44 protein-coding genes and 4 pseudogenes (2 of these 48 only partly in view) are annotated in these 57671 nt (G+C 42.7%); 9 read left to right on the top strand and 39 right to left on the bottom strand.

Going from position 1 to position 57671, the window contains the following annotated elements; translation table 11 throughout:
• The 4 genes in view from HMPREF1195_RS03720 to HMPREF1195_RS03735 are tightly spaced (at most 39 nt apart) and all read right to left on the bottom strand, a layout consistent with a single transcriptional unit that may run on beyond the window.
• Nucleotides 1-561 carry the 5' end (the start) of a hypothetical protein gene (locus tag HMPREF1195_RS03720; protein ID WP_023918402.1) on the bottom strand. The gene continues 1086 nt to the left of window position 1, outside the view, so 561 of the gene's 1647 nt are visible here — the first part of the coding sequence; its start codon is at nucleotides 559-561; its stop codon lies off the left edge, out of view.
• Entirely contained in the window at nucleotides 551-1294 is a 744-nt protein-coding gene (locus HMPREF1195_RS03725; protein ID WP_014713507.1) for an ABC transporter ATP-binding protein, read from the bottom strand. The genes HMPREF1195_RS03720 and HMPREF1195_RS03725 overlap by 11 nt, the downstream gene beginning before the upstream one ends.
• Before the next feature lie 39 nt (nucleotides 1295-1333).
• Nucleotides 1334-2965 (bottom strand): M20/M25/M40 family metallo-hydrolase, encoded by a 1632-nt coding sequence (locus HMPREF1195_RS03730; protein WP_023918404.1) that lies wholly within the window; start codon nucleotides 2963-2965, stop codon nucleotides 1334-1336.
• 23 nt (nucleotides 2966-2988) lie between these two features.
• Entirely contained in the window at nucleotides 2989-6087 is a 3099-nt protein-coding gene (locus HMPREF1195_RS03735; RefSeq protein ID WP_023918406.1) for a CocE/NonD family hydrolase, read from the bottom strand.
• 172 nt (nucleotides 6088-6259) lie between these two features.
• Here HMPREF1195_RS03735 and HMPREF1195_RS03740 point away from each other — a divergent pair, with 172 nt between their 5' ends.
• Nucleotides 6260-7741: an alpha-amylase gene (locus HMPREF1195_RS03740; protein ID WP_023918408.1), complete on the top strand. Its 1482-nt coding sequence runs from the start codon at nucleotides 6260-6262 to the stop codon at nucleotides 7739-7741.
• 326 nt (nucleotides 7742-8067) lie between these two features.
• Here the strand turns inward: HMPREF1195_RS03740 and trxA are convergent, their stop codons facing one another.
• The 12 genes and pseudogenes from trxA to HMPREF1195_RS03805 all read right to left on the bottom strand — a co-directional run bounded on the left by trxA (nucleotide 8068) and on the right by HMPREF1195_RS03805 (nucleotide 24205).
• Nucleotides 8068-8382, bottom strand: coding sequence for a thioredoxin (gene trxA, locus HMPREF1195_RS03745; RefSeq protein WP_003002728.1), 315 nt, complete (start codon nucleotides 8380-8382; stop codon nucleotides 8068-8070).
• A gap of 97 nt (nucleotides 8383-8479) precedes the next feature.
• On the bottom strand, nucleotides 8480-11509 hold the full coding sequence (locus tag HMPREF1195_RS03750; protein WP_023918410.1) for a CocE/NonD family hydrolase: 3030 nt from the start codon (nucleotides 11507-11509) through the stop codon (nucleotides 8480-8482).
• A 119-nt stretch (nucleotides 11510-11628) separates the two neighbouring features.
• On the bottom strand, nucleotides 11629-13614 hold the full coding sequence (locus tag HMPREF1195_RS03755) for a peptide ABC transporter substrate-binding protein (RefSeq protein ID WP_023918412.1): 1986 nt from the start codon (nucleotides 13612-13614) through the stop codon (nucleotides 11629-11631).
• 394 nt (nucleotides 13615-14008) lie between these two features.
• Nucleotides 14009-15046, bottom strand: a complete 1038-nt coding sequence (locus HMPREF1195_RS03760) for a M42 family metallopeptidase (RefSeq protein WP_023918414.1) — start codon at nucleotides 15044-15046, stop codon at nucleotides 14009-14011.
• 90 nt (nucleotides 15047-15136) lie between these two features.
• Nucleotides 15137-15628: pseudogene (locus tag HMPREF1195_RS11375) on the bottom strand (NADAR family protein); the annotation flags it as partial.
• 278 nt (nucleotides 15629-15906) lie between these two features.
• Complete coding sequence (locus tag HMPREF1195_RS03770; RefSeq protein WP_023918418.1) at nucleotides 15907-16503, bottom strand: response regulator transcription factor; 597 nt, start codon at nucleotides 16501-16503, stop codon at nucleotides 15907-15909.
• Nucleotides 16484-18058, bottom strand: a complete 1575-nt coding sequence (locus tag HMPREF1195_RS03775; RefSeq protein ID WP_023918420.1) for a sensor histidine kinase — start codon at nucleotides 18056-18058, stop codon at nucleotides 16484-16486. The genes HMPREF1195_RS03770 and HMPREF1195_RS03775 overlap by 20 nt, the downstream gene beginning before the upstream one ends.
• 80 nt (nucleotides 18059-18138) lie before the next feature.
• Nucleotides 18139-20154, bottom strand: a complete 2016-nt coding sequence (locus tag HMPREF1195_RS03780) for an FtsX-like permease family protein (RefSeq protein WP_023918422.1) — start codon at nucleotides 20152-20154, stop codon at nucleotides 18139-18141.
• A gap of 12 nt (nucleotides 20155-20166) precedes the next feature.
• Nucleotides 20167-20901 carry an ABC transporter ATP-binding protein gene (locus HMPREF1195_RS03785; protein WP_049498219.1) on the bottom strand — a complete coding sequence of 245 codons (735 nt, stop codon included), beginning with the start codon at nucleotides 20899-20901 and terminating at the stop codon, nucleotides 20167-20169.
• Nucleotides 20902-21813: 912 nt separating this feature from the next.
• Nucleotides 21814-22542: an ABC transporter permease gene (locus HMPREF1195_RS03795; protein ID WP_008534395.1), complete on the bottom strand. Its 729-nt coding sequence runs from the start codon at nucleotides 22540-22542 to the stop codon at nucleotides 21814-21816.
• Nucleotides 22539-23288 carry an ABC transporter permease gene (locus HMPREF1195_RS03800; RefSeq protein ID WP_023918430.1) on the bottom strand — a complete coding sequence of 250 codons (750 nt, stop codon included), beginning with the start codon at nucleotides 23286-23288 and terminating at the stop codon, nucleotides 22539-22541. The genes HMPREF1195_RS03795 and HMPREF1195_RS03800 overlap by 4 nt, the downstream gene beginning before the upstream one ends.
• A gap of 5 nt (nucleotides 23289-23293) precedes the next feature.
• Nucleotides 23294-24205, bottom strand: a complete 912-nt coding sequence (locus tag HMPREF1195_RS03805; protein ID WP_023918432.1) for an ABC transporter ATP-binding protein — start codon at nucleotides 24203-24205, stop codon at nucleotides 23294-23296.
• Nucleotides 24206-24427: 222 nt separating this feature from the next.
• Between HMPREF1195_RS03805 and HMPREF1195_RS03810 the strand changes: the two genes are divergently transcribed.
• Nucleotides 24428-25126 (top strand): response regulator transcription factor, encoded by a 699-nt coding sequence (locus HMPREF1195_RS03810; RefSeq protein WP_002892257.1) that lies wholly within the window; start codon nucleotides 24428-24430, stop codon nucleotides 25124-25126.
• Complete coding sequence (locus HMPREF1195_RS03815) at nucleotides 25123-26493, top strand: sensor histidine kinase (protein ID WP_023918433.1); 1371 nt, start codon at nucleotides 25123-25125, stop codon at nucleotides 26491-26493. The genes HMPREF1195_RS03810 and HMPREF1195_RS03815 overlap by 4 nt, the downstream gene beginning before the upstream one ends.
• 43 nt (nucleotides 26494-26536) lie before the next feature.
• Here the strand turns inward: HMPREF1195_RS03815 and HMPREF1195_RS11415 are convergent, their stop codons facing one another.
• The 3 genes and pseudogenes from HMPREF1195_RS11415 to HMPREF1195_RS03820 all read right to left on the bottom strand — a co-directional run.
• Nucleotides 26537-26641: a hypothetical protein gene (locus tag HMPREF1195_RS11415; RefSeq protein ID WP_229040342.1), complete on the bottom strand. Its 105-nt coding sequence runs from the start codon at nucleotides 26639-26641 to the stop codon at nucleotides 26537-26539.
• Between the two features lie 110 nt (nucleotides 26642-26751).
• Nucleotides 26752-26832 (bottom strand): annotated as a pseudogene (locus HMPREF1195_RS11420) (IS3 family transposase); the annotation flags it as partial.
• Between the two features lie 257 nt (nucleotides 26833-27089).
• Nucleotides 27090-27344: pseudogene (locus HMPREF1195_RS03820) on the bottom strand (hypothetical protein); the annotation flags it as partial.
• 333 nt (nucleotides 27345-27677) lie between these two features.
• On the opposite strand from HMPREF1195_RS03820, the gene gshAB reads away from it, so the two are divergent.
• Nucleotides 27678-29942: a bifunctional glutamate--cysteine ligase GshA/glutathione synthetase GshB gene (gshAB, locus tag HMPREF1195_RS03825; RefSeq protein ID WP_023918437.1), complete on the top strand. Its 2265-nt coding sequence runs from the start codon at nucleotides 27678-27680 to the stop codon at nucleotides 29940-29942.
• Nucleotides 29943-30062: 120 nt separating this feature from the next.
• Here gshAB and HMPREF1195_RS03830 read toward each other — a convergent pair.
• From HMPREF1195_RS03830 to HMPREF1195_RS03880, 10 genes and pseudogenes are all read right to left on the bottom strand, one after another.
• Nucleotides 30063-30445 (bottom strand): annotated as a pseudogene (locus tag HMPREF1195_RS03830) (transposase); the annotation flags it as partial.
• A 464-nt stretch (nucleotides 30446-30909) separates the two neighbouring features.
• Nucleotides 30910-31494: a DUF1307 domain-containing protein gene (locus HMPREF1195_RS03840; protein WP_023918440.1), complete on the bottom strand. Its 585-nt coding sequence runs from the start codon at nucleotides 31492-31494 to the stop codon at nucleotides 30910-30912.
• Between the two features lie 128 nt (nucleotides 31495-31622).
• Nucleotides 31623-32621, bottom strand: coding sequence for a UDP-glucose 4-epimerase GalE (gene galE / locus HMPREF1195_RS03845; protein WP_023918442.1), 999 nt, complete (start codon nucleotides 32619-32621; stop codon nucleotides 31623-31625).
• 63 nt (nucleotides 32622-32684) lie between these two features.
• Nucleotides 32685-34157, bottom strand: a complete 1473-nt coding sequence (gene galT / locus HMPREF1195_RS03850; RefSeq protein WP_003007822.1) for a UDP-glucose--hexose-1-phosphate uridylyltransferase — start codon at nucleotides 34155-34157, stop codon at nucleotides 32685-32687.
• Nucleotides 34158-34169: 12 nt separating this feature from the next.
• Nucleotides 34170-35348: a galactokinase gene (locus HMPREF1195_RS03855; RefSeq protein ID WP_023918444.1), complete on the bottom strand. Its 1179-nt coding sequence runs from the start codon at nucleotides 35346-35348 to the stop codon at nucleotides 34170-34172.
• Nucleotides 35349-35588: 240 nt separating this feature from the next.
• Entirely contained in the window at nucleotides 35589-37031 is a 1443-nt protein-coding gene (gtfA, locus tag HMPREF1195_RS03860; RefSeq protein WP_023918446.1) for a sucrose phosphorylase, read from the bottom strand.
• Nucleotides 37032-37272: 241 nt separating this feature from the next.
• Nucleotides 37273-38106 carry a carbohydrate ABC transporter permease gene (locus HMPREF1195_RS03865; RefSeq protein WP_023918448.1) on the bottom strand — a complete coding sequence of 278 codons (834 nt, stop codon included), beginning with the start codon at nucleotides 38104-38106 and terminating at the stop codon, nucleotides 37273-37275.
• Between the two features lie 13 nt (nucleotides 38107-38119).
• On the bottom strand, nucleotides 38120-38986 hold the full coding sequence (locus HMPREF1195_RS03870) for a carbohydrate ABC transporter permease (protein WP_021153464.1): 867 nt from the start codon (nucleotides 38984-38986) through the stop codon (nucleotides 38120-38122).
• A gap of 13 nt (nucleotides 38987-38999) precedes the next feature.
• Nucleotides 39000-40259, bottom strand: a complete 1260-nt coding sequence (locus HMPREF1195_RS03875; protein WP_003007827.1) for an extracellular solute-binding protein — start codon at nucleotides 40257-40259, stop codon at nucleotides 39000-39002.
• 14 nt (nucleotides 40260-40273) lie between these two features.
• Entirely contained in the window at nucleotides 40274-42436 is a 2163-nt protein-coding gene (locus HMPREF1195_RS03880) for an alpha-galactosidase (RefSeq protein WP_023918450.1), read from the bottom strand.
• Nucleotides 42437-42596: 160 nt separating this feature from the next.
• Here HMPREF1195_RS03880 and HMPREF1195_RS03885 point away from each other — a divergent pair, with 160 nt between their 5' ends.
• The 3 genes from HMPREF1195_RS03885 (at nucleotide 42597) to birA (ending at nucleotide 45455) form a co-directional block, all read left to right on the top strand.
• Nucleotides 42597-43430, top strand: coding sequence for an AraC family transcriptional regulator (locus HMPREF1195_RS03885; RefSeq protein ID WP_023918452.1), 834 nt, complete (start codon nucleotides 42597-42599; stop codon nucleotides 43428-43430).
• Nucleotides 43431-43497: 67 nt separating this feature from the next.
• Complete coding sequence (locus HMPREF1195_RS03890) at nucleotides 43498-44505, top strand: LacI family DNA-binding transcriptional regulator (protein WP_023918454.1); 1008 nt, start codon at nucleotides 43498-43500, stop codon at nucleotides 44503-44505.
• An 8-nt stretch (nucleotides 44506-44513) separates the two neighbouring features.
• Nucleotides 44514-45455: a bifunctional biotin--[acetyl-CoA-carboxylase] ligase/biotin operon repressor BirA gene (birA, locus tag HMPREF1195_RS03895; RefSeq protein ID WP_023918456.1), complete on the top strand. Its 942-nt coding sequence runs from the start codon at nucleotides 44514-44516 to the stop codon at nucleotides 45453-45455.
• Nucleotides 45456-46114: 659 nt separating this feature from the next.
• Here birA and HMPREF1195_RS03905 read toward each other — a convergent pair.
• A complete protein-coding gene (locus HMPREF1195_RS03905; RefSeq protein WP_037599354.1) occupies nucleotides 46115-46318 on the bottom strand; it encodes a hypothetical protein in 204 nt (67 codons plus the stop codon).
• A 102-nt stretch (nucleotides 46319-46420) separates the two neighbouring features.
• Here HMPREF1195_RS03905 and HMPREF1195_RS03910 point away from each other — a divergent pair, with 102 nt between their 5' ends.
• The gene (locus HMPREF1195_RS03910) at nucleotides 46421-47524 is read left to right on the top strand and encodes an ABC transporter permease (RefSeq protein ID WP_023918461.1); all 1104 of its coding nucleotides are present in this window, start codon (nucleotides 46421-46423) and stop codon (nucleotides 47522-47524) included.
• A gap of 1 nt (nucleotide 47525) precedes the next feature.
• Nucleotides 47526-48215, top strand: coding sequence for an ABC transporter ATP-binding protein (locus HMPREF1195_RS03915; protein ID WP_023918463.1), 690 nt, complete (start codon nucleotides 47526-47528; stop codon nucleotides 48213-48215).
• Between the two features lie 191 nt (nucleotides 48216-48406).
• Here HMPREF1195_RS03915 and HMPREF1195_RS03920 read toward each other — a convergent pair whose 3' ends face one another.
• The 9 genes from HMPREF1195_RS03920 to HMPREF1195_RS03960 all read right to left on the bottom strand — a co-directional run.
• Complete coding sequence (locus HMPREF1195_RS03920; RefSeq protein ID WP_023918465.1) at nucleotides 48407-49732, bottom strand: sensor histidine kinase; 1326 nt, start codon at nucleotides 49730-49732, stop codon at nucleotides 48407-48409.
• Complete coding sequence (locus HMPREF1195_RS03925) at nucleotides 49729-50382, bottom strand: response regulator transcription factor (protein WP_023918467.1); 654 nt, start codon at nucleotides 50380-50382, stop codon at nucleotides 49729-49731. The genes HMPREF1195_RS03920 and HMPREF1195_RS03925 overlap by 4 nt, the downstream gene beginning before the upstream one ends.
• 70 nt (nucleotides 50383-50452) lie before the next feature.
• Entirely contained in the window at nucleotides 50453-51829 is a 1377-nt protein-coding gene (locus HMPREF1195_RS03930) for an ABC transporter permease (RefSeq protein ID WP_023918469.1), read from the bottom strand.
• A 12-nt stretch (nucleotides 51830-51841) separates the two neighbouring features.
• Nucleotides 51842-52474, bottom strand: a complete 633-nt coding sequence (locus HMPREF1195_RS03935; protein WP_021153487.1) for an ABC transporter ATP-binding protein — start codon at nucleotides 52472-52474, stop codon at nucleotides 51842-51844.
• 15 nt (nucleotides 52475-52489) lie between these two features.
• A complete protein-coding gene (locus tag HMPREF1195_RS03940; RefSeq protein WP_023918471.1) occupies nucleotides 52490-53752 on the bottom strand; it encodes an ABC transporter permease in 1263 nt (420 codons plus the stop codon).
• A gap of 182 nt (nucleotides 53753-53934) precedes the next feature.
• Nucleotides 53935-54573 carry a YesL family protein gene (locus HMPREF1195_RS03945; protein WP_023918473.1) on the bottom strand — a complete coding sequence of 213 codons (639 nt, stop codon included), beginning with the start codon at nucleotides 54571-54573 and terminating at the stop codon, nucleotides 53935-53937.
• A 104-nt stretch (nucleotides 54574-54677) separates the two neighbouring features.
• Complete coding sequence (locus HMPREF1195_RS03950; RefSeq protein WP_023918475.1) at nucleotides 54678-56240, bottom strand: type 2 periplasmic-binding domain-containing protein; 1563 nt, start codon at nucleotides 56238-56240, stop codon at nucleotides 54678-54680.
• Between the two features lie 9 nt (nucleotides 56241-56249).
• Nucleotides 56250-57146: a carbohydrate ABC transporter permease gene (locus HMPREF1195_RS03955; protein WP_023918477.1), complete on the bottom strand. Its 897-nt coding sequence runs from the start codon at nucleotides 57144-57146 to the stop codon at nucleotides 56250-56252.
• Between the two features lie 15 nt (nucleotides 57147-57161).
• On the bottom strand, nucleotides 57162-57671 hold the 3' portion of the coding sequence (locus tag HMPREF1195_RS03960) for an ABC transporter permease (RefSeq protein ID WP_023918479.1). 408 nt of this gene lie beyond the right edge of the window; only the last 510 of its 918 coding nucleotides appear in the window; its start codon lies off the right edge, out of view; it ends in the stop codon at nucleotides 57162-57164.

Raw genomic sequence — 57671 nt, forward strand, 5'->3', positions numbered from 1 at the left:
TTTGAAAAAAAGGGTCTTAGTGATCAAATGAGCTAGTAAAATCGTCGCTAAAAAGAGAACGCCTAAGAGAATCACGGCACAAAAGAGGCCTAGCAGGATCCCTAACGGATTGAAGCCGCCTGCTTGGACAGGCAGGATCAAAAAATAGCTGATCAATGGAAGGATAGCCATGAGAAGGGTCAGGATGACCGAGATACTTTTTCCAGCAATGACTTCCGCATCTGAGAAAGCATAGGGCCGGTAAAACTGGAGGTCCTTGCTTTCATAAAAGACATTGTAAAAACTCATAAAGCCTTGGGAAATGGTCATCAAGGAAAAGAGGGCCACCATATTGACAAAGAAGGCTGGCTGATGGACAAAATCATAGATACTAAAGAGCAAGCCAAATATGAGGAAATAGACCAATCCTAAAAAGAGGTAGTTGAGCACCGATCTGCGGGCAACATTGAGTTTGACGTCCGGTTTTTTAGCCTGTTTGGCGCGTAATTTTGCGATCTGGGCCGGCTGACTAGCATAGATGATATTGACATTGACCAGCTGTTGGATGATCTTAAGACGCATGATCGCCACCTTCTTCCTTCCGCCCCGCTAGGCTGAGATAGATACTTTCCAGACTTTGTTCGGGATGTTGGCCCTTCAATTCCTCGATCGTCCCATAGAAGATGAGATTACCTTTTTTGAGAATGGCGATCTTATCACAGAGTTGTTCGGCCACTTCTAATACGTGGGTAGAGAAAATAACCGTCTTGCCGCGATCCGCATGTTGGCGCATCATTTGTTTTAAATCGTAAGAAGCCTGTGGATCCAAACCGGTCATGGGTTCGTCCAAGACCCAGATATCTGGATCCGACAAGAGGGCTGCAATGACAAAGACCTTCTGGCGCATCCCATGTGAAAAGGATTCAATCACTTCATAGCGGTGGCTCTGAAAATCAAAGATCGTAAGAAGCTCTTCCAAGCGTTGATCACAGTCTTTCTGACTCATATCATAAGAGGTCGCAACCAACTCCCAGAATTCATTGGCTGTGAGGCGCAAGAAAAGATCTGGTGAATCCGCTACATAACCGATCTTCTTTTTGATCGCCAGCCGATGGCTATAGAGGTCCTGACCATCCACTTCAATTGATCCAGTAGTTGGGGTGATGACACTGACCAGGCTCTTAATCGTCGTTGACTTTCCAGCTCCGTTGTGGCCAATCAAGCCGACAATTTGTCCATCTTCGATGGTCAGATCCAAGTGGTTGAGGGCAATGTGCCCATCGTAATCTTTGGTAACTCCGTGAAATGTAATCATGTTAACTCCCTAATGGATCCTCATTGGGACCGTTTTTTCTTATTCTGTTGATAAGCGATCATCGAAATGGTAGAGCAATTCTAGCAGATAGTTTGGAATGGTCTCTAAGAAGTCTTCTTTGTAGACCCGCTCTCCTCGCTTATGCAATTCTTTGCCCCAAGGGCCTAGATTGACCGCTGGAACCTGAATTTGGGCAATTTTTTCCAGATCCAGATCATAGACCTGGGCTGGTGTGGCTAGGCTATCCAAGACGACTTGATAAGAGGCCACATCCTTTTCCAAGGCACAATAACTGGTGTCGTTAATCCCCATAAAGTATTCTTCGACTTTTAAGAGGTAACCTCTTGTGTCCAGATACTCGCGGTAATCAGTGATGAGGGACACGATATTGAGATCGGTATTGTCCAAAAAGCGGCAGTTCATGGAAGGATAATAGGGGGGCGCAAAACCAATAACCACCATGGGATCCTTATCTCCGAGAAACTCTAGGAGTCGCTGGATTTGCTGGATTGCAAGGCTCTGGTAGCTGGTCCCATTACGAAAATCGTATTCCGCTTTTTGGTTAGAAGCTTTCCTAAAGGCTTGGTAACCTTCTATGGCTTGGCATCGTTCCTCTAGTTCTTGATAGGTGATGACTCTTGGCCTTGCAATCATATGGTCTTGGCCAGCCTGATCCTGCAAGTGCTCATACTTCTTGTAAAAGGCATCCAAGGCCTCCTGACTAAGCTCATAAATCCGCTGTAGGAGCTCTTGGGGTGTTTTCTTCAAATGCAGAACACTGAAATAACCAGCCGCATAGAGCACGGTCGATACATCGTACTGGTCCTTCAAATCTCTGAGATAGGACCAAGAAGGAAGGGGAGACGTTTCTCCCAGCGCCTGATCTGCCAGATCGGGATGAAGATCTAGCTGGCTTGCGATGGCCACTAAGAGTGACAAGGCATTGATCCCTTTAAGGGGCTCCTTCATATGGGACAAGACACCTTGTGCCACAACGACCGGCATGAGTTTGCCGACTGTGCCAATGTGAAGGACCTTTTCTTTTCCTACCTCTGATTCAAAGGGTTCTGAATCCACTGCTAATACATAATTCAGATCAAACTTCTCCTGCAAATCTGTGAGGAGGCCCAAAGCTCCACGCATCCCACGTGAATAGGATTCCTCATCTCCAACAGAGAGATAGAGCAGATTGACCTGACCTTCCACGGGATCTGCCGCATAGGCTTCCAGAACCCCCAATTGAAGGGCCAATGCTGCTTTCATATCGCAAGACCCTCTGCCAAATTTCCATTCCCCAGAAGCTAAATCTTCCTGCATATCAGGTCGACTGTCCAGTCTTTTCAAAGCTTCTGCTACTTTATCAGAATCGAGCGCGATCTCTGCCAAATTTCCATAGTCTTCTAGATCAACTGTATCATGGTGGTGGAAAAGGATAACTGTTTTTTTCTTTCCCTTATCAACCAGGGCCCAATTGACCGACCGATGCAAGTGATCCTGTGGCACCTGATAGCGCCCAAAATGGTCCGGGTGTTCCTTGAAATAGGGGATTTGTCCAATCCGTTGATCCAGGTAGGCTTCGATTCCTTGCTCGGTCTCAGTATTGGTGAAGCTTGGAATCGCCAAGGCTTCGGAAAAAATCGTTTCGATGCTCTCTCTATTGGTGGTTTTCACTTTCTCTCCATCCTTCTTTTCTACTATTCATCTTTGTGAGCTTTGCCAAGTGACAAAAGGCTGGTGAGCATGAGTCCTAGGAAGCCAAAGAGAGTCCAAGAGCTTGTTGCTTGACCTGTTTTTGGAAGGCTTGGTTGGCTTGTCACTTCTATCTTATCTTTATCAGCTCTTTGAGCCAATTCTTGTGCAGTTTCTTCTTTTTGTTCCTTACGGAAGTCCATCGGATCTCGACCGTGGCTTGGTTTTTGAGGAATTTCAGAAATAGCTGGATTGGTTGGCGTCATTGGATTACTTGGAACAATTGGTTTTTCCGCTTGATCTACTGGACTTGGGTCTTGTTCAGGATCTACTTTTGGTTGAATGGTTGCAATTGGCAAGATCCGATCTGCCAATGACGCATAGTCTGTATCTTTTTCACTTGGTTGATAACGGAACAAGAGAGATCGACTGTCTTCTACGATTGGAATCGTTGCAGAAATAGAATCTGTCTTGAAGGTCACTTCATAAGGATCTGCAAAATAGATGTAATCTGGATCATAGGTGTGCAAACTCAAAACCAGTCGATGGCCTTTTTTCACTGTATAGAGATTTGGTTGCAGATACATGGTGTAATCATGATATTCGTTTTCTTTCAGATCAATAGAATGACTAGAACTTGCTGAGTCATAGCGAGATGCTGGATTGGCCAGATTCATCCAACCACGCGCAATCACCACACTCTTAACCTTGTGGGTCTTGTAACGTTTGAGAGGCAAGGTTTCAAGGTTGCTACCATTCCAGTAGCCTGTCTCATCGATGGTTTCTTTTTCCAATGTGCGCGTGCTATAACCGTCTTTGTCATAGGTGATTTCTTCTTTGACCACATCAAAGTCTTCGTCTGAAACATCCATCAGGGTCGCACTGACATGGGCATGGTTTTTGTCTCCCTTGACAAAAGCAGCGCTAAAATGCACAGGAATATGGCCTTTGATGGTGACATCTTGGTCGACTGGTGCTGCATAGGAAGCTGCCACTTCGGAAGAATGGAAGGCTGCATCTTGGTTACGTGTAGTCCAGTTATTTCCTGTACCATAGTAATCGCCAGTTACTGTCACATCCTCCCGTTTAGAGTAGATTCGAGCGGAGATGGCATTGTTGGTATCCCATTTATCAAAACGACGCCATTTACTTGGATCTAGATTGTCCTGAGCTGTTACTTGTGGAAGGTTTTCAATCCCATTTTCAATACCGTAGAGGTAATGGCTATACCAGAGATTCATCAGGTCATTAAAGGCTTGGCCTGCGACTTCTGTCCCTGACCAACGAGTAGATGGATAGATGTGATTGCCCTGGTGGAGCAAGACCTTGGCATCGATCCCCGCCTTTTTATAGGCTTCTAACATGAGTTCAAAATGTTTGGGTTTGACATTGTCATCATTGAGCCCTTGGATAATGAGAGGGGCCGCTTTCAGATTGGCTGCATTGAGCGTGTAGTCGCGTTTAGCATATTCTTCGTTGTAATTATGACCATCCTTGTGTTGGAGCTCATTGAGCTTGGTGATATAGGCTACATAGTAATCCTTGATCTTGTCCCAATCTTCCTTATCAAGGATTCGGCCTGAGGTATAGACAGATAGCCAAGAAAGGTCATTGGAAGCTCCGGTATCAAGAGGAGATCCTTGGCTGTTGAAATGGTCATACCAACTGGCAATCCCTGCAGCTGGCACAATGGTCTTGAGGCCTTCCACACCAGTAGAAGCTACACCAAATGTTGTCGTACCTGCCCAAGACAAACCAGTCATAGCGACGTTTCCGTTGGACCAGTCTGCCTTGACTTCATGGTTGCTAGTCTTATCAGAGTAGGCTTTGCGTTTGCCATTGAGCCATTCAACGATATTTTTATAAGCAGCGACTTCAAGGTCAGAGCCAGTCGTATTGATCCCGTCTGATCCTTTTGAGCCCAAACCACTGCTGGTCACCACTGCATAACCACGAACTAAGAAATAATTGTACCAGTTGAGATTTTCGTAATCATAATGCGTATAATCTTCAGAACTTTCACGCGGATTAACGTAGTACCAATCCTTTGGATCAGTCGCTTTGGCTACTTCTTCTGTCGTAACAGTCTTGGTTGCTTGGCGTTTGGCAGGTTTTTCATAGAGCTTGGCCATCTCGAAGTTTCCACCTTCTTTGAGACCAATTCCCTCTAAGGTACGCTCTTCGGTTGTTCCTGTTACATAAGGGCTGGCTTCAAAGATGCTGGCTGCCTTATAGTCCCCATTGACAGCAGCTTTTGGCACCTGCACAAAGGTCTTGACCAAGTCAGGCTTGCCGTCTCCGTCCGTATCATAATCAGTTTCAACGTAAACAATATAGCGGACAATATCACTCTTGTCATAGGAGTAATGCTCCGGATCGTCTCCTGGCGTAAATGGGAAAATAGGTTGTGCTTTGCCATTCAAAAAGAGAGGTAACTTCTTGTCTGCGCGGTAAGCGGCACGGAGCTGTTTGGCTACATCAACCATCGAAGTGAGATTAGTAACTGGAGCAGATCCCTCCACTCCTTCCTTGACCATCCCTAGGCTCTTGGCAAAAGCTAATCGGTCTTTATCAGTAGATCCGACTTGATTTTCCTTGGTTGAAGCCCAGTTCAATAGTTGATTGACTGCCTCCGTCACAGTGACTTCTTTTTCACGATCCTGATCGGTTACAGTTGCACCCGTAATTTTAGCCAAGTCTCCTTTGGTTACTTTTGGAGTCGCGCTCACCTCTTGACTGCCAACGGTAGGCGTCGCAGGCGCAGGGCTTGGCTGATTGGTTAGAGTGGGCTCAACAGTTGGGGCGCTCACTACCGCTGGACTTGACGCAGGTTCTTCATGTGGCTCAGTTGTCGGAGCGGTTGGTGAAGTGGTTGGTCTGTTAGTTTCTGAAACCTCTTCCACTTTTTCAGGCTGTACGGTTCCTTTAGTGTCTCCTTGTGTTGAGGTCACTGTTTCAATAACTTCAGGACTTGCCGTAGAAGGAGTCACCGTCTCCTCAGTAGTTGTGCTACTTACTTGGTCTGCTTGCACATGCTGGGCGAGTACAGCAGGACTAATCAGTAAACCTGCAACGAGTAGAGAAACAAGAGTTGTTTTTTTCATAAAATGGTCTCCTTTCACCATTTTCAAAGTCAGTCCTAGCGGAGCCTGACTCTATTATGTTATATTCTCACTTCATTTCTTTCATGTATGCGATTTCTTTTCCAGAAAGGGCTTGATTCCAGCGCAAACGTTTGTCGCATCCAACTATTTTTGGTAAAATAGGGACATTCACATGAAAGAAGAAATAAAAATGGAAAATCAAACCTTAATGCAATATTTCGAGTGGTATTTGCCCTCTGATGGGAACCACTGGACGCGTCTTGCTGAAGATGCGCAACACTTAGCAGACTTGGGTATTCGTAAAGTCTGGATGCCGCCTGCTTTTAAAGCTACTTCTAACAATGACGTTGGGTACGGAGTCTATGACCTCTTTGATTTGGGCGAGTTCGACCAAAAAGGAACAGTTCGTACCAAATATGGCTTCAAAGACGATTATCTTCAAGCTATTCAAGCCCTCAAAGATGCTGGGATTCAACCAATGGCCGATGTCGTTCTCAACCATAAAGCTGCTGCTGATGGCTTAGAGGAATTCGAGGTCGTTGAGGTCGATCCTATGGATCGAAACAAGGTTCTCACTGAGCCCTTCACCATTCAAGGATGGACTAAATTCACCTTTGATGGCCGAAATGGCGCCTATAATGACTTCCACTGGCATTGGTACCACTTCACCGGTACGGACTACGATGCTTCACGTAATAAGAATGGGATCTACCAAATCCAAGGGGACAACAAAGGTTGGGCTCATGGAGATCTGGTAGACAATGAGAATGGAAACTACGATTACCTCATGTATGCCGATATCGATTTCAAACATCCCGAGGTTGTAGAGAATCTTGATCAGTGGGCTGACTGGTTTATCGAAACGACTGGTGTAGAAGGTTTCCGTCTGGATGCGGTCAAACACATCGACTCCTTCTTTATGAAGAATTTCATCCACAATATTACCCAAAAGTATGGTGAAGATTTCTACGTCTTTGCTGAATTTTGGAATGGCGACACAGAAACTAACGATGAGTACTTGGAAAGCATTGATTACCTGTATGACCTGGTCGATGTAGCCCTTCACCAAAATTTCTTCAGAGCAAGCCAAGAGGGTGAAAATTTCGACCTTCGAACTGTTTTTGATGGAACACTGGCGCTCAATCATCCTGAACAGGCCGTAACCTTTGTGGACAACCATGATACCCAGAGAGGGCAAGCCTTGGAATCTACCATTGAAGAATGGTTTAAGCCTGCAGCCTATGCCTTGATCTTACTTCGTGAAGCTGGTTTGCCTTGTGTCTTCTATGGAGACTACTACGGTATCGAGGGCAAATTTGCACAAGAAAGTTTCCAAGAGGTTCTTGATCGTCTCCTATGGGTTCGTAAAGATCTGGCCTACGGAGAGCAAACGGACTACTTCGATGATCCTAATTGCATCGGTTGGACACGCTCAGGTACAGAAGAATCAGCACCAATCGCCTGCTTGATTTCGAATAACCAAGCTGCTACAAAAGTCATGGAGATTGGCTCATCATACGCAGGACTCACCTACTATGATGTCCTAGAAAATTGTAGCGAAACTGTCCAAGTTCAAGAAGACGGTACTGCCGAATTCCCAGTGGCAGAACGCTCTGTCAGCGTCTGGGTAGCCCAAGATACAGAGGGCCAATAACCTTTATATGTAATTTTCTCCTAGGAGCTGCATGTTCCTAGGAGATTTTTCCTGTAAAAATTTTATAGGAAATACAGCTTCATTTTAGCACTATAAGAAAACGCTGTCAATGGGTATCGCGTCTATTTGACAGAAATAAAGAGCATCAAAAAAAGCTGGAAAAAATTATCCAGCCTTCGATGTTTGATAGAAATAACTGTATGACGCAGTGGTTGATTGGTATCTTTGTTCGCTTTTTAAGCTCCAAAGATGACCTAATCAACTGTGCGGGGGTGGGAAGACGAACTCTTTTTTACTAGTCGGAGTTCTTTCCCACTCCCTTCTTTTTAGCTCAATTCTGCAATGATTTCTTTCAATTGGGCTTTCGTATGAACTCCAGCCACTTGTTTGACAACTTGTCCATCTTTTTTAAATAGAAGAGTTGGGATCGACATGATACCGAATTGACGCGCTGTATTTGGATTTTCATCGACATCCATCTTACAGATTTTCAAATCATCTTCATGTACTTCTTCTGCCAACTGATCCAAGATTGGAGCTTGCATGCGGCATGGGCCACACCAAGTTGCCCAAAAGTCAATCAAGACAAGGCCTTGGCTGGTTTCTTGTTCAAAAGTTGCATCTGTGATTACGTGTGCCATATTTCCTCCTTTTTCAGTAGTGACTACTGATTCTGCATTTCTACTTTTATTTTACACTAAAAGATGCCATTTTAGAAATATTTGCTACGGGGACTCCTCAGGCATCTTCTCTCTTTTTGCGCCAAAAGATGAGGCTAGAAGCTGTTAGGCTGATCACCCCTAAGAGACCCAGAGCATGATCTTTGCTCCCTGTTTGAGGAAGCGTAGGATCTGCCTGTTCTCCTCCTACTGCAGAAGTCGCAACTTGAGGATCTTCTGCAAATCCTTGTGAAACAAATTGAGGTCCATAAGATACAGCTAGTTTAAGATGAGGGTCCTCTTGTCTTGCTGATCCTGTTTGCATCTGTTCTTCTTTTTCAGGAAGAGTTTGGCTTGGTTGGACAAAGTATTCTGGAGTTGGAAGCCTATATTCTTCCTTGTAGTGTACTTCTGGAGCGACTAGAGCAGCTCCTTCTATTTCTGGCAATTTCGCATAGTCAGTATCTGTTGCACTCGGTACATAGGCTGCCTTTTGGACGCGGGTCTTTTCGACAATTGGAATCGCAGCCTGGATAGAATCTGTCTTGAAGGTCACTTCATAGGGATGCTCCACCGTTAAATCAGACGGGTCATAGGTGTTGAAAACAAGCGCTAACTTGTGACCTTTCTTAACCGTATAGAGATTTGGTTGGAGATAAACGGTGTAATCGTGGTATTCTCCCACTTTTGGCTCGATGCTAGCTCGTGAGCTTGCTGAATCGTAGCCAGACTTAGGATTCGCAAGGTTGATCCAGCCTTTTGCGATCACCTTGTACTTGGTCTTGATGGTTTCGTATTCGGCAACAGATAGGTTGCTTAAATTGCTTCCCATCCAGAAAGCGTCTGCTGTTTTATCTTGCTTGACGCTACCATTTCCCACCACGTCAAAGTCCTCATCTGCCACATCTACCAAAAGAGCGTTGATTTGGAAATTCTTTCCTTGACCTTTGGCAAGAGCTGCCTTGAAATGAACGGGGATGTGGCCCTTGATCGTAGTGTCCTCAGTAACATCAGAAACAAAGGTCAGATTGGCCTTAGAGGAGGCTTTGCTGACTGTTTCATTACGGTTAGCGATCTCCACACCAGCAGCCGCATAATCACTAGAAATGGTTTCTTCTAGCCGTTTCGAGCTTGCATTCAAGAAGAGACGTTGACTGCTCTTCCAGTTATCATAGCTGGTCCACTTGCTTGGATCATAGTTGTTTTGAGCTAGGACCGCTGGCAAGCTTTCGACGTGATTGTCCACTCCATAGAGGTAATGGGTCAGCCAGGTATTGAGCAGGTCATAAAAGTCCTGACCATTGGCAGTGATGCCGTATCCCCGTGACATAGCCGCTGGATAGACGTGATCTCCTTGGTGGAGATAGAGCTTGACATCTTGTCCTGCTTTCTTGAGGGCATCGTACATGAGTTCAAAGTGTTTGGTCTTAACATTGTCATCATTCAAGCCATGGACGATCAGGGCGCTGGTCTTAAGATTTTCTGGATGAAGGGTATAATCCCGCTCCTTCCAGACATCACTGTAGTTGCGATCATGGGCGTACTGATCCTTGTTCAATTGGTTGATGTAGTTGGAATAATTTTGCCAAATCCCTGCCCAATCATCTTGGTCCAGCATCCGTGTGCTAACGTAGAGGGAGAGCCATGAAAGGTCACTATAAGGTGCATTACCAAACTGGGTACCTTGGCTATTGAAATAATCATACCAAGAGGCAATCCCTGCTGCTGGAACGATGGTCTTTAGGCCTTCTACGCCTGTCGCTGCTACACCAAAGGTCGTGGTTCCAGCCCAGGAGAGACCGGTCATTGCGACATTGCCCGTTGCCCAGTCTGCCTTGATTTCGACATTGCTAGTCTTATCGGTGTAGGCCTTGCGTTTGCCATTGACCCATTCGATGATATTCTTAAAGGCATTGATTTCGAGATCAGAGCCCGTCGTGTTAAATCCTTCTGATCCCTTGGTACCAAGTCCAGCGCTGGAGATAAAGGCATAGCCCCTGACCAAGAAATAGTCGTACCAGTTCAGATCTTCGTAGTCATAGATATACTCGTAGGGACTGTAGTAATACCAATCCGATGCCTTGGCTTTTTTGGCTGCTTCTACTGTTGTTTCACTGCTTACTGGCTGTCTCTTTGCGGGTTGGCTGTGCAGTTTCTTCATATCGTAGCTACCATCCGTTGGAAGCCCCAAACTTTCGAGGGTCACGTAGTTTTCATCGAGCGTCCCCGCTACGTAAGGGCGCGCTTCGAGAATGGCGGCTGCCTTAAAATCGCCTTGCGCGACTGCTTTTGGTAGTTGAACAATGGCTTTGACCAAGTCAGGCTTGCCATCTGCATCAGTATCGTAGTCCGTTTCGACATAGACTGGGAAGCGCACAATTTGGCTGTCCTCATATTTGTAGTCTTGGTCTTCTTTTTCTCCCGTCGTATAAGGGAAAATAGGCTGGGCACGACCATTTAAAAAGAGCGGACGTTTCTTTTCAGCCCGGTAGGCATCGTAGAGTTTCTTAGCTGTTTCATACATCTTGGCCAATTCTGGCTGACTAACCTTACGGCTTAGATCTTCTGACTTTTCAATCAAGCCTAAACTCTTGGCAAAGCGTTCGCGATCTGCTTGGCTTTGGCCCAATTGGCTAGGATCTGTTGCTGCCCATTGAAGCAAGCCATTAACAGCATCTTGGACCGTCAACTCTTTAGAGGCCTGATCCGCTGCAAGGGTGCTACCTGTGACCTTTGCCAAATCCTGACTTGTTGCCGGAGCTTCTGAAGTAGGAGCGGATTGAGGTCCAGCTTCCCTGTTTGTTGTTGCTGGAGTTGCTACTGGGACCGTAGGCTCACTTTGTGCTACACTGTCTTCTCTTGCGTGGGCCGCTTGATTGGCAACTGCCGTCCGATCCAGCGATCCCTCACTCGAGCTTGCTCCTTCTTCACTAGTGGCAGTACTGGTGTCACTTGCTGTCGGTATTGCTTCAGTAGATGGAGCATGGACCACTTCTGTCGATGGGGCTAACTCTTCCGTTTGCTCGTCTGCTGCTGCTACTTGATGCAAGACCATCGGCGCGATCAGTAAGCTCGATGCGACAATGGAAACCATTGTTTTCTTTTTCATGTCAATCTCCTCACTTTTTGTAATCAACACTCCTATTATACTATGTAAGCGTTTTTAGATCAAATAGATATTCAAATAATCCCACAAAAAACCGAGGCATCAGCCTCGGTTATCGATTCTTATTTGACGTGTTTCTTAAGATCTTCTTGTGCTTTTTTGTTTGACTCTGCTTGTTCTTTTTGCCATTTTTCAAGGGCTTTGTTATAGTCAGCAGTTGTCACAGCTTTATCTTGGAGTTTCATTCCTTTGTAGATCACGTGGTCTTTTCCTTTACCACCAGTCCATGCAAATGGAGCTGAGAATGGTTCGATACGTGTTAAGAATGGACGTCCAGTTGATGAAGAAGTTGGCATAACAAGGGCGCTATCTGTCAACCAAGCTTGCGCTGCCGCATATTTTTCATAGCGTTTGTTGACGTCTTGTGTTTCTGCACCAGCATCTTTAATCATCTTTTCAAAGTCGTACAGACCAACTTTTTTAGCTGCTTCATTGTTTTCACTTGGGTCAAATCCAAGGAAAGTCTTAGTATTTTCACCAGATGAAGCTTTCAAGATATCCATGTAAGTTGATGGGTCTTGGTAGTCAGGGCTCCATCCAACATTATCAGAGAGATCCCAGTCTTCGCCAGCAGCATTTGGCGCAAAGAGGGTCACATTTTGAAGGTCTTCTTTCGAAAGCATTTGGATATCGATGACGATATTTTCTTTACCAAGTGCTTCTTCAACTGATTGTTTGAAGGATTGTACCCGTTGAACTCTTGATGGTGTGGTTTGGTCCACAGGCATATCAATGTGAATTGGGAATTTCACACCTTCTGCTTCCAAGGCAGTCTTCGCTTTTGCAAACTCTTCCTTCGCTTTCTTAGCATCGAAGAGACCATTTTGACCATCGTCTAGTTTAGTAGATTTCCACTCATCTCCGTAGGTATCCAATTGAGTTTTCACCATTTCACCAAAGGTCTTGCCATTAGCTTGGACAAATGTTGGTGGAATGTAGAGGTTACGGATGATCTTGCTTGCTCCGTCTTTTCCGTTCAATTGAGCAGCATACGCTTCACGGTTGAAGGCAAAGCTGATCGCTTGACGGAAGTCCTTGTTCAAGAGAGCTTTCTTAGTAGATTGTTTTTCTTCATCGGTCTTCTTAGCAGTGTGTTTGTAAGATTGACGGTCGATGTTGGTACCAATAACATAAGATGCTGCGTCTTGAGGAGTGTAGGTGATTTCGTCTTTGAATTCTTTAGCTTGTTCTGAGTAACCAGATCCAGTAGGGAAGAGTTTTGCCAAGCTAAGAGCATTTTCTCCGAATGATTTGGCCAATTTACTTTGGTCTTGTCCATCGTAGAATTCCAATTTCACATCTGAGATGTAGACCTTGTCTTTATCCCAGTAGTTTTCATTCTTGGTCATTTCGATAGAAGATTTTGAAGTAAAGCTCTTCAAGATGTAAGGACCATTGTAAAGAAGGGAGCTAGTATCACTTGCTTGAGCGAATTTATCCCCTTTTGATTTCACAAATTTTTCGTTGACAGGGAAAGTGATCCCAAGAGTCAATTTAGAGTTCCAGTAAGATTCTGGTTGGTTCAAAGTGATTTGAAGGGTATGATCATCAACTGCTTTTACTCCTACAGCTGAGAAATCTTTATTTTTACCACTGACGTAGTCATTCAAGCCTTTGATAGAATCTTGGATGATGTAGAGCATTTCTGATTTGTTATCAGCCGCATATTTGATCCCTGTGACGAAATCTTTAGCTGTTACATCCGCATACTCTTCGCCTTCTGAATCATACCATTTAGCATCATCACGAAGTTTATAAGTATAAGTCAAGCCATCTTGCGAAACTGTCCAATCTTTTGCAAGAGATGGAATCAAGTTCCCGTATTTATCATTTTCAAACAAACCATCAATCAAGTTTCCAGTGATATCGTGGGTTGCTGCTTTACCAGATGTGATATAGTTTAGGTTTTCTGGCTCAGTCTCATAGACATATGAGAATTTTTGACCGTTGCTTGAGCTAGATGATTTAGAACCACCCGAACAAGCTGCTAGGATACCTGCTGAAAGGAGGGCAACTCCCGCAAGTGCAATGACATTTCTTTTTTTCATGTAAAACTCCTTAAGAAATTTTAAGTTTATTTTAAGATTATACCACAAAGATTTTCAGAAGAAAAGGAATTTTCAGAAAATTTTAGTTTATGAAAAAACTACTCCGAAGAGTAGTTTTGAATAGAATCAAATCCTTTTAAAATCAAGTGACATAGTGATACATAATAATTGAAATCATTGATTTTAGATCCAAACAAAAGTATACTGAAACTTTCCGCAGTGAGAAAAGTGCTTGAAACAGTACGTTTCAAGCACTCGGGAGTTTTGAAACCTTAGGTTCAAAACTAAGTCATGGAACTTCGGAGAAGTTCGCTGACGTCCGTATTCATCCAAGGAAAGTTTCTAAAATAACTCTCTCTTCAATCTAAACCACTACGTAATATAGTTGTTATTTTTAATCTACCAAGTCGCTCTTGAGGTAGGCATCGACCATGCGCTCTGTTGCGACTACAGAATCCAAGTGAGTCCGCTCATATGAGTGGCTAGATTCGATCCCTGCTCCAAGAAGGGCATGTTTGACTTCTGCTCCTGCGCTCATGGCTGCAGAGGCATCTGATCCATAGAAAGGATAGATGTCCAACTTATAAGGGATTTCTTGGGCTTTTGCAAGAGCCACCAAATGCTGACGGAACTCATAGTGATATGGTCCAGAAGCGTCTTTGACACAGATGGATACCGTGTATTCATCCGTCGCTTGGTCATCTCCCATAGCTCCCATGTCCACTGCCAAGTATTCGACCACTTCAGCTGGAATACTAGAATTAGCCCCATGCCCCACTTCTTCAAAGACTGAAAAGGCAAAGGTGGTCGTTACTGGCAATTGGATCTTCTCTTCCTTGTACACGCGCAGAAGATTCAAGAGAATCGCCGCACTCACCTTGTCATCTAAGTGACGAGATTTGATAAAGCCGGTGTCTGTCACAATGGTCCGGGGATCAAAGCTGACAAAATCACCCACTTCAATGCCAAGGGCAAGGGTTTCTTTTTCATTGGTCACTTTTTCATCCAGACGGACTTCCATATTGTCCTGGGTCCGCTCGACAGTCCCCGCATCCTTGTAGACATGGCAAGAAGTCTGATGAACCAAAATCGTCCCAGAATGGGTCTTTCCTGTATTAGCCACATGGACTGTACAGTTTTCCCCTTCAATCATATTCCAAGGGAAACCACCGATACGGTCCAGCTTGAGTCGACCATCTGCTTTCACAGCGCGGACAATAGCCCCCAAGGTATCCACATGGGCTGTGACGTAGCGTTGTTTGTCTGTGATCACACCAGGTACGGTCACATTCACGCCACCCTTAGCAGTCCGAGTTACTTCGTACCCGAAGTCTTCAATGGTTTTGACCAAGTAGTCTGCGATCTCACGTGTATAACCGGTCGGGGAAGGAATGGCTGTCAATTCCTGCAAATAAGTCACTGTCTGATTCATAATGCCTCCAAATGTGTTTTTCTTTATTCTAGCATGAAATAGGTGGAATAGCTAGAGGAGAGGTTACAGGGTGGCGTTTTTCAACTCTTCCCGCACTTGCATTAGGAGAAGGCCTAGCTTGTTTTTCCCAGAGCCATCTCCCCCATCAGACCAGTAAGCGTCGTTTCGCGTATGTTCGATGAGGATGGCATCTCCTGTCGCCATCAATTCTTTAGCAATGTCTGGATTCTGACTAAATTTCATTCGAAGGGCCTGAAGCATCACCTCATCTTTGACCTCTTCCCAATCTGGTCTCAAGGGATTTTGTCGATTGCGTCCCTCTAAAGCAGCATCCATTGGAGATGCTATCTGTCGAATTTCCTCTTTAATTTGGGGTACTAATACAGTATCTGATGACAAAATGCTGGCTTTATCTTCTGCTTGTTTATCCTCTACAAGTTTAGCTGCAGCCAATTCAATCTCTTTGCGACTTTGTTTAGCAGTAGAATGTTGACCAGCAGTATATCCCATCATGAGAATAAAGCTAGTTGCAGCTACTGTTCCAACACTAATTAAGGCTTTAGTTTTGACTTTATTTAACATCTTAGACCTTCTTTCTATAAAAACTAAGTCAAGAATACCAGATAAAGCTTGAAAAAAGTATCACAGAAGTAAAAATGCCACCCGAAGGTGGCCAATATAACTTACAAAATTAGTAATCCGTCTGATAAATTTTTTTATACAAACCATTTTTCAGATATCATAGACATAATGATTTCCTCCTTAATTACTAATAGATTATCAAATTTACTGTTTATTAGAATGAGTAATATGTGCAATTTTTGTAAATAAATTAAAAAAGCTGCATCTTCTGCAACTTTTTAATCTGGTGGAAAATAGCCCAACTGCTCAGCGATGTGAATCGCCTCCTGCCTGTTAGTCACTCCCAATTTTGAAAAGATATTGGCCAAGTGATTGGAAACTGTACGTTTACTCACATAGACCTTGTCACAGACATCATCAATGGTCAAGCCATTTCTAACCAGTTCTAGTATCTCGATTTCTCGTGGTGTTAACACCTCTACCATCACTTCATCTGAAAAGACCTTACCACCTAGATAAATCTTTTCCAGTTTTTTCACCAACTCATCTGGGTCCATACTTTTGTCCAGAAAGCCATAAGCCCCCATAACTTTAGCTCGGTGTTCATACATTTTTTTACTGTAACCTGTCAAAATCACAACCTTACTAGAATAACCATTGTCGATAATCTCTTGTGCCAAGGTCAGCCCATCATCTTGATACAGACTCGTCAGGTTGATATCAATCAAAATAATGTCGTAGTCATTAAAAGTAATCTCCGAAATAGTCGAAAAATTATCTACTAACTGGACCTTTTTAATGTTTTCCGATAACTCTAAAATCATCTTGATACTTTGGCTAAATAATTTATGATCATCAATTAATAAAATTTTCATAACACAACTCCTTATCAATCGGGAGAGTAATTTCTACACGAAATCTCTTATTATTTTCAAAAAGCTGCATTTGACCACCTAAAACACTAATTTTATTAGACATATTTTTCAAGCCATAACCTAAGGATTTTTCTGTTTGAAGGCAGTCATTTTCAGAAATGATAAAAATAGCGTCATCATGCACATCAATCTTCAAAGAAATCCTTCCACCACTAGCGTACTTAACGGCATTGGTCGCCAACTCCTCAACCAGACGATAGGCAATTTTATCGTAAGGAGATAAAAGCCTAAAGTGGGCAGGAAACTGTGTGACTACTTCATTTTCTGCGTGATAGCGTTTGACAATCCGATTAATCAGCCCTTGATACTGGATGTCTAACTGCTCGTCTGTTTCTACCATTGGCTGATAATAATCCATCCGCTCACGAATCCGCTGAACCAACTCCTCTGTTACCAGATTGATCTGTTCACCAAAAACTTGATTGCTACTATATTTATTGAAATTTTTTATTGCCATAACATTTTGCAGGATTTCATTGTGAAGAAATTCGGAGAACTGTTGTTCTGTATCTTCATTTGCCAGCAGATTTTTCACCATACGGTTACGCTTTAAAAAGAGAACTTTTACATAATCCCCAGAATCTAGCATTTCAGCAGAACGAAAGAGGCGAATCAATTCTTCCGAACAAATCCCGAACAATAGTAACATGATATTCAAGACCAAAAAGCTCGTGTTTAAATCTAGACGAAAGATGATGAAAATGCCTACTAACAAAAACATAACCAGTAAAAACAAGCGTGAAAAAGCTTTTATATAGGACAATTTTAACTCTGATACCTTTTTTTGAAGAGAGCTGATAATTGTTTTGAAGTGTAAAAAAGCTAAAATGCCAACAATTTCCAGATACCAGACTAGGTTCATCACTCCTGAGCCCCTCGTATTGATATACAAAAAGAAATAAGAAAGAGGCAATATCAAAGCTAATATCCACAAATTTCGTCTCTGATACTTGAGTTTACTTTTCAACTCTTTATGATATAAAATCAGTAAAATCAAGGGAACAAGGTTTAAAAAGAAAGACGCAAACAAGGATAGAAATAGAAAAATTGAAGGACTTAACAGATATGAACTAATGGTGATTAGTGTCAACACAAAGGACACACTCAACAGTTCTTCTCCTATTTTCTCTCCCAGAAAGATAATAGACAGAGAACTATACACCAATAAAAAAGAGTTGAGCGGATGAAGAATATCAAAAAAGTGCAACAGGGTGCTCGCAACTCCTTGATTAAATATGGATTGCCAGCTAATGAGAAACATCATCAGGAGCAACCAAAGTTTCAACTCACTATACCGAAAGGTCACAATATTACAAATATAGCTAAATACAATTAAAGCAATAATCAGCAATAAAACCATCTGCAAGGAAAAATCTGTCGAAAAGTCCAGAGGGATCCTATGATAAATATAAATCATTAAAGCTAGATGATTCAAAATCGTCAACCACCACAATAAAAGTGAGTTTTTCGAGAACAATTTGACAAACTGTTTCATATGTATCTACTTCCTGAACTACTTTAATATTATTATAACACAATACCAGAATTGCAGGATAGGCAACTCTGGTATTTGACTTAATTTTCAATAATTTGCCAACTTACTCTGTAAGTCACTAGCAAGTAAAGGACAAAGAGTAAAACCGCTACTCCCAGATAGGTGATATCAATAGAAATGCTGGTATTAGCGAAATTCTCAAAATAGCCCAAAAGAGCGGTACTCAAGGCAAATGCTAGCGGACCTGCGATGACCAGCGGAACCAAGAAATAACTTAGAATCTGTTGCAAAAGAATAGAGCGATTTTGCTTCCTCTTATTCCCGAGAAGATATAAGATTTGATAATCATTGACACTATCCAAAGCACTTGTAGAAGTTTGAAGGGACAATATACTGAGGGAAATAATGATAAAAATAACACTGACAAAAATCATGACAAAGACAATGACGCCCATAAATCCAAGATAAATCTCAAAAATTCTTCCTTTGGTTTGATAGGTGAACGGATTCAACTCTGCTCCATCACGAGTGAAGTAGTATTTTTCTATCCACTGACTTAAGAATGTTTCTACTTTCCGTTTGTCGATATTTTCTTTGAAATTGGCAACATAGGTCGTGTGGTCTTCCGTCAATCCAACTACTACCTTATCTGGTACAATTAAGGTTCCTGTGTCATTTGTACCCACTGACGATAAAAAGTAAACTGTTTCAAGCGGCTTTGAAGACGCAAGATTAAGAGAATAACCGTTAATCATGAGAGTTTTTGTCGTTAATAGAAAGTCCTGAATCTGCTTGGCAGTTCCTTTATAGTTAGCATTGACCAGAAATTGGTTATCTGCCAAGTCAACCGCTTTTTCCCCTTGCAGTTTGCGGAGATGATTGTAGGCAGAAATTCCTAAAATCGGTACTTTTGATTCAGGAAGTTCCTTATCATGCGCCCAGAGATTGCTAGTATCAATCAAATCTTTATAGATTAAATCACTAGAATAGATAGGATAGCTGTACTCCTCTTTGATGAGGTTAAAGTCAAATCCATCTGCTTTTAATCTGTCTTTGACAGATTCCTGAGAAAACTGGAACTCCTGACCACGATAGAGATTGACAGTTACATCATAAGGTGAGTATTTGTTCAGCTCTCGGTTCATAGTCGTATAGGCACTACCACTAAAAACTAGTAAGCTGAGAGCCAGGGTCAAGGTCAAGGATAAGACAGCCAACGTGACCGAATTACTATCAGCTTGTTTTGAAAATTGACGAATTTTAAAACTGTTTAGTTTGTTATAGTAGGTTTGAGGCAGTTTTCTAAGGGAAACCAAGATAAAATGGCTCAAGGTATTGTAAAATAAAATCACAAAAATCACGAAGACAGATACCAGCAAGATACCCCAACTTTTCAAGAGTGATAGATGGTGATAGTCTGAAAAATAGAGAGCACCAAAACCGATAACAGCTGTCGAAAGAATAAAGAGAAGTGCTTGAAGAACTGGCTTGCCTTTTGCCAAGACAGATTTCTTGACCCCATTTTCTTGAATGAGTGCAATGATATTTTGCTTTCTAAAGGTAAGAATGTCCATGACACCAACAATAAAACTGGTTACCAAATAGGAATAAACTAGTAAGATGACAGACTTGCTATCAAAAAAAAGCAGACTACCAAAGTAATTGGCCATAAAAAACTCAGATGCAACCTTAGATAGAATGACCAGTAAAATCAAGCCAAGCAAGAAACCTAGAATCAAGGAAAAGATATTGACCAGCATGGTTTCAAAGAACAGGGTACGGATAATCTGCTTCTTCTTCATTCCCAGCGTTGCATAAAGTCCCAGCTCTTTCTTGCGCCGTCCCAGGACGAAGTTTGTGGAATAAACGACGAGAAAGGCAATCGCCGATAGAATCAGATAGGAAAGCAAGCCCATGTACTGACTCATCACCGTCGTCAACATTTCCTTTGCTCCTGATAAACTTTGCATCACCGGATGGCTTGGTAAAGCATTAAAAGCGTAGAGCAAGCTATAAATCAAGGTCAGACTGAAAAAATAGATGGTATAGGTCTGTAAATTTCGAAATACATTTCGTAAAATCAATTTTAGATACATACTCTCATCCTCCTATCTGGTACGGCTGTAAATCTCTTGCAAATACTGTTCATTAGATAAGCTGTTACGTTCCAAATCATCCATAATCTTTCCATCGCTAAGTAGCACCATCCGTGAGGAATACTTTGCTGCAGCAGGGTCATGCGTAACCAGTAAAATGGTAATACCAAAACTTTTATTGATTTCCTGCAAAAGCGCCATCAGTTTTTCAGAATTGGCAGAGTCCAAGGCTCCTGTCGGCTCATCTGCGATAATCAGTTTAGAATCATCAATCAAGGCTCTAGCAGTTGCCACACGTTGTCGCTGACCACCTGATAACTGATTAGGAAACTTATCTTTTAAGTTTTGGATGGCCAACTTATCCATAATTTCCACAATCTTATCCTGATGTTTTTTGATATTTTTCCCCTGAATTTGAAGAGGTAGAACGATATTTTCATAGACCGTCAAGGTTTCCACCAAGTTGTAGGCTTGGAAAATATAGGAAATGTTTTTAGCACGATAGTCAGCTAGTTCATTTTCCTTGGCATGGATGATATCAAAATCTTCAAATCGAATCTCACCTGATGTTGGTTTATCAATCGTTGAAATACAGTTGAGGAGTGTTGTTTTTCCACTACCGCTAGCCCCCATAATTGCCAGAAATTCACCTTTTTCAACGGACAAGTTCACATCTAATAAAGCATGAACGATATTATCTCCTTGACCAAATGTTTTCGTTAATCCTGTCACAATAAGCTGTTTCATCATTTCATTCCTCCGTTTCTTTATTACTCTCTCATAATACGGTTTCTTTCAAGGTTTTCCATGAGTATTTTGTGCAATATATTCAAGTTATAAAAAACCGATGCCTTTTTCAGGTATCGGTCGATGTTGATTATTTGCGATCGTTTCTTTTTTTCATAAAGTAAACAATCCCTATGACAATAACTCCTAAGACCAGTACAGGTGCATAGAATTCTAGTGTTCCAATAATTCCTTCCATTTTATCCTCCTGTCAAAAAATAGAGAGTTTTATCCACAGCGCACGTTTGGCGAAGTAAATTCATAAGAATGTGTAAACCACTAACCACAGCGACCTTGTACTGTTAATCTAACAGTCGTACGTCACCCAGCAGTATATTTAATATTTAACTCTTGGCTATTAATTTCATAATCCAAAGAATCAATCTCAAAATGGTCTTGTTTCATTTGTATTTCTCCTCGTAAATATAACACCAAATCAAAGTGTTGTCAATGTTTTGTAATAAAACTCAAGAATTTTCCTTTTGTTTTATCTAACAACAAACATTATTTCTCGTATACTCATAGGAACAGGTGAAACACAATCCACAGCGACCTGCTAGTGTCATTTTAAAAGCTATGCACCACTAGCTCCTGATTTCCCGGAAAGTTCTTGGTTTTCAACCTCGAAACTTAGAGAATCAATCTCTGGACGACTTGTATTTTTAGACATAAGGTTGCCTCCTTCCTTCTTTTAGATGATCATCATTACAGTAACTAGTATAAACTCTAGTATTGGCTAAGTAATGAGTAAATCGTGCAAGTTTCTTATTTTCGAGAAAAATTTTTATAGTGCCCAATTAAAAAGTAGGTCAAGCATACCAGATAAAGCTTGGAGCTTTTATCACAAGAAAAAGACTCCGAAGAGTCTTCGCATTACTTATGCAATTCTTTATTACTCAATGTATGAAAAATCCCCCACAGAAGAATATTTACAATGATAAACAGCAATATTTCCACTAAATTAAAGTCAATCAAATTCCGTGACCTCATTGCCACCATAGCTTGGGAGTAGGGATAGATTAAAGATAATTTATCTGATACAAAAATCATCATAAATCCTATGAAAGTACCAATAGCACCAATTCCCACAGATTTACTGAAAACACGAGTTTTAGCTGTCACAAAAAACTGCACTGCCATCATACTAATTGTTCCAAAAATCCCCAATAAATCCCACTTGAGGTAGGTGAACAAATTAGAAATTTCTAAATGAGCTAAGTGAGCACTGACATAAAAAATACCAAACAAGAACAACTGTAAAACAGCAATAAACAAGATAATTACTATTTCTTTTGCCAACAATAATTTCCCAAGACTGACATTATTAGCTCTGAGAAATTCAATATTTTTTCTATCAAACTCTTTTCCTAACATCATGGCTACATAAAGGCTAACCAAAATCGGAAAGAAAAGCTGGCTATAATAGAAGGTCAATTGTCCCCATAAAACAGGCACTTTTTCACTTTCTGCAACCATAGAATAAGCTGAACCAAAGTAAATCCCAAGACCAATCAGGCTACAAAAAGCTAAGAAGCAAATACCAATCATCAACATGGAAAATTTTTTGGTTTTCCGCCATTCTACTGATAGATAAGACATCATAGCTTGCCTCCTTTCTTTTCAACCAGATAGAGAGATAAGAAGAGATAGATTAGGGCTATTGGCAAATATGTAAAGAGTTTAAATCCTAGGTTTGTCGCCAAAACATAGCTCACTTGATTGCCGACTTGCTGGTAATCCACCAGAGACAGATATCCTATACCACCAAAAGGGAAAATCAGCTGTAGAAAAGCTGGTGCATGACCAAATCCAAATCCAAGAAATCCTCCGAAAATCCCTAATGCCAGTATCAATGCCTGCTTTTTCAGTAAAAACTGCAAAGTCAAAAACAGACAGGTTAAGACAAAAGATGCTAGCAAGAAAATGACGATTTGCCAGAGGATTAGGCTAACAGGCATTTCTAGACCAGAAAAGTTTGCAATCAACTGGACTACTACTCCCTCCAAAATAGCGAGAAAGGTCAAAACGAACATAGTCAGGCCAAGCTTACTCAGAAAGATATGCCGTACATTTTCACCATTTGCCAAAAGCAGTTTGAAAGTGTTGCCCTCCTTCTCGTTCTTGACAATCCGGGATACAAAGAGAGCAATCACGATAGGGAGAATCAAGCCATTTACTTCTTTTATCATATAGAAAATTAGGTTAATCTGGTGCATGTCTGGATTACTTAGGTAACGTGTAGCGGCTGCAATTGCCCAAGCAAATCCGACTCCCATAACTAGTATGCTAATGAGGAAGGATTTGGTTCGTTTTGCCTTGAGCAATTCAATAGACAAATTATTCAACATAAGACTCACTCCTTGGTTAAGTTAAGGAAGATAGATTCCAAGGTTTCTTGTTCTTGCTTCACTTCATAAATTGGAACTTTCTCGACTATTAAATCTCGTAACAAACTAGAAATCTGCTGATCGGCAAGGTTAGTCAGCTTGAGTTTATCCTCTTGTATCTCTAACATCTTGCACGGATAACCAAATAACACTTGGCTAATGACTTCACGTCGATCTCTAAAATCCCCACGCACTTCCAGCCATTTATTGGACTGAATTTTACGAATTTCTCCCTCGTAAACGAGTTGACCATGATTGATAATCCCTACACGGTCAGCGATATGCTCTACTTCAGAAAGGATATGGGTAGAGATGAAGACAGTAATGCCCTGTTCTTTTGCCAACTTGATAATCAGTTCCCGAATTTCATGAATCCCTGCTGGGTCTAGCCCGTTTGTTGGCTCATCCAGTATCAACAAACGTGGTTTCTTGACTAAGGCAAAGGCTAAAGCCAAACGCTGTTTCATACCCAGAGAATAATCTTTAACCAATTTTTTCTTGTTTTTAGGTTGATCTAACCCCACAATTTTCAAGGTTTCCTGAATATTTTTCTTATCAAATCCAAGGATCTTTTGGAAGACCAAGAGATTTTCATAGCCTGTCAAATTAGGATAATAAGACGGTTCTTCAATCATAGAGCCAATCTGATTAAGATACTGCTTGTCCGTATCTATGGGTTGACCGAACACTTCAATCTCCCCAGCTGTACGAGAAATCAAAGACAAAATCATCTTCATGGTGGTTGTTTTCCCAGCTCCATTTGGACCTAGAAAACCATAAATCTCACCTTGTTGAACTGATAAGGAACTGAGGTTAACTACCTGAGTGTCCTTAAATCCCTTTTGTAAGTTTTTTATCTGTAAAACATTACTAATCATTATGAACTTCCTCCTCAACGAGATTCATTTGTTGTTTAGCCATTTGGAAATACCTCACTGATTAAAATTTATTTGAGAAGTATCTCTATCTAGGTTATGTCTTTATTATAGACATGCTAGATTAATTTTAAACTAAGCTAACCTTAATTTTACATTAAGATTAAAGTATCTTTCTTTTTTCACTCTTTTAAATGGTATAATATAGATAAGCGAGGTAAGATTATGAATTTCGAACAACAGCTCCTGAATAAGCACATCCTTATCATTGATGACGATAAAATTTTAAACTCTTCCATAAGAGATATTCTCACTGCCTACGGATTTTCCAATCTAACATCAGCCTATGATATAGAATCTAGTTTGGACATGATTGAAACAGAGCAGTTCGACCTTTTCCTTTTGGACATTATGCTCCCCGATGGTGATGGCTACACATTAGCAAAACATATCCGAAAAAAAGGCGATACACCTATCCTCTTTCTGACTGCCAAAAATAATCCTGAAGATGAGGTAGCTGGTTTCAATGCTGGTGGTGATGATTATGTCATGAAACCCTTCATTCCAAAAAATCTTATCTATCGTATTATGGCTCTGCTCCGAAGAAGCTATAAATCAGAACAGGAAGCAATACAGATTGGACAGACTTTGGTGAGTTTTCGGAATGCAACAGTACAAAAAAATGGAGCAGAAATTTCTATTACGCCAATTGAAATTCAGATTTTGAAAAAACTTTACGATAATAAAAATTACATCGTTTCAACCGAATCTCTCTGTGATACGATTTGGGGAGTGGATAGCTTTGGTTATGAAAACACTTTGACTGTACATATTCGGAAAATTCGAGAAAAAATAGAAGAAAATCCTTCAAAACCTCAATATTTAAAGACAGCTAAAGGGCTGGGATATAAATTGTTATCATGATTATGAACCAAACCAAAATTTTAAGGTATTCACTAAAGAAATTTATCTTTTTTTCCATCATTATCTTTATTACCAATATTCTTCTAATTGCCAGTTTTGTTTTCTACATTAAGGAAAAGCAAACTGCTACTGAGACTGTGAAAATAATTTCTGAACACATTACCATCACAAAAAATAACGTCCACATACCTAGAAATGATATTTCTAGTCTAAAAGAACAAAAGTTATGGCTCATGGTATTGGATAAGCAGACTGGAAAACAAGTGTACGAACAGTATAAACCTACAGAAGTTCCTTCGCAATTTGACTATGGGGACATTTTACAGTTTTCTCGCTATTATCTTTCAGATTATCCTGTTTTTAGTCAGATAAAAGGTGACTACATCATTGTTGTTGGTTTTCCAAAAGATAAAATCGCTCGTTATAGTTATAATTACTTAGATATAGATAGTATTCGCTTGATTCCACTAGTAGCATTTGGAGTATTGCTTTTCAACTGCCTTTATTTCGCTTTTCTTTACTACTATGGTGTGACGCATATCAATCGTAAAATTGCGCCTCTTGTAACTGCTATTCAGAATCTCCCGGATGGTCTGAAAAATCCAATAAATTCTATATCAGAACTAGAATATCTTACAACTGCAATTAATCAAACCGATACTCTACTCAAAGAGAATGAAGTCTTTAAAGAGCAATGGATTTCAGGTATTGCACACGATATCAAAACACCTCTTTCTGTCATCATTTCTAACGCGTCCTTGTTAAATGATTCTGAACTAGATGCACAGTCTAAAAAACATATTCCCCCAATATTGACGGAATCCTATTACATCCAAAATATTTTAAATGATCTAAATATAGTAGCTCGCCTTTCATCCGGTCATCTTCAATTAAATCAGACTGAAACAAAAATTATCCCCTTCTTCAAAGACATTCTCATCCATATTTTAAATCAAGAAATCTGGAATGATTTTGAATTTGAATTTGATTACGATGATTCACTTGTTAATCAATCTATCATGATTGAGCAGTTTTTAATCACAAGAGTTATCCATAATATCATCTACAACTCTGTTTTACATAACGAAAAGGGTTGCACAATAAGAATCCACTTATTCAAAAAAGATACAAATGTAATTGTCGAAATCAAAGATAATGGACAGGGAGCTTCACCAGAAAAAATTGCTGAACTTAATGAATTATCTTTTAAAAGCATTGATATTTCTAAAATTAGAACGACTGGAATTGGGCTAAAAATTTCAAAACAAATTGTTGATTTGCATCAGGGCTCTATTTCATTTGCTAGTGTCCAAAATGAATTCTTTGAAAGTATCATTTCACTTCCGATTTTCAACATTACCAATTAGATAAAAAAATGGAGAAGAACCATTAGAGTTTTCTCCATTTTTTTCATCTTATCTTCCACTTATACCCTACCCAGCCTGCCAAGACAAGCAAAGCAAGGTTAAAGAGGATAAAGAAAGACGTAAAACCAAATAATCCATTCTGTGCCAAATCTTCTGTGTTGGAATTCTGTCAATATTTTGGACACATTTTGGGAGGAAAATTTGAAGGCTAGCGCCCTTCGGTTGCTGGACCCCTTCTACGACCAATTCTCTGTACTCTACAGGGGACTGGTCATTCAATTTTTGTTGAATTCTAGTTTCATTATAAAATATGATGTAATTTTTGACAATATCTGTTATACTACCTCAGTTATGTTTCTCCACTTATGGAGATAGAAGGTTTCAGACTTGAGAACAGAGTGAAACCATTCGATACAGCCATTATCTGCTATTCGCCTCTTTTCTGAGAATTCTTACACTCCTGTTTCCAGCGATAAAGGTGGAGCGTTTGACGCCGAAACATTCTAAAATAATAGATACAGGGCACGTTTTCTTATACTCTTCTACTAGCTTGATAAGACTTACTTTGTCGATTCTTTTATCAAGCTCTGATACTTTTTTAGTAATTCTACCTGCAAACGTAACTGTTCCACTTCAGATAACTGTTTCATCCCTTTACCATAAGTATATTGTTTCCCCACGGGTTGGTAGAAACGGTACAATTCATCATTCTGATACCATCGCAACCAGTTCTTGACCTGACTAGCATTTTTGATGCTGAGGGTATCCATGATAACTTTATTTGATTTGCCTGCCTTCTTCATTTCGATACAGGCTAGCTTAGTTTCTACCGAATATGCTTTTTTGACCATAACAAAACACTCCTGTTTCTGGTTTACCAGATTTCAACAGAGTGTTTTCTTGTGTCTCATTTTATGAGTGCAGTGCCGACCCTAGGGATTCTTTCGTTCTCATATATACGTCATTAGTATAGGCTAATTTGATTTAAATTGCAAGAGAAATAACATTTTACATAAAAATCGGTGGATATTTTACAATTTTTGCATATAATAGAGCTAAAAAGCAACTAGTTTTAAGAATTCTTATCTAAAACATTCGGAAATTCCCCTTAACCGTAGCGGAAAGTTGTTTTCTTCTCCTATTTATAATAGACTATCACTAACATTAGATGAAAAGGTGACTCTATGACTATAAATCAACTGCTTCAAAAGCTGGAGCCTACTAGCCCTATCCTTCAAGCTAACTTTGGAATTGAACGAGAAAGTCTTCGTGTCGATAGACAGGGAAAATTAGCACATACGCCTCACCCTTCCTGCCTAGGAGCTCGAAGTTTCCACCCTTATATTCAAACAGATTTTTGTGAGTTTCAGATGGAACTCATCACACCAGTTGCTAAATCTACTACTGAGGCTCGTCGATTTCTTGGAGCCATTACCGATGTAGCTGGACGTTCCATCAGTAAAGATGAACTTCTCTGGCCCTTGTCCATGCCTCCTCGTATCAACGCCCAAGAAATCCAAGTTGCCCAACTGGAAAATGAATTTGAACGCCATTATCGTAACTACCTGGCCGAAAAATACGGAACTAAACTACAAGCTATCTCAGGTATCCACTATAATATGGAACTAGGGAAAGATTTGGTTGAAGCCCTATTCCAAGAAAGTGACCAGATTGATATAATTGCTTTCAAAAACGCCCTCTATCTTAAGCTGGCTCAGAACTATTTGCGCTATCGTTGGGTGATTACCTATCTCTTTGGTGCTGCACCTGTTGCTGAGCAAGGCTTCTTCGACCAAGAAGTGCCAGAACTCGTTCGTTCCTTCCGAAACAGCGACCATGGTTATGTCAATAAGGAAGAAATACAAGTATCTTTTGCAAGCCTAGAAGACTATGTCTCTGCCATCGAAAACTATATCGAACAAGGTGATTTGATTGCGGAAAAGGAATTTTACTCGGCTGTTCGTTTCCGTGGACAAAAGGTTAATCGCTCCTTCCTTGACAAGGGAATCACCTACCTAGAATTCCGTAACTTCGACCTCAACCCCTTTGAGCGTATCGGTATTAGCCAAACTACCATGGATACCGTACACCTACTCCTTCTAGCCTTCCTCTGGCTGGATGCCCCTGAAAATGTTGATCAGGCTCTGGCTCAAGGTCACGCGCTGAATGAAAAAATTGCCCTCTCTCATCCTTTAGAACCTCTACCTTCTGAAGCTGAAACTCAGAACATTACGACAGCTCTAGACCAACTGGTGCAACATTTTGGGCTTGGTGACTATCATCAAGGTCTGGTCAAACAAGTTAAAGATGCCTTTGCAGATCCCAGTCAGACACTAGCTGCTCAACTTCTTCCTCATATCAAAGACAAGTCCCTTTCTGACTTTGCCCTTGACAAGGCGCTTGCCTATCATGATTACGACTGGACTGCCCACTATGCCCTTAAGGGTTATGAGGAGATGGAACTTTCTACCCAGATGCTGCTCTTTGATGCCATTCAAAAAGGGCTTCATTTTGAAATCCTAGATGAGCAGGATCAATTCCTTAAACTCTGGCATAAAGATCATGTTGAGTACGTCAAAAATGGTAACATGACCTCAAAAGACAACTATGTAGTTCCTCTTGCCATGGCTAATAAAACCGTGACCAAAAAAATTCTGGCTGATGCTGGCTTCCCTGTCCCTGCCGGCGACGAATTTACCAGTCTAGAACAAGGTCTAGCCTACTATCCTCTTATCAAGGGCAAGCAAATTGTGGTTAAACCAAAATCAACCAACTTCGGTCTGGGCATTTCCATTTTCCAAGAGCCTGCCAGCCTTGATAACTATAAGAAAGCTCTCGAGATTGCCTTTGCAGAAGATACAGCTGTTCTTGTTGAAGAATTTATCCCAGGAACCGAATACCGTTTCTTCATTCTGGACGGGCGTTGTGAGTCTGTCCTCCTTCGTGTCGCTGCTAATGTTGTCGGTGATGGCAAACACACCATTCGTGAATTAGTCGCTCAGAAAAATGCCAATCCATTGCGAGGCCGTGACCACCGCTCACCTCTGGAAATCATTAAGCTAGGAGACATCGAACAATTGATGTTGACTCAGCAAGGTTATGCACCTGATGATATTCTCCCAGAAGGGAAAAAGGTCAATCTCCGCCGTAACTCCAACATCTCTACAGGTGGCGACTCTATTGATGTCACTGAGACCATGGATTCATCCTATCAAGAATTAGCTGCAGCTATGGCAACTAGCATGGGGGCCTGGGCTAGCGGGGTTGACCTCATCATTCCAGATAAAACTCAGCCTGCTAGCAAGGAAAAACCTCATTGCACTTGTATAGAGCTCAACTTCAATCCCGCTATGTATATTCACACCTATTGTGCTGAAGGTCCTGGACAAGCTATCACTCCAAAAATCCTAGACAAGCTTTTTCCAGAAGTTGCCACAAGTCAAACCTAAAACCTAATTCTTAGGAACAAACAAATCACCTTTATCTCGATGATATGATACCTCTTAAGTAGACAAGGTAAATACCTAAAATCTACGGGTCTTTGTCAACTGTAGTGGGTTGAAAAAAAGCTAAGCTCGAGAAAGGACAAATTCGTCCTTTCTTTTTTGATATTCAGAGCGATGAAAATTCGCTTCTTGCAGTTTTCAAAGTTCCGAAAGCCAAAGGCATTGCGTTTGATAAGTTTGATGAGATTATTAGTCGCTTCCAATTTTGCGTTGGAATAGGATAACTGAAGGGCATTGATGATTTTCCCTTTGTCCTTTAGAAATGTTTTAAAGACAGTCTGAAAAAGAGAATGAACCTTCTTTATATTGTTTTCAATGAGTCCAAAAAATTTCTCTGGTTCCTTATTCTGAAAGTGAAAAAGCAAGAGCTGATAGAGATTATAGTGGTATTTCAAGTCTTCTGAATAGCTCAAAAGCTTGTCTAGGACTTCTTTATTGCCTAAATTGTCAAATTAAGTTAGACTTTTCAAGTAACTCAGAAAAACTTGGTAGGGTGATTGAAATAGTTCTAATGGTAATTCATAGACTACCCTCTGTTCAGCTATTCCTCCTTCATCAGTAAAAAAAAATATTTCTCATGATGTCGCCAAACATGTTGTCCATAACCTTTTATTTCTTCAAACTTACTAACGTCTTCCCATTCTAGGTTTGTTGGTTTCATTTTATTCCTCTTTTACTTAAGTGGCGATACATAATCATCTGGAAGTTTGCCTCTCCAGTCAATCCACATTTGCTCAGCAATCGGAATTAATCTTTTAAGCTCTTCCTGAGTAAATAATTCTCTAGTTTCAGGTATATCAATTAATGATGTGGGACTCTCTTCTATTAAATCCTATTCTACCAAAAATATTCCCATGAATTCATACTAAAACAAAAAGAGAGCAGCAAACTGAGCTGCTCTCCATTTTGTTTATTTTTCTACCATTCCGCCTTTGATAAGACTGTCTTTCGTTACTGAATAACTAACTGTTTTGTCATCTAGGGGATTAAAGCCTGGTACGATTTCTTTTAATTTATTAAAATCGATTTTTGTGTAATCAATGGTATTGCGGATATAAAAGATTCCGTCTTTGTATTCTGATGTTAGTTCAAATCCATGGCCCATCAGATCTTTGAATTTTTCTTGGCTCTTAGCAACGGCTTCTTTCATGGTTTCAAGAGGGTTCTCACCAGGCACTTTTGAGACGTCGTAATCATCAACTTTTTCTTGTAATAACAAGGTATCTCCCTTGTAATACAAGGTGATAGTTGACTTACCTGCTTCATCACTCGTTTCGAGAACAGTTTTTTGTGCACCTGCTAGTGCATCTTCTTTTTTACTTTCATCAGTCGATGACTCTTTTGTCTTCTCTTTAGCAGATGATTTGCTTGTTGCTTTACTTGTCGCCTTAGTAGACGATGGACTAGTAGATTTTGTACTCTCTTTTTGTCCACAACCAGCTAAAAGAAGACCCGCTGTCAAGAAGACGGCTAACATTTTTGTGGTTTTATTCATTTTGAATACCTCACTTTTTTATGATGGTTAAGGAAATGACTGACGTCTGAAACGAGTCATTTAGCAAGATCAACTGTTGTTTTAAATGTTATTAGAAAAGTCTCAAAAATGATGTTCGCAGTCCCTCCTTATCGATCATTGTAGCCGTCTGGGTGGCTGGAATGCCAAGCCCAGGCTGTTTGAATGATAGTTTCGATATTGTCAAATTTTGATTGCCAACCGAGGATGGCACGCGCCTTCTCAGATGATGCGATCAGGGTATCTGGATCTCCTGGTCTGCGATCGGCTATCTCAAGTGGGATCGGATGTCCTGTAACCTTGCGGGCTGCTTCAACGATTTGAAGATTGGAGAATCCAGTCGATGAGCCCAGGTTAAAGGCGGTAGATGGGTTGCCGTTTCGGAGATACTCCACTGCTAAAAGATGGGCATCTGCCAAGTCAAATGGATGGACATAGTCCCGAACATTGGTGCCATCTGGTGTCTGGTAGTCATCTCCAAAAATAGAGATCTTCTCGCGTTTGCCTTGGGCCACTTGCAAGACGATCGGCAAGAGATGGGTCTCTGGTCCATGGTCTTCTCCGATGGATCCATCTGGCTTGGCACCCGCTACATTAAAGTAACGAAGGGGCACATACTTGATCCCGTAGGCTTGATCGGCCCAACGCATGATGGTTTCCATCATGAGCTTGCTTTCACCATAAGGGTTAATCGGTTTTTGTGGAGTGGTTTCAAGAATCGGAATTTCTTCTGGAATGCCGTAGGTGGCAGCAGTTGAAGAAAAGACGATGTAGTGTACCCCACATTCATGCATGACTTCCAAGAGCTTGACCATGCCTGCTGTATTGTTATCAAAATATTTCAATGGATCGGCCATGGACTCAGCGACCAGTGAGTAGGCCGCAAAGTGGATGACGGCGTCAATATCTGCATGTTCCTTAAAAACAGTGCGCATAAAGTCTTGATCCGCCAGATCTCCTTGGTAAAAGACGGCATCTGGATGCACCGCTGCACGGTGACCTGTGACCAGACTATCGACCACGACGACTTTTTCCTGTCCTTCATTGACCAAACGGTCCACCATATGGGAACCGATGTAACCAGCTCCTCCGAGTACGAGTATTGCCATTTGTTTTCCTTTCGCTTATTGTCTTCTCTCTTATTGTACCAAATTTCTGCCGCTTCTCCACACTTAAAGTGTCGCAACAAAGCGTCTAAAGGCAGCTTGTCCTTCTGATGTTCTCTTGTAGACTCCAGCATCTTCCAGCACGCGCGCAAAGATCTGGCCAACTGATTCACGGACAAGGGCCTCTGCCTCTGCTTCTTCTGTGATAGCTGGGTGAGTGGCTTTCAAATCATCTGCCCAAGGCTGGTGGTAGGTCGCTACCGTGCTCTCACGTCCAAGCAAATAGTCTTGAACCTGCTTGAGCTCTTCCTTGAGGCGAGGTGGCAAAATGGCCAAGCCCATGACTTCGATCAGGCCGATATTTTCTTTTTTGATGTGTTGCACATCCGCATGTGGGTGATAAATGCCATCGGGATGCTCTGGTGAGGTTTGGTTGTCACGGAGCACCAAGTCCAGTTCATAATGCCCATCACGAATTCGTGCAATGGGGGTAATGGTATGGTGGGGCTGACCGTCGGATGCCGCTAAGACTTGAACGGCTGGATCCGAGTAGCCTCGCCAGGCTGTTAGGATATGGTCTGCCAGGGCAATCAATTGCGCCTTGTTGTCCGATTGCAACCGGAGAACCGACATGGGCCAATTGACAATTCCTACCGATACAGCCTCAAATCCCTCAACGCTAAAGCTTTCCTCAACAGGAGCTAGCTCCATAGGGAAGGTATGGCGTCCGCCTTGGTAATGGTCATGAGTCAGGATGGATCCCCCTACAATGGGCAGGTCTGCATTGGACCCTGCAAAATAGCCTGGGAAAGTCTCGACAATGGTCAAGAGTCGCTCAAAGGTCTTGCGGCTAATGGCCATAGGAACATGCTGGCTATCGAGGAAAATGCAGTGTTCATTGAAGTAGGCATAAGGGGAATATTGAAAGCCCCAATCATGACCGTCCATATCAAAGCGAATAATCCTGTGATTAGCCCGGGCTGGATGGTCTAGGCGACCTTGATAGCCTTCATTTTCAAAACACAATTGGCAGGCTGGATAATGACTAGCTTTGGCAAGCTTGGCCGCCGCAATGTCTTTAGGATCTTTTTCAGGTTTTGACAGATTAATGGTGATTTCAAGAGAACCGTAGGGAGTTTCTGCCTCAAAGGCAATGTTTTGCGCAATGGCTTTGACTTTGATGTAATCATTGCGCTTAGAGAGGGCATAGAAATCTGCAATCGCGTCTTCTTTGGACTGACGGTAGGTCTCCCAAAAGCGATGGTTGACCTGACTAGGGCTAGGGGTGATCCAATCCATCAACTCCGCACCCAAACTGTCTTTTGCGGCCATACCATCCTGGATCTTGCTATTTGCAACAGCGATCTCTACCAGCTGATCTTTGAGTGCGATCAACTCTTCTTTTTGGGCTGGAGCATCTAGCCCTTCTTCTCCAACGCGACTCATGATGCGATTTTTTAGATAAATCCGATCCATCTCTTCGTAGTCACTCGCCGCAATGACGGCTGTGACAAATGCATCTAATACCTGTTCTGTCATCCTATCTCCTTTTTAATCAAGCACCCGTGTTCCTGCCGCAACCTCTGCAATATAGAAGCTTGGCGCATAGCCAACGACTTCTTCATAGCGTTTGCCGACAGCTTCTTTAAATGCTTCAACCTTATCTTTGTTTACGAGGGCAATGGCACAACCACCAAAGCCTGCTCCAGTCATACGAGCGCCCAAGACGCCTTCTTGTTCCCAGGCTGTATGCACCAAGGTATCCAATTCTAGACCTGTCACTTCGTAGTCATGCTCCAAGGATACGTGGGAAGCGTTCATGAGACGGCCAAAGCCTTCCAAATCACCTGCTTCAAGTGCCTTACGAGCTTGGAGGGTCCGTTGGTTTTCAAGTACAGCATGGCGAGCTCGTTTGATGCGATTTTCATCCTTGATCAAGTAGCTGTAGACATCAAAAGCCCAGAGATCCAATTCCCCTAAGGTTTGGATATCCAATTTTTCTTGGAGTTCAGAGACGGCAGTTTCACATTCCGCACGGCGTTCATTGTATTTTGAATCCGCTAATTCCCGGCGTTTGTTGGTATTCATGATGACCACGACATTGTCTTTGAGGTCCAGCGGTACCAGATCATACTCTAGGGTGTTGGTATCGAGATAAATAGCCCGTTGATCAGCTCCCATACCGATGGCAAATTGGTCCATGATCCCAGAGTTAACTCCGATGAAGTGATTTTCGGTTTGTTTCCCGATCTTGACCAGATCTAGACGATCTAACTGAAGATCATATAGTTTCTCAGCGATGACGCCAATCAAGAGCTCAAGCGATGCTGAAGAAGAAAGACCGGATCCGTTTGGAATATTGCCGTAGACATAGACATCCATACCGCTATCAATGACATGACCAGCTTCTTGCAAGAAGTGGAGCACGCCTTTTGGATAGTTGGTCCAGTTGTGCTCTTTTTCAAAGTGGAGATTTTCAAGTGGAACTTCAATGATCCCCTTGTCTTCAAAGTTTCCTGAGAAGAAACGCAAGACCTTATCCTCACGCTTTCTTGCAGCTCCGTAGGTACCAAGTGTGATGGCTGCTGGGAAAACATGACCACCATTATAGTCCGTGTGTTCACCGATCAGATTGATCCGTCCTGGTGAAAAGAAAGTGTGGTCAGCCTTTTCCCCAAAGACAGCCTGGAATTTTGCTTGTAAATCTTGAGATGTGATTGTTGTCGTCATGAGAAACTCCTTTAGTTTTGTAAACGTTTTTATACTTGTATTATATCTGATCAGAAGTAAAAGTTCAAGTATTTTTAGTAAAATTTTATTAATTTTTTATTTTAAGTTAAAAAAGCATAGAAGAGAGGGTTTTGTCCTATTTCAACCTCTAGTCACTTTTGTCTATTTTAAGTTAATTTTAGTAAATTTTTACCAAAAAATCTCAATTGGGAGGACACCCAATTGAGATTTTAAAAGATTTTAAAACACCATTTCTCGACCATTTTCTGTCACTTGGTAAGTGCCCTCAGCAAGATTGATTCGGGCTACTGCTGTGGCGGTCTGGTCTTTGTTTTGGCGCGTGATGACAATGGTATGATCATCTGGTGTTTCCACCTCAATGCTTCCTTCTAGATCAAAAGCTTTCGAGTTATTCCGGAAGCTAAAGAGTTTGAGAAGGGATTGCACGACTGGACGCTCTACTTCTTTAGCGATTTCTTCATTGCTGTAGTAATGACGGTTGATATTGCGGCCTTCTTTGGTGTTTTCTAAGAGTTCCAAATCATTCTTCCCAGCTAGGAATCCAACATAATAAACCTGTGGAATGCCTGGCGCAAAAGCTTGAATCAAACGGGCTAGGAAGTATTTACGATCATCATCTCCTAGTGCTGAATAGTAGGTCGAATTGATTTGGTAGATGTCCAAGTTGTTGTATTCTGCTGTGGAATATTTGCGTTTAACATTTGCCCCTACCTTATAGAGCTCATTTGAAGCATAGTCAATCTCTTCATCTGTCAAGATATCCTTGACATCGACCACCCCAATCCCATCATGGGTATCGAGCGTCGTGAACTGCTTCATCGGACTCATCTTCAACCACTTGGCAAGGCGCTCCACTTTTGAACTATAGAGGCTATAGAGGGTTACCATGGGTAGCGCGAAGTCATAGACATAATAGTCGTGATCGGCAATCTTAAATTGAATGGAATAGTGCTCATGAATCTCTGGCAAGAGCTCAGCACCGTAGCTGGCCGCCATATCGCGCACCTTATCCAACAAATCCCAAATGTCTGGCTCTACGAAGAAATCATTGGTATCCAATTTCTTGACCGCATAGGCAAAGGCATCTAGACGAATGAGGTCACAGCCATTGCTTGCCAGGTGTTCGATGGTCTTGCGAATAAAGTCCATGGTCACTTCCTTGGTCACGTCTAGGTCAATCTGCTCTTCCCCGAAAGTATTCCAGAGATGCTCAGTCGTCCCATCCGCAAAAGTGATTTCTTGCTTGGGAGCTCGGTCTTTCCGCTTATAAATCAAATCTACATCTGCTTGAGTTGGGCGATTCTCTGGCCAGAACTTGTCCCAGTTGAGAAAGAGATCTTTATAGGCACTTTGGTCATGCTTTTCTTGGTAATCTTTATAATACTTAGACTGACGAGAAATGTGATTGATCATAAAGTCAAACATAAGATAGTACTTGTCACCCAAGCGTTTGACATCTTCCCAATCTCCAAAGGCTGGATCCACTTGGTCATAGTCTACAGGCGCAAAGCCACGGTCACCAGTTGATGGGAAAAATGGCAAGAGGTGAACCCCACCTACTGCATCCCCAAAGTGCTTCTCCAGATTTTCATAGAGATCCTTCAGGTTATTTCCTAAGCTATCTGAATAAGTAATTAACATGGTTTTGTTTTGAATTGGCATAATGGTTTCCTTTTCTTTTTTTGAAAGCCAAGTCTTAAGAGACCTGGCTTTCTTGAGTTTATATTTTTTAATATTTGCTTCATAGGATACGATTGAAGTCAGCAAGCTGAATCGTTACTTTGTATCTGGAATTGAACACGCCCTAAGCTCTGTGTGAAAAAGATGAATCTTCAAAGAAGCCAAGGCTTCTTATTCAGATTCCCTATTTTCACTGTGAGCTTTTGACGGGCTTTGTATCTTGTTATTTCACTGCGCCGTTGCTCATTCCTGCGATGATATGGCGTTGGAAGAAGAGATAGACAATGGTGATACTGATAATGCCGACAACGTAGGAAGCAAAGCTTGGTCCGTAGTCGTTGAAATATTGGCCTGCGTAGTTGTATTGGAACAAAGGCAGGGTCCACATTTTTGAATCGCGGTTCAAGACAAGGAGTGGCAACATGAAGTCATTCCAGAACCAAAGGGCATTGATGATCATGGTTGTCGCATGCATCGGTTTCATCATTGGGAAGATGATACGGAAATAAGTTGTAAACTTATTAGCCCCATCGATCTCTGCTGCTTCATCCAAACTTTCTGGGATAGAGATTTTGATATACCCCACATAGAGAAAGAGGGTCTGTGGAATCGCATAGGTCAAGTAGAGCAAGATCAAACCAAAGGTGTTAGCCAAACCGAGTTTACTCATCATAACCGTAATCGGAATCATGATGACTTGGAAAGGTACAAAGATCCCAAGAATCAAGAGGGTGTACATGATGGTAAAGGCTTTTCTCTTACTCATATTACGAGCGATGGAGTAGGCCGCCATGGGGATAAAGATCATTACTGCAAGTAAAGACAAGACAGTGATGACGACTGAGTTCCAATAATAGCCTCCGATTCCATCTGACAAGAGACGGCTAAAGTTGTCCCATGTGAAGTTGGTTGGGAATCCAAAGAAATTATCTACAATATCTTTGGTGGGTTTAAAGGAACTAAAGAGGGTGGCAAGGAGCGGCACTAAAATCAGAACCGATCCTAGAATCAATAGAATATATTTGCCAATCAAGGCTTTTCTTTCATCTTGTTTCATCGTGCTTCTCCTCTTAAATTTCAAATTTCTTAGATACTCTCAATTGGATGATTGAAATCACTACAATCAAGAAGAACAAGATTACGGCAATGGCATTGGCATAACCGAATTGGTTGTTTTTAAAGGCATAGTTATAAACCAAGAGCCCAAGTGAAGTTGTGGCATTGTTTGGACCACCACCGGTCATGGCAAAGACTTGGTCAAAGGCAGTCAGCCCACCTTTTAGGGCTAGGATAAAGACCATAGAGACACTTGGTAGCAAGTAAGGCAATTCAACATTCCAGAAGACTTGCTTGCTCGTCGCACCATCGATTCTTGCTGCTTCTGTAATTTCAGATGGGATAGATTGCAGACCAGCTAGGAAGATAATGATGGGCATGGCCACCCCTTGCCAAAGAAGGACAAAGACAGCCGCGAAGATCGCTCCCCACTTAGTCCCTAAAAGACTGGTTTGAAGAAACTCGATATGAAGGGCATTCCCAATTGCTGGAAGACCGTAGTTGAAGACTTGTTTGAAAATCAGAGCCACTGTCAAACCAGACAAAACTGCTGGGAAGAAGAACCAAGCACGGAAGAAGGTTTGGCCTTTGATCTTAGAGTTCAAGACACGCGCAATGAAGATCCCAAGGGCAATCTCACCAACTACCATAGCAATCGTGATGATTGCAGTAAAGCCAATAGCATTCATGAATTTTGGATCCATAAAGAGGAGCTTAAAGTTGTTCAAGCCGACAAACTTGTAGTTATAGGTCAAACCTGTCCAGTTGGTAAAACTGTAAAAGGCTCCTTGGAACATTGGCACATAGAAGAAAATTGCTTGTAATAAGAGGGGAATGACCACAAAAGCCCATGCCCAATATTTTTGTAATACTTTTTTCATTGTCTCTCTACTCCTAATCCACATCCGCTTTCATCGGGTTAAAGAAGGCATTCAAATCATTGACCATTCCTTGTTTATCACCTGTCAAGACATAGTTCATCGTCAAGGTATGGAAGTCTGCTTCACTGGTCCAGTATTGTTGCAACCAGACCAAGTGACGATCTGTAAAGGCATATTTGGTCATCCCAGCAAGCGGTGAATCCTCTCCTGCTTGTTTGACCCCTTCGATCGCTGTTGGAGATCCGTCCACATCATAGTACTTTTGCATGACTTCTGGACGGGTCATGTATTCCACAAAGGCATTGGCTTCTTTTGGATGTTTGGTAGTAGCTGAGATAGACCATGCTAAGTCTCCCGCACCAACGGTTAAGCTTTGTCCTTTTTCTTTCCCTGGAATCATGAAAGTCCCAATCTTAAATTTCGGTTTTTGTTCATTGATCGCGGTGATAGCCCAAGATCCATTTGGTGTCATGAGGACATCTCCACGCGCGAAGGCTCCGATAACGTCTGTATAACCTGCACCTTCCCAATTCTTTTGCTTCGAACCTTTAATGCGAAGGATATCCATGACCTTGATGTCATCCTTCATAATCGGATCAGACAATTTAATGGAATTTGGCTGAGAATAACGAAGGTATTGGTTGGCTTCTTTTCCCCCACCTGCTGCTGTAGCAAAGGCCAATTGATTGTAACCATTGAGGGTCCAAGCTTCTGCTCCTGCAATCCCAAATGGAGTTTGTCCTTTGGCAACGATGTCTTTTACTAACTGTTCAAATTCGTCCCAGGTTTCAGGAACCTTCAAGCCCAATTCTTCGAATTTATCTTTGTTGTAGTAGATTCCGTAAGCATTGGCTGTGAAAGGAACGTTGTAGACTTTTCCGTTTACAGCATATTTTTCAGCGTAGCCGTTTTTTACGCGTTTGAGATAATCTTTATTGCTCAAATCTTCGAAGACACCCGCTTTTGCCCATTCTTGCAATTCAATGGACTGTGGGTAAATATTGACTACATCTGGCACATCCCCTGCGAGGACACGTGTCTTCAACACCTCACCAGCGTTTGGTACATTGACAACTTTGACCTTAACCTTTGGATTTTCCTTTTCAAAATCACGCGCGATTTCTTCCAAGGTTTTGGTCATTTCTTTTTTCTGGTTGAAATACTCTATGGTCACTGTGCCATCCGCAGATTTTCCATCGTTGGAGCAAGCACCGAGCCCAAACAAGGCTAGGCCTGTAGTCGCAAGAAGTCCGATTTTTTTATACCATTTCATTTGGCTGTCTCCTTTTATTTTTTGACAAAAACATATTGTTTAGTGAGGAAATCTCCCTGAGGAAGAACGACGGTTAAGCCGGCGTACATGAGCTCAGCTCCTGAATAGACTTGGTCCGTCCCTTCTAAGCGATAGAGCGCATCTTCTTCCAATCCTTTGAGTTTCAGGGTCGGCTCGATCTCCTCAACCGTTGATAAGACCCGTACATAAGTTACAACCGTGCGATCTTGATAGGTGAACTGGACGGCTGCTTGATTGCTACCTTGGCTTGGATTGATCAAGCGGTAGTGTTTTCCGAACTGAACAACTGGTCGAATCGTTTTATAATGAGCGACTTGAGCTGCAATCCTATCCAACTCTTCTTGCGGAAGACTGGTTAGATCCAATTCATAGCCCAGATTTCCCATCATAGCTACATGACCTCGCGTTTCAAGTGGTGTGATCCGTCCCATCTGGTGATTTGGAACAGCTGATACGTGAGCCCCCATAGAAATGGTAGGATAGAGGTAGCTAGAACCGTACTGGATCGGAAGTCTGGCAATGGCATCCGTATTGTCACTCGCCCAGACCTGAGGGAAGTACCGCATCATACCGAGGTCATTGCGGCCACCGCCTCCAGAGCAAGACTCAAAGAGAATGTTCTCATACTTCTCTGTTAAGGAAGAAACCACTTCATAGAGGCCCAAGATATACGCATGGGATTGCATCTTGGTTTCAAGGTAGGTTTTACCATTTCCAAGTTTGGTGATATTGCGGTTCATATCCCATTTGATATAGTCGATCTTATGGTTTCCAAGTAAGTCATCCAAGACCTGCTTGATATAAGAAACCACTTCTTTATTTGCGAAATCGAGTACTAGTTGATTCCGTGAATAGGTGTGTTCATAGCCTGGGACTTGAATAGCCCAGTCCGGATGAGCCCGATAGAGGTCGCTATCAACAGAAATCATTTCTGGCTCCACCCAAAGGCCAAATTGAAGTCCCTTGTCGTGGATGCCTTGGATCAGTTCTGCTAGGCTTCCCCCTAATTTTTCTTCATTGACAGTCCAGTCACCGAGAGCCCGATTATCATCATAGCGATTGCCAAACCAGCCATCATCAAGAACAAAGAGTTCGATTCCCACTTTTTGAGCCTCATCTGCTAGCTCCAATAATTTTTCTTTCTTAAAATCAAAGTAGGTTGCTTCCCAGTTGTTGATCAGAATTGGACGTTCTTTATGGGCAAACTGGGTTGGAATGATATGGTTTTGGACAAATGCTTGGCTCTCTTGACTGAGTCCGGTCAATCCCTTATGTGAGTAGCTGATCATGGCCACTGGGGTATCAAAGCTCTGATTCGGCGCCAACTCCCAGGAGAAGTTTTCAGGATTAATCCCCAATCCAACCCGGACTTCATTGAGTTGATTCTTTTGAACAAATCCTTCAAAATTCCCACTGTAGAGCAGTTGGAAGGCAAGAGCTGAACCGGCATCTTCGGTCACTTCATGATCAGCAAGGATCAGGGCTGGGGTCTGGGCGTGTCCAGAAGCACCACGGTTGGAGCTGATGGAGAAGATTCCTTGCTCCACTTGCTGACGGCGGACTGTTTTTTCTCTCGCATAGGCCCCTTGAAGGGTGATGACATCATAGTCACCCGCTGGGACATCGGCCAACACACTGAGAGCCTTGTGGATCACGACGGTTTCATCACTGCAGTTTTCAATCTTTGAAAAGCTAGTGATGGTTGCCCGATCTTCGTAGGCTGTGTAATAGAGGGTCAAACGCAGGGCCGCTTGATCATCTTCAAAGACCAAGGCCAAGGTTTCAGCCTGATCTACCGAGTGAGGATTGGGAAGACCAGTTGCCTCGACACTGCCAGAGTAGATATTGGCTCCGACATAGAGGAAATCCGTCACCTCTGTAACGCCGTGCTGGATTTGAATCGACGGCTTTCGAAAATCTCCAAGCCCATGCTGTCCCAAGACCTGACGCTGGGTATCTAGACTAAAGATGCGATTGTCAGGTGTTGGATTTCCAGAGAAAGCATGATCTCTCTCATTTACGGTATTGGAAAAATGATAAGACGGGATCGGACGCCCCAGATGCTTAAGCATCAGGTAGCCATCTCGATTTTCAAGGATCAGGCTCAGTCCCTTACTTTCTACATAGAACAAATTCTGTTCGATACGAATTGCCATATCTTCCTCCATTGGACCCGAAAAATATCACTATGTATTTTTAAATTTGGTTCCAATAACTTTCTTTTTTAGCATGTCTTTATTTTACTCATTGTAAACGCTTCCGAAAATAGAATTTTGTTGCACATATATGGTAAAATGTTAGGTAGGAGGTTCAACCATGTCAGTCTTTTCTGAATACCAAACCGACACTATTGACCTAGCCCTTGATTTTTATGGCTACGAAGATTGTCCGAAGAATTATGAATTTGGTCCTAGCGTCCGAGATAATTTTGTCCTGCATTTTGTTACCAAGGGAAAGGGAGTCTTCCACTTTGAAAAAAAAGAAATCCACCTAGAAGCTGGGGATCTCTTTCTTCTTCCAAAAAATAAGGTGACCTACTACCAGGCAGACGCTGAAGAGCCTTGGTCCTACTACTGGATTGGCATCAGTGGCACCAAGGTAAGTGATTTCATGCGCTTTTCAACCCTACATGCAAAAGGCTATCTAAAGAAAACAGAGGTGGACACAGAGCGGATTGGCCTGTTTATGGAGCAACTCGTCCACAAAGCAGAGGCTTCAAAGATGACTTCGCACTACCAACTCCACCTTCTCTCTCAGATCTATGAACTGCTATTTCTTATCAGTGAAGTGGCTCCCGATATCCATCGGAGCCATCCATCTCCCACCTATCAGCTCTATCTGACCTGCAAGCATATGATTGAGACGCATTACAATAAAGATCATCTAAGTATTCAAGAGATCGCTGATGACCTCAATGTCCATCGCTCCTATCTGACAACTGTCTTTAAGGAGTTTCACCAGATCTCTCCCAAGGAATTCTTGCACTCGGTCCGCATGCAGCGTGCCCAGCAGTTACTGACCAACACAGACGAGAGCATCAAGATTGTGGCTTACTCAGTGGGCTTTTCAGATCCCCTCTATTTTTCAAAGGCTTTTAAGGCCTATAGCCAACTGACTCCTAGCCAATATCGCAACAAACATAAAATTTAGTAAAATTTTATTTCTTTTTACTAGTTTTTAGAGTATACTGGAAGTAGAAATCAATAAAGGATGAACTATGGCAACGATTAAAGACATTGCGGAAAAAGCAGGCGTTTCTCAGGCAACAGTCTCTCGCGTTCTCAACCAGGATGCGACCTTATCGGTTGGGGAAGACACGCGCAGTCGGATTCTTCGCATCGCTGAGGCCCTGCATTACCAAAAGAAAAGCCGCAAAACAGCGCCTCAACCAGTTGAAGATTTTCATAAAATCGTCATCTTTGAATGGTACACACGCGAAGAAGAATTAGATGACCTCTACTACTATTCCATTCGGATGGGATTAGAAAAACAAGCCCAGGAATTAGGCTATGAGATCTTTCGTATCTTCAATAATGACGATTGGTCCTTGATTCAAGAGGCAGACGGCATCATCGCTCTTGGAAAATTCAGTCCCAAGACCATTCGAGATCTAGAAAGCTACGGCAAACCCCTTATTTTTGTCGATAGCAATACCCTCTATTTAGGGCATTCCTGTGTGACGACCGATTTAGAAGATTCTGTCATCACTGCTCTCGAGTACTTTCTTGAGCAGGGCCACAAGGAGATCGGGCTCTTGGTCGGGCAGGAAGAGACGGCAGATGCGACACCGCTTCAGATGGATCCCCGTCAACGAACCTTTCAACAGTATCTCACGGAAAAAGGACTTTATGAGGAGCGCTTTGTCTCTGTTGGTCAATTCTCGACTGAGTCGGGCTATCAGATGATGGAGCAACTGATTCAAGCATTGGGCGATGACTTGCCAACTGCCTTTTTCATGGCTAGTGATGCCTTAGCTGTCGGAGCCCTTCGCTCTCTTCAGGAGCATCAAATCGCAGTTCCTGAGCGCGTCAGTCTCATTTCCTTCAATGATACATCGATTGCTAAGTACGTCTTTCCTGCCCTTTCTACAGTAACCGTCTATACAGAAGAAATGGGTAAACAAGCCATTCAAATGCTACGGCAAACCTTTCAAGGGGCTCAACCAAGTGTTCCCTATATGGTTAAATTAGCCACCAAACTGACGATTCGTGACAGCAGTCGCTAGGAGGTCCTATGAAAACACATGAAATCCTCTTTCAAACCCTTTCTCAGGCAGATGATTATGTCAACGGGGAGCAGCTGGCGCAAGAACTAGGCGTTTCCCGCACCTCCATCTGGAAGGCTATTCAGCGCCTGGAAAAAGATGGGGTCGTCATCGAGTCCCTCAAAAAGAAGGGCTACAAACTGGTCTCAGGCGATATTCTGCTTCCTGAGATCATCGCAAGCAATACCCAGTTGACCGTGTCCTTGAATGAAGACTGTGGTTCCACCCAATTGGATGCAAAATTAGGCATAGAAAGCCATCAAGAAGGCAAGGCGCTCTACCTGGCCAATTCGCAATCTGCAGGAAAAGGCCGCTTTGGTCGTGACTACTACTGCCCCGATCAAGGAGGCATCTATATGTCCCTTCACCTCAAACCTCAACTGCCACCTGCGGAGCTCCCTCCTTATACCCTCATGGTCGCTGGAGCCATCTACAAGGCTATTAAAAACCTGACCCTAATCGATATCGATATCAAATGGGTCAATGATATTTACTACCGCCATAAAAAAATTGGGGGAATCCTTACCGAAGCTATCACGTCGATTGAGACTGGTCTTGTCACGGATGTCATTATCGGAGTCGGTCTCAATTTAGCCATCCCTACTTTTCCAGATAAGCTACAAACCAAGGCTGGTTCCTTATTTGAAGGAACTTGTCCCATCACTCGCAATGACCTCATCAGTGAGATCTGGAAGGAATTCTTCCAAACGGATGTCGATGAACTGGTCTACCTCTACAAAGAGCGCTCCTTGGTCCTAGGACGAACCGTCACCTTTGAGCAGAACCAGCAAACCTATCAGGGCCTCGCCAAAGATATCTCTGATACCGGCCAACTCTTGGTCCAATTAGACAATCAAGAAGAAATCTGGCTCAATAGCGGCGAAATCTCCCTCAAGCAGTGGAATCTATAAAACAGAGCTCACAACTCACAAAAGAGTCTGGGACAAAACGCTGTCTCAGACTCTTTTGTGTGAAGAAATATCAAAAATTTTTAAACCAATTCTTGATAAATTCTAAGCATATATCTAGTAGGAATTTGATAAATAATAATACAATTCCAATCTTCACAAACATGTAATATTTAAATGTGGTGTCATCAAATTCATTCACAAAAATCGGAAAGGTGAGAATATTAGACGGATTGATAAGAAAATATAGTGAGATACAAATGGATAAAACCAGCGCTACTATAAAAAATTTTTTATGTATTTGCATTTTTTACCTTTTCCTTTCTTGTTTTACAACATTAATTACCAATCACCAATTTTATATAGCCTGATTCATTCTTTTCCTCCTCTTTCTAACAGGCTATTTTATAGTTCTTACACCTTCATCATATACAAATTTCAAAATAATACAAGTCTGTTTTTCTAATTATTTTTATGGTATAATAATAAAGTTGGAGTGATAAATAAAAGCTCAGCAACTATCTTAGTAAACTCTATAAAATTAACTTTTTAGATAACAGCGTGATATATTTAAGCTACTAAACAGTTCAATTCAGTATGTTTTTTGCCCTACTTTTTAATCATGATATTGAAAATACCTAAAAGCGCCTTCCGAAATTCAATTAAATTTCAACATTTTTAATTACTCTCAATATGAAAGTTCTTTCCAAATCCATGCAGGGGGCATCTAAATCAACAGGAAAAGCCTTGAAATCAAGGCTTTTTTTCTTGTCTATAGCAGATTTATTTTTGTATTCATTAACAATTAATAATTGAGAAACAAATTGAACACAGTAAACAAATCCGATACCTTCATACTCTACCAAACACCATCCCCATATTATTCCTCCACTTGTGGTATGATGGTAGAGTATGTTTAGGTGCCAGCAACCCTGCTCGAGCACCTCCGTGCTAAAAGGAGAACGAATATGAAAATCGCATGGAATGAAATTAAATACCAACCCAAGAAGTTTATCCTGATTGAACTCCTCATTACCATCCTCATGTTTATGGTGGTGTTCTTGTCCGGTCTGACAAATGGACTGGGGCGTTCAGTATCGGCCCAAATCGATAACTATGGGGCCCTGCACTACATCCTTTCGACGGATTCAGAAGGGATTATCCCCTTTTCAACTATTACGGCGAAAGATTTAGATGAGATTAACAAGATAGAAGGGATGGACTATTCTGGCTTGTCGATCCAGCGGGCAACCGTCTCAAAATCAGAGGATTCCAACACCCTGGATATCACCTATTTCGCGACCGATCATAACGAAAAAGAGATCCTCAATCCAATCATGGAAGATACTGACATCAAGATCTCCGACTTAAAGAAAAACGAGATCATTCTGGACCATTCTTTCAAAGAGGATGAGGGAATCCAAATCGGCGATCAAGTGATCGACAAAACCTCTAAGCAAAAGCTCAAGGTCGTGGCCTTTGCGAAAAATGCCAAATATGGCTATAGTGAGATTGGCTTTATCAGCTCGGAGACCTACACAGGCATGCGGCAAAAAACAGATCCAAGCTATCAATGGCAAGCCCAAACCCTTGTGACCAAGAAGAGCATCACTTCTAACGATCTAACCAGCAACTTGATGGTAGCGGATAAGAAGCAAGTGATCGATAAAATCCCTGGCTACAAGGCTCAAAACCTGACGCTACGGATGATCACGTGGGTGCTACTACTCGCTTCTTCTGCTATCCTTGGGGTCTTCTTCTACATCCTGACCTTGCAAAAGTTGAAACAGTTCGGCGTCCTAAAGGCCATTGGCATGTCCATGAGCCAGATCACCTATGTCCAACTATCCCAGCTCACCATCATCTCCCTCATCGGAGTACTGCTGGGGCTTGGCCTGGCAACTATAATGGCGCCATTTTTACCTAATAGCGTCCCTTCCTTTATGACCCTGAAAGACAACCTCACCATCTCGGTTAGCTTTATCCTGACCTCTATTTTGTGTGGTGCCTTGTCCCTTGTCAAAATCAAAAAAGTAGATCCAATCGAAGTCATTGGTGGAAATGGAGAATAAGATGGCCATTATTGCATTAGAAAATATCAGAAAATCCTACGCCGATGGCAGCCAGATGCACCATGTCCTCAACCAGCTGAATTTAAGCGTCGAACCCAACGAATTTGTCGCCATCTTGGGCCCTTCAGGATCAGGTAAATCCACGCTTTTGGCAATCGCTGGCTTACTTTTATCAGCGGATGAGGGGCGGATTTCTATCGCTGGCCAAGACTTGACCGGCCTCAACCAAGGCCAGTGGACGCAAAAACGCCTGGAATTGCTTGGCTTCATCTTTCAAGATCACCAGCTCCTCTCCTATATGAAAATCGGCGATCAGTTAGAACTGGTGGCCAAATTGAAGGGGGAAAAGGACAAGAAAAAACGTCAAGAGGAAGTCAAAGCCTTGTTGGCAGATCTGGGTATTGAAGCTTGTTACCACCAATACCCGAATCAGATGTCCGGTGGGCAAAAACAACGGGCAGCCATCGCGCGGGCCTTCATCGGAAATCCACAGGTCATTTTAGCCGATGAACCAACCGCTAGCCTAGACCCAGATCGAGGGCAAGAAATCGCCCAGTTGATCCGGAAAGAAGTCAAATCCAAAAACAAGAGTGCCATCATGGTCACCCATGACCGCTCCATCCTGACCTATGTGGATACCATTTATGAATTAAAACACGGCCAATTGCTAAAGGTAGAACAGCTTGATTAAATACAAAAAGAGGCTGGGACAAAAGTCCTAGCCTCTCAATTGTCTTTGCATTGTCGAGCAAGACGCAGTGGTTGAGTGGGCTCTACTACGCTGATTTCATCAGCTTTTATAGCCCTACTCAACTGTGCGGAGGTGGGACGACGAAATCGAATTCTAACGAATTACCGATTTCTGTCCCACTCTCTATTTTTTTATTCTTGAGGATCTTTGGGCAGTTCCATACGGAAGCGTAAGCCCATAGCCGTTTTATCAAATTGGTAGGCCAGTTCTTCATGGTCCAGCAAGTGTTGGACCACAAAGAGTCCCAAGCCACCTTCCTTCTTCTGGCGGCTAGCGGTCATTGGCATCTCAGCGGTCTCTACCATTTCTTGACTGGTATTTTCAACAGCCAAGTGCGTCCCTTCTTCTTCGAGACGGAGCTGGATCTCTCCACCGGCATCCGAATGCTTGACGGCATTACTAATGACATTTGAGAGGACCAATTTCAGAATGGCTGGGTCCATATAAACTGCTTTGTCAGGGATTTGATTGTCAATCGTGAGCGCGCGGGATTGAGCCAAGACCTTGTACTGGTCGAGAATCTGCTCTACGACCTGATCCAGCTGGATCCACTCCTTGTCTCCGGCCAATTCTTGGACAGAGGACAGGGAGAGGATTTCCAGGACGATCTGGTTCATCTCATCGACGATATCGAGGGAGACCGCCAGGTAGCGGTCCCGGTCCTTGTAGCGGCCGATCTTATCCCGCATATTTTCTAGGATAATCTTCAAGCTGGCTAGAGGCGTCTTGAGCTCATGCGAAGCCCCACGTAGAAATTCCACCTTCATCTGCTCCAACTTCAGATTTTCCTGTTTCTGCTGCTCTAGATTATCGATCACCTCTAAAAGATGGTGATAGAGGTCGTTGATCTGTTGCTTGAGAACGCCGATCTCATCCTGCGAATGGATGGGGAGACTGGCTGTCCGATCCAGCCGTTTCATCCGCTTGGTCATCTGCTTGATTTCAAGGATCGGAGCAGAAATTATGCGGGCATAGAGGTAGGAGGCAATCAGTGACAGAACAAAGGAAGCAAGGAGACTATAGGGAAGAAAGCCCAGACTGATGTCCCGCGCTTCCTTTTGGGAATCGACGGTCGCTAAGAATTGCAAGGTCAAGTCCTTCCCTTCCTTGGTCTGAATCTTTCGCTCTTCAATAACCAGCGAATTGTTCTGGCTATCAGGGTTCACGAGCAGGTCATCCTTAACCTCTAGGGCATTTTGTTTTTCCTTGCCCTTGATCGAGACCTTGATATCATTGGTCTTGGAATAAAGGTCGATGACCGACTCAATGGTCCCTTCTTCCTGGCCCTGGAAACTCTTAGCCAGGGCTTGCGATTTCTTCAAAATCGTCTGGCGCTGGGACTCGATATAGGTCGATGGAAAAATAAAGTAAACCGAAGCATGGAGAAGGATAACTAAGCTACTAAAAAGGGCAAAGGTGATCAGAAAGATTTTGGCAAAGATACTCCGTTTGGTCATGGTCTCTCCAATTTATAGCCGACATTGCGTACCGTAACGATACAGTCCAGCTCCAGTTTTTTTCGTAGTTCCTTGATATAGACATCGATCACCCGGTCAAATGGAATCTCCTCCGTCTCCTTCCAGACGGCATCGAGGATCTGAGAGCGGGTCCGGGCCTTGCCCTCATGCTGGAGCAAGTATTCCAAGATTTCCAACTCCTTGGCATTCATGGAAATGGCTTGGCCTGCTATGCTGGCTGTGTATCTCTCAAAATCCACCCGTGCCTCTCCATAGGTGAAGACCCGGGAAGGTTGAAGCTTTTTAAAAATAGCTTCGATACGGACCTTCAAGAGGGACAAGGAGAAGGGTTTTTCCAGATAGCCATCTGCCAACTCTCCAAAGGCTGTCAACTTATAGTCCTCGTCATGGAAGGCCGTTAGCATGAGGACAGGGACTGAGCTGGTCTTGCGGATGACCTTGAGGACTTCCAAGCCATTGAGGATAGGAAGCTGGATATCCAGCAAGACTAGGTCCGGCGCTTCTCTGTGAAAGAGGTCCAGGGCCTCCTGCCCATCGCCTGCTTCAAAGACTTCATAGCCACATTCCATGAGATAGTCGCTCATCCCTTCTCGAATCAGGACTTCATCTTCTACGATTAGTATCTTCATACACTTTCCTTTTTATCTAAGAAACTTCTACCTCCTATTATACCCTATTTCTATTTTAGGAAACAATCTCTTATTCGACATCCACCAAAAGTTCCTTTGGTTTCTTATGCAAGAGCCATTGTGAAGAAAGGATGGATACGAGAATCAAGAGGAGGCCACCAACCAAGACAACCACCAGCAGTTGGCTCGGTTGGATGTCCATATGGAGGTCTGTCAGGGTCTTACTGAAGCTTTCTGCCTCAGCTCCACCACCAAGGTTGGCTGCAGAGGATTCTTGAGCCATTTGTTTGGCAATGCCACTGGTTACGTTCTTAAGCACCGTATCTCCCACTCCTTTGGCAAGAAGTCCTGCGACTCCATAGGAGAGGAGGAAGGCTGGGATGGAGATCATGACTAATTCTGCCACGAATTGTCCCGCAATCTGTACCTTAGAAAGTCCTAGAGCCAATAAGATTCCCACTTCTCTGCGACGGGCATTGAGCCACAAGACGAGGAGAAGGGTGAGAAGCAAGCTAGCAAAGATAAGGCTACCGATAAACAAGTAGTCCGCCACTTGGAACATGCTGCTGATGGATTTTTGCAAGGCTGGGTAGTTGGAAGAGCTCTTAACCAGGTCATAGAGGTTCCAGTCAATATCGAGTGCTTTGATTTTTTCGATCAAGGCATCCAGGTCCTGATCCCCTTTGGCAAAGAAGGTTGCATCCTCATAGGTAGCTGTTTGGACAGTATTGCCATAGAGTTTAGCAGCTGTATCCAGGTCAGAAATGAGGGTATCTTCATACAATTCTTGTGCGTAAGTTAGAGGAGCTTGGTTCTTCCCTGAGAACAAGCCCTTGATGGTCACTTCGACAGTTTCATTGGCCCCTTTTTCATTGTCAGCATCGTAGAGATTGGACTTGAGACGCACCTTATCGCCCACCTTAAGCCCATTCTTTTTCGCCAAATCTTCGTGCATGAGGATTTGGTTTTTGTCCTTATCCGTCAGATGCTCCCCTTGGACCAGTTTGTAAGCCCCAGAGACAAATTTATCTTCTTTTGAAGAGTCATTGACCCCCGTCACCATCAGGGTGTTTTTAAAGTATTTGGCCCGCTCTGGAGATTGATTTTGCAGGGTTTCTTCAGTCTCAATGATCTCGTGGTCTAGGATATCCGCGATGGCATTGATCCGCTTGATGGAGGAGGTGATTCCCTCTACCTGGCTGATTTTTTCGATATCTTCTCCTCTGAGATTCCCAGCTCCCCGAGGGGTTCCTGGATTGGTCCTGCGGTTGATCTGCATGGAGAAGCTATTGGTAATGGATCCCAGGCTTTCCGATGAAGCTTTTTGGGTCGCTCCCTTCATGGAGAGTCCGATCAGGCTCAAGGTCCCCATGAGGAGAATGATGGCAAAGAGCAAGAGAGACTTGGGCCATTTACGTGTGATATAAGCAAAAGCATTTCGCAACATAGCATTCCCTCCTTACTTGCTCTTCTCGACAAGGCTACGGCGACTCAATTCCAAGACCACATCGGAGGCCTCCGCCACTTCCTTACTGTGTGTGACGACGATGACACATTTTTGGCGTTCCTTGGCCAGTTTTTTTAAAATGGCAATGATGTCACCAGCTGTCTGTTCGTCAAGGTTTCCAGTCGGCTCATCTGCCAAGATGACAGGTGCTTCTGAAACGAGCGCACGCGCAATGGCCACCCGCTGTTGCTGCCCTCCAGATAGTTGCAGGACATTGCGTTTGATTTGCGTTTCGTCCAGCCCCAATTCCAAGAGAATGTCTTTCCCAGCTTGTTTGTTGACCAGGCGGACATTTTCCAGTGGTGTCAAATAATCAATCAAATTATAATTCTGAAAGACCAGGGAGACATGATGCTTGCGGTGGTAGCTAGACCCTTTGGTCTGGATGTCCTCCCCATCAAAGAGAACCTGCCCCTTCTTGGGATTGTCCAGACCAGCCAAGAGGGAGAGGAGGGTCGATTTCCCTGCTCCAGACTGACCGATAATGCTGTAAAATGTCCCATTTTTGAACTGATAGTTCACGTCTGAGAAGATCTCTTCTTGGTAACTTTGGTAGCTATAGGATACATGTTTGAGTTCTAACATAGGTGTTATTTCTCCTTAACTCATTTTTGTTAATATTTCTTTTGGACTCTTGCGCCAGATCAAGCTGGTGGTTGCACCGAGCGACAGAAGGATCAAGCACAAGAGGCTAGCATAGGCGATTCCTAAGGAAAGGCCTTGAGGGATTTGGTTGAGCAAGTCTAGGGTCTGCTGTTGACCGGTCTGTCCGACAAACTGCTCTAAGAAACGATGGCTGACCATCCGCCCGATGAGAAAGGCTGGGATCACTGCTAATAAGGATACCAGCACCACTTCCAAGAGGAACTGTCTAAAGATCCGGCCCTTGCTCTTCCCAATGGATAAGAGGACGCCGATTTCGTGGATCCGCTCCCGTGTCCAGAGACTGAGTAAGAGCGATAGGGCACCGGCTCCTGTCACTAGGAGGACGATCATCATGATCCGTACCAGGCCTTCTAGGGTCTGAGAGGATTCCTTCATCTGGTCAAAGGCCTTGCGATCTTCGACCACGCGCAGAGACTGCCAATCCAGATCCAAGCTTTTGACTTGCTTCAAGAGGGCATCGATTTTCTCAGGATCTTTGACCCCAAAGGTGACCTGGGTCACTTCTTGCTGACTGAGTCCTAGAAGTTTAGTCGCATCCTCATAAGGGAGGTAGACTTGGTTTTCACTCAGATCAGAGGTCATTCCTGTGAATTTTTCCTGTTTCTTACCTGAAAAGATGCCAACGATTTTAAAGGTATGCTCTTTGGCTGGAGTCTCTCCCATCTGAAAGCTGGATAAGGTCAAGGAATCTCCGACCTTTAGCTTGTTCTTCTTAGCCAACTCTTGGTGGATCAAGATCTGCCCGCGAGCCTTGTCGGATAAGTGCTTGCCTTGCACCAGTTGAAAACTGCCACTGCGGAAATCTAGGTGCTGGTCTGTCTTCTGGGTAAAAACAGCGCCTAGCGCTTGCTTAGCTTCCTGACCCAAATCATCCCGCTCTACCGACTGCTGCCCAGTCACCGCTTCTTTACCAAGAATACGAACGGGACTTTCATATTGAGGAACCATGGCTCCCACCCCAGCTAGCTGCTGCACCTTTTTAGCCTCCTTCAGTGCAAAGGGAGTAGCCCCCTGCTTACTGGTCAGGGCAAAGCTGGTCCCAGCCGACTGTTTGATATGGTCCTCCAACCTTTCTCCCACTTGCATCAGTGAAAAACAGAAATACAAGCAAGAAAGGATCAAGAGGAGAATCAGAAAGAGGACCAGATTCCTCGTTCTTTTTCGAGAAATATAGGCGATTGCCTGTTGTAAGAGCATGATCTTACCCTCCATTTCAAAGCCCACGACAATGCAATGTGGACGCTTTCATCATTTGTTGCTTTCATTATAGAGGAGAAATGTGAAATGTTTATGAAATAGAAAAAGTTTCCTAAATTTTCTAGGAAACTATATTCGATTTAAATAATATTCCGTAAAACATACGCCCCACTTGCTTGACTTTATTTTTCAAAGACTCCTCCTTTTTGGATCCTTGAAAAGATCTGATCGGTCAGTCGAACATTCAAGAAGCTCCAAAGAGCAAAACCACCAAAGGTAAAGAGATAAATAGCTGTCAGTAACCGTTCCGGACTACTAAGACTGATATAAACTACTGCCAAATTGAAGAAGACAAGAAAGATGGTTTGAACAGGATTTAAGAGAGCAATGAGGAAACTATTCAGACAGACCTTTCTTGTAGGATCTTCAAAGAGGCCGATATAAGGGAAGATCAAGGTCATCCCTCCACATAGAAGGACGATAAAGGGAAGCAAGATCCAAATCCCATACTCACTTAAGAAGGCTGTATTTGAAAAAAGACAGTAATCCAAATAAAGAAGGGATGATAAGCCTAGACAAGTCAGCCAAATCACCGTTGCTTGCTTGAAATTAGCTCGAAAGAGACGGAAAAAATGAAAGACGAGATCCGTATCTTCTCCTTTCAACAAGCGGTGCCACATGGTTGCTAAAGCCGTAAGCGATGCACCGATCGTGAGAATCGGAAGGCAGCAAACGATAAACAAGGTGTTCAAGATAATGATGTCTGTCAACCGGGTCAAGGTCTTGACCAAGCGTCCATCCAATGAAAATAATTTTTGCATCTTCTTCTCCTTGTTCTTCATCCCAATTTCTGCTACTTCCTCTAGGGAAGCACTCAGGGGCTCTACGCCCCTGAGTTACTTACTTGAATCCATTTAGACCCCTGTTACTTCACTTCTTTTTGGTAACGATCATAGGCATCCTGTTGAATCTTCATAAAGTCATCAATGCCCATCTTCTTCAAGGTTGCTTTGTAATCATCCCATTCTTTTTCAATGCCCCCTTCTACTACCCATTTAGAAGCTTGTTGGGTAACATAGGAGTTGATATCTACATAAATAGAGGACAATTTGTTCAATTCTTCTTGAGAGTAGATGACATTTGGATATGCTGGCAAAGCGTATTGTTTCAATTCTTTGTCCATCTTCAATTTGAGGCCATCACCCTGTGTTTGGTCAATGTCGACATGACTATTGATATCATCTGACACATATTTTGGTCCAAAGTCACGAAGGGAATTGATCCAAGCCCATTCATCGGCAGATTTACCATCTTTTGGAGCCAAAACCTTGTACTTGTCACCATCTTTTTCAGTCGCAATACCAAAGGAGCCATAGAAGTTTTGAATGCTGGCATCATCCGTGTAAAATTTATCCAACCATTTGAGCAATTTTGCAGGGTCCTTGCACTTATTCGTGATCAGGATTTCATTGCGTCCATAGTTCAAATGATCCGGGTCAGAAATGACATATTGTTTACCATCAGGGCCTTTCAATGCTGGGAGAGGAGCATATTCGCTGGCATGTTGGCCAAAGGTTGCATCTGCTGTCCAACCACTTGACACACCGACACGCGCCACACCCTTGTCCATCCGTTTGGCAACAGACATGGAGGTATCTTCTGTAAAGAGTTCAGGGTCGATCAAGCCTTTCTTGTAGGCTTCATGCATCGCCGCTATCCCTTGTTTATAACTTTCTTCCGTCCGGAGGTAGACCGGTTTGCCATCTTTGACGGACATTTCATAGGTATTATCTCCACCCAGACGGTTGTTGAATGGCAAGATATAAGAGAAGGTCGGATCAAAGTTACCAGAGCCAAATGGAATTTCATCATTGACATCGCCGTTGCCATTGGCATCCTTGTCCTTGAAGGCTTGTAAAACAGTCACCAATTCATCATAGGTTTCCGGCATCTTCAAGCCAAGGTTGTCCAACCATTTCTTATTAATAAAGAGCTGGTTGCCGACGATTGGCCGCATTGGCAATTTCTTAGGCAGGCTGTAAATATGACCATCAGGGTTGGTCACCATGGCTTTTAATTTCGGTTCTTTTTCAAAGGCCTTGTTCAAATTTGGCATATTATCCTTGATCAAGTCTTCCAATGGAATGAACATATTTTGGTTCTGAGCGATTTCAGAATCCGTGAATGCATTGGATCCCAAGAAAGCGTCTGGTAAATCTCCACTGGCTACAAGGACAGATTTCTTATCAGACCAGTCTGCAGCCACCATGGTATCCCATTTGATCTTGATACCTGATTCCTTGGCTGAATCATCTAGAAAACCTTTGTGATAGTCTTCCCCCCAATCCGACCAACGAACGGTCGTGATCTTGAAGGTATTTCCATCATTCTTGTCATTGCTTGATTTATTTGTGGAAGCTCCACAAGCCGTCAAGCCAGCTAAAGCAGCTGCTCCAAGGAGCAGATAGGCAAATTTCCTGTTTTTCATGATCTTCTCCTATTCTTTCAAGGCCCCTATCATGACACCTTGATTAAAGTATTTTTGGACGAATGGATACAGCATCATAATCGGTGCTGTTGAGATAACGATGGCTGCATATTTCATCATATCAGCCTTGATACGGAGGTCAGAAGCTACCTCCCCTGTTGCTTGCGATTGCAACATTTGATTACTAATTAAGAGACGGCGCAGGATCAGTTGCAGGGGTTGAAGATTTTCATTTGTCAAATAAATCAGGGCATTGAACCAAGAATTCCAGATCCCTACTGCTGTCCAAAGTCCAATAACGGCAATAATAGCCTTGGACAAGGGGAGCACGATCTTTCTGAAGTAATAAATGGTTCCGCAACCATCGATCTGGGCGGCTTCCCACATCCCTTCTGGAATACTATTGTTAAAGAAAGTTCGAGCTACAACGATATTGTAAGGAGATACTGCAAACGGTACGACCATTACCCAGAAGGTGTCGACCAAGCCCAATTGTTTCACTGTCAAATAAATGGGAATCAAGCCCCCAGAGACAAACATGGGAACAATAAAGAAGACACTGACCCATTTCTTAGCAAAGAGGTCCTTTCGCGACAAGGCGTAACCAGCCGGGATATTAATGACCAGGGCAACGATGGTCCCTACAACCGTGTAGAGGATGGTATTGAGATAGCTCTTTAGAAACAAAGGCTGCTCAATCAAGCGTTGATAGCCATCTAGTCGCCATTCCCTCGGGATAAACCAAACCTTACCAGTTGCCACATCAGACGGATTACTGAAGGAGGCAATAATGACAAACCACAAAGGGTAGACAATCAACAGAATCAAGCAAATCGCTAGACCATAGATAAAAATATCAAAGAGGATTTCTGACTTGGTTTTTCTCGCATGTTGAAACAATTTCACAATTTCTCCTCCTTTCTAGAACAATCCTGTCTTGGTATAGCGTTTCGCAAACCAGTTGACCGACAGTAAGATGATCAAGTTGACCAAGGTATTAAAGAGACCGATCGCTGTTGAATAACTATATTGGAAATTAATCATCCCCACTTTGTAGACATAGGTCGAAATGATTTCACTTCCTGCCAGATTGAGTGGATTTTGCAAGAGCAAGACCTTTTCAAAACCAACACTGAGTAGGCTTCCTGCTCTGAGAATCAAGAGAATCATCGTCGTTGGTAACAGTAAGGGTAAGTCAATATGACGGATTTTTTGCAATCGACTCGCCCCGTCCATGGTCGCTGCCTCATAAAAGGTCGGATCAATGGCCGATAGAGCGGCTAGATAGATGATACTATCCCAACCGATATGTTGCCAGACATCGCTCCAGACATAGACACCTGCAAAGCTACCCGGTTTGGATAAGAGAGCAGGCATCTTTAAGCCGACCAATTTGAGGACATTGGCTAACAGTCCACTACTTGGAGAGAG

The sequence above is a fragment of the Streptococcus parasanguinis CC87K genome (assembly GCF_000507765.1).
GTDB lineage: Bacteria > Bacillota > Bacilli > Lactobacillales > Streptococcaceae > Streptococcus > Streptococcus parasanguinis_J.

What these genes read in the sequence shown, in the direction of transcription:
- HMPREF1195_RS03725 (WP_014713507.1), bottom strand. Translation starts at nt 1,294, where the DNA reads ATGATTACATTTCACGGAGTTACCAAAGATTACGATGGGCACATTGCC.
- HMPREF1195_RS03735 (WP_023918406.1), bottom strand. Translation starts at nt 6,087, where the DNA reads ATGAAAAAAACAACTCTTGTTTCTCTACTCGTTGCAGGTTTACTGATT.
- HMPREF1195_RS03740 (WP_023918408.1), top strand. Translation starts at nt 6,260, where the DNA reads ATGAAAGAAGAAATAAAAATGGAAAATCAAACCTTAATGCAATATTTC.
- trxA (WP_003002728.1), bottom strand. Translation starts at nt 8,382, where the DNA reads ATGGCACACGTAATCACAGATGCAACTTTTGAACAAGAAACCAGCCAA.
- HMPREF1195_RS03750 (WP_023918410.1), bottom strand. Translation starts at nt 11,509, where the DNA reads ATGAAAAAGAAAACAATGGTTTCCATTGTCGCATCGAGCTTACTGATC.
- HMPREF1195_RS03755 (WP_023918412.1), bottom strand. Translation starts at nt 13,614, where the DNA reads ATGAAAAAAAGAAATGTCATTGCACTTGCGGGAGTTGCCCTCCTTTCA.
- HMPREF1195_RS03760 (WP_023918414.1), bottom strand. Translation starts at nt 15,046, where the DNA reads ATGAATCAGACAGTGACTTATTTGCAGGAATTGACAGCCATTCCTTCC.
- HMPREF1195_RS03770 (WP_023918418.1), bottom strand. Translation starts at nt 16,503, where the DNA reads ATGAAAATTTTATTAATTGATGATCATAAATTATTTAGCCAAAGTATC.
- HMPREF1195_RS03775 (WP_023918420.1), bottom strand. Translation starts at nt 18,058, where the DNA reads ATGAAACAGTTTGTCAAATTGTTCTCGAAAAACTCACTTTTATTGTGG.
- HMPREF1195_RS03780 (WP_023918422.1), bottom strand. Translation starts at nt 20,154, where the DNA reads ATGTATCTAAAATTGATTTTACGAAATGTATTTCGAAATTTACAGACC.
- HMPREF1195_RS03785 (WP_049498219.1), bottom strand. Translation starts at nt 20,901, where the DNA reads ATGAAACAGCTTATTGTGACAGGATTAACGAAAACATTTGGTCAAGGA.
- HMPREF1195_RS03795 (WP_008534395.1), bottom strand. Translation starts at nt 22,542, where the DNA reads ATGATGTCTTATCTATCAGTAGAATGGCGGAAAACCAAAAAATTTTCC.
- HMPREF1195_RS03800 (WP_023918430.1), bottom strand. Translation starts at nt 23,288, where the DNA reads ATGTTGAATAATTTGTCTATTGAATTGCTCAAGGCAAAACGAACCAAA.
- HMPREF1195_RS03805 (WP_023918432.1), bottom strand. Translation starts at nt 24,205, where the DNA reads ATGATTAGTAATGTTTTACAGATAAAAAACTTACAAAAGGGATTTAAG.
- HMPREF1195_RS03810 (WP_002892257.1), top strand. Translation starts at nt 24,428, where the DNA reads ATGAATTTCGAACAACAGCTCCTGAATAAGCACATCCTTATCATTGAT.
- HMPREF1195_RS03815 (WP_023918433.1), top strand. Translation starts at nt 25,123, where the DNA reads ATGATTATGAACCAAACCAAAATTTTAAGGTATTCACTAAAGAAATTT.
- gshAB (WP_023918437.1), top strand. Translation starts at nt 27,678, where the DNA reads ATGACTATAAATCAACTGCTTCAAAAGCTGGAGCCTACTAGCCCTATC.
- HMPREF1195_RS03840 (WP_023918440.1), bottom strand. Translation starts at nt 31,494, where the DNA reads ATGAATAAAACCACAAAAATGTTAGCCGTCTTCTTGACAGCGGGTCTT.
- galE (WP_023918442.1), bottom strand. Translation starts at nt 32,621, where the DNA reads ATGGCAATACTCGTACTCGGAGGAGCTGGTTACATCGGTTCCCATATG.
- galT (WP_003007822.1), bottom strand. Translation starts at nt 34,157, where the DNA reads ATGACAGAACAGGTATTAGATGCATTTGTCACAGCCGTCATTGCGGCG.
- HMPREF1195_RS03855 (WP_023918444.1), bottom strand. Translation starts at nt 35,348, where the DNA reads ATGACGACAACAATCACATCTCAAGATTTACAAGCAAAATTCCAGGCT.
- gtfA (WP_023918446.1), bottom strand. Translation starts at nt 37,031, where the DNA reads ATGCCAATTCAAAACAAAACCATGTTAATTACTTATTCAGATAGCTTA.
- HMPREF1195_RS03865 (WP_023918448.1), bottom strand. Translation starts at nt 38,106, where the DNA reads ATGAAACAAGATGAAAGAAAAGCCTTGATTGGCAAATATATTCTATTG.
- HMPREF1195_RS03870 (WP_021153464.1), bottom strand. Translation starts at nt 38,986, where the DNA reads ATGAAAAAAGTATTACAAAAATATTGGGCATGGGCTTTTGTGGTCATT.
- HMPREF1195_RS03875 (WP_003007827.1), bottom strand. Translation starts at nt 40,259, where the DNA reads ATGAAATGGTATAAAAAAATCGGACTTCTTGCGACTACAGGCCTAGCC.
- HMPREF1195_RS03880 (WP_023918450.1), bottom strand. Translation starts at nt 42,436, where the DNA reads ATGGCAATTCGTATCGAACAGAATTTGTTCTATGTAGAAAGTAAGGGA.
- HMPREF1195_RS03885 (WP_023918452.1), top strand. Translation starts at nt 42,597, where the DNA reads ATGTCAGTCTTTTCTGAATACCAAACCGACACTATTGACCTAGCCCTT.
- HMPREF1195_RS03890 (WP_023918454.1), top strand. Translation starts at nt 43,498, where the DNA reads ATGGCAACGATTAAAGACATTGCGGAAAAAGCAGGCGTTTCTCAGGCA.
- birA (WP_023918456.1), top strand. Translation starts at nt 44,514, where the DNA reads ATGAAAACACATGAAATCCTCTTTCAAACCCTTTCTCAGGCAGATGAT.
- HMPREF1195_RS03910 (WP_023918461.1), top strand. Translation starts at nt 46,421, where the DNA reads ATGAAAATCGCATGGAATGAAATTAAATACCAACCCAAGAAGTTTATC.
- HMPREF1195_RS03915 (WP_023918463.1), top strand. Translation starts at nt 47,526, where the DNA reads ATGGCCATTATTGCATTAGAAAATATCAGAAAATCCTACGCCGATGGC.
- HMPREF1195_RS03920 (WP_023918465.1), bottom strand. Translation starts at nt 49,732, where the DNA reads ATGACCAAACGGAGTATCTTTGCCAAAATCTTTCTGATCACCTTTGCC.
- HMPREF1195_RS03925 (WP_023918467.1), bottom strand. Translation starts at nt 50,382, where the DNA reads ATGAAGATACTAATCGTAGAAGATGAAGTCCTGATTCGAGAAGGGATG.
- HMPREF1195_RS03930 (WP_023918469.1), bottom strand. Translation starts at nt 51,829, where the DNA reads ATGTTGCGAAATGCTTTTGCTTATATCACACGTAAATGGCCCAAGTCT.
- HMPREF1195_RS03935 (WP_021153487.1), bottom strand. Translation starts at nt 52,474, where the DNA reads ATGTTAGAACTCAAACATGTATCCTATAGCTACCAAAGTTACCAAGAA.
- HMPREF1195_RS03940 (WP_023918471.1), bottom strand. Translation starts at nt 53,752, where the DNA reads ATGCTCTTACAACAGGCAATCGCCTATATTTCTCGAAAAAGAACGAGG.
- HMPREF1195_RS03945 (WP_023918473.1), bottom strand. Translation starts at nt 54,573, where the DNA reads ATGCAAAAATTATTTTCATTGGATGGACGCTTGGTCAAGACCTTGACC.
- HMPREF1195_RS03950 (WP_023918475.1), bottom strand. Translation starts at nt 56,240, where the DNA reads ATGAAAAACAGGAAATTTGCCTATCTGCTCCTTGGAGCAGCTGCTTTA.